Raw genomic sequence first — 57,045 nt, 5'->3', positions numbered from 1 at the left:
TGCTGAAAGAAACCCTGGATGAATTGGGACTTGACTATTATGAAGCAGTGGGAGAAGCTGCTTTCTATGGTCCCAAGCTGGATGTTCAGGTCAAGACTGCCATGGGGATTGAGGAGACCTTATCTACCGTGCAGCTGGACTTTCTTCTGCCTGAGCGTTTTGACCTGACCTATGTCGGAGAGGACGGCCAAGACACTCACAGGCCAGTTGTTATTCACAGGGGAGTAGTTTCTACTATGGAACGCTTCGTTGCCTACCTGATTGAACGATACAAAGGAGCATTCCCGACTTGGCTGGCTCCGGTACAGGCAAAAGTGATTCCTGTCAATCTTGACATACATGGTGAACATGCCAAAAAACTTCAGGAAAGCATGGCTGCTAGAGGTTTAAGAGTCGAAGTCGATATGCGCAATGAAAAAATGGGGTATAAAATTCGTGAAGCACAGACATTGAAAATACCGTATCAGCTGGTCATTGGTGATCAGGAAATGGCTGAAAATACCATTGCTGTCCGAAAATACGGTGAGAAAAAGACGGAAACTATGGCGGTAGACCAGTTTATTGAATTAATGGTAAACGAGAATACTAAGTGAACATCAAAAGGTTGACAGTAGTCTTTGCCTGTGATAATATATAAGAGTTGAGAAAACAAAGCAGAAGCCCCCGCTTCTCGCCTGAGCAGACAAAACGTCTCTGGGCAGATACGAACGTATATAAAAGCATAGAATGTATATGCATGTGCGGAGTAAAGACGGGCCTTCTATAGTGTATGGAAGCCTGTCTTTTTCTGTGTTTTTCTCGCAAATACTTTGGAGGTGACCACCATAGCTAAAGACATGATTGTCAATGACCGCATCCGTGCCAACGAGGTACGACTGATCGGTAAGAACGGTGAACAGATAGGAGTAGTCCAGCGCAGCGAAGCAATGAGATTAGCAGAAGAGTCGAATATGGACTTGGTACTTGTTTCTCCGAATGCTAAACCACCAGTGGCGCGTATTATGGACTATGGTAAATATCGCTATGAGCAGCAGAAAAAGGAACGTGAAGCAAGAAAGAATCAGAAAATCGTCAACGTCAAAGAGATTCGTCTAAGTCCGACAATCGATGACCATGATTTCGATACTAAATTGCGTAATGCACGTAAATTCCTTGAAAAAGGCGATAAAGTGAAAGTTTCTATCCGTTTCAGAGGACGAGCTATTACACATAAGGACATTGGACGTGAAGTGTTGGAGCGCATGGCAGACAAAGCATCTGACATTTCGACAGTTGAATCTAAGGCTAAAATGGATGGCCGCAGCATGTTCTTGATGCTCGCACCGAAAAGTGAAACGAAATAAACTCAGCTACTGACTGATTTTATGCAACCATTATAGAAGAGTATTGGAGGAAATCAATAATGCCTAAGCAAAAAACGCACAAAGGATCAGCAAAACGTTTCAAGAGAACAGGATCCGGTAAACTGAAAAGAAGTCACGCAAAGACAAGCCACATGTTCGCTAACAAGACGCAAAAGCAGAAGCGTAAACTGCGTAAATCAGCAATGGTTTCTAGTGCTGACTACAAGCGTATTAAACAGCAGCTTGCTAAAATGAAATAAAGACAAGATTCTAGGATTGTATTGAAGGAGGAAAAATAATGGCACGAGTAAAAGGTGGAGTCGTCACTCGCAGACGCCGTAATCGAGTTTTAAAATTAGCTAAAGGATACTATGGTGCGAAGCACCGCTTGTTCAAAGTTGCAAAACAGCAGGTCATGAAATCATACATGTATGCATACAGAGACCGTAAACAAAACAAGCGTAACTTCCGCAAACTATGGATTGCGCGTATCAACGCCGCAGCACGTATAAACGGATTGAGCTACTCAAAATTCATGCATGGCCTGAAATTAGCTGAAATCGACATGAACCGTAAAATGCTGGCGGACTTAGCAGTCAACGATGCACAGGCATTTGCTGCATTGACTGACAAAGCAAAAGACGCACTAAGCAAATAATACTAGAGACCTTGTAACAGGCAGTTTACAATTACCTGTTACAAGGTTTTTTTTATGTCTTCAGTTAAAAAGACCATACAAACCCCTATCTTCATGGTATAATATGGAGGATATTTTTTAAAATCGGTTAGAATATGTCCAGTGTATGCAACGTGCCCTATGCTGTTCCAACCCCTTTTCAGGGAGGAGACTAGCTGAAAGACAAGGAAATGAGGTGAAAAAGTGGCTGAAATTAAGAAGAGAATAGCAGTCATCGGTAGCGGGATCACAGGGCTGACAACTGCATACCGTCTGCAGGCTGAAATCAAGACACACAATTTGCCTTATGAGGTGATTGTACTGGAAGCGTCTATCCGGTCAGGAGGCAAACTCTACACAATGAAATTTGGAGAGCAGTTTATCGACTTGGGAGCTGAATCGATTGATTCGAGGCGCTCTGAGGCGGTAGATCTCATCGAAGAGCTGAACTTGGTTGATCGTTTAGCTTACAGCAGAAACGGGAAACAGGATATTTTTGCTTTCAACAAGCTTTATCATATGGACTGTGCTACGTATAAAGGTATTCCTGTAAAGCGATCAGATATCTGGAAATACGATATCGTATCATTTCAGGGAAAACTTTCCTTTTTAAAAGATACTTACTTTTCTAAAACTGAATTAAGTAAAGAAGTTACAGCCCGAGACTATCTTGCAGAACGTGTCGGGGATGAAGTAGCGGAATACGTTGCCGAGCCATTTTTCGCCAAAATATATTCAAGTGATATCGATGAAATCGGGATTCATGGACTAAATGAGCCCCTGGTTGAACTCGAAGAGGAACATGGAACGTTAACCCGGGCACTAGAGGACAATCCACAACTTCAGGATGGAGACGGGAACTATGTGACTTTCGATCAAGGACTCGAGACGCTAACTCGGACACTCACGGAAAAAATTGAGCCAATAATCCGTTACTCCAAAAAAGTAACAGATGTAAAAAAGAGTATCAATGAAACCTATCTGCTAGATATTAATAAAAAAGAGCAGCTGAGGGTTAACAGTGTAGTAGTGGCGACCGATTCTGCCGCCTACAATCAGATTTTTTCTGACATTGATCTTAGCGACTATTTCAAAGACATCAAAATGGGATCCATCGGCTTTGTTCTTTTCAGCTTTCCGAAAGGGTCTCTAAACAAAGCGCCCAAAGGAAATGGAGTATTGCTGGGGCGCCGAAATAACTCCTATATACAGAGTGTTGTCTGGCTGAATAAAAAATGGGCTCATTTTGCCGATAGGGATGAAGAGCTTTTGGGTATTTACTTCGGCAGGAGTACAGACGGAATCATGATGTCTTTGAGTAATAAGCAGATTGAAGAGGCGATACTGAAGGATCTCAATAAAATGCTTGGTATCCGTCAGAAGCCTAATTACCGGATCATCAAGCGATGGCCGAATGCCATCCCGCAGTTTACTCTCAATCATGAACAGAATACAACCCGGCTTTCTGATTTTCTAAAGAAGCAGTATGCTGGACTGTATCTGGTCGGTAACGGCATGGACGGTTTCGGCATCAATAACTGCATCAAGCAAGCAAACGAAGTCAGTAAAAAAGTGCTGGACCATTTAAAAAAACAAAAAAGTATATTAGCGGTCGAAGCTGATCGCTAAACTGACAGCCGTTATGTCCGGTTAAGGACATAGAGGGGCTGTCTTTTAATATATATGGGTGACTGACAGGATGTGCATTGAGTGTTGTCCAGGAGAGTGATAAAATCAGAGGGAAGCAAACAGCCGGAGTAGTGATACCATGAAGCGATATCTAAAGTTTTGGGTGCACAGATAAAGCAGTGTGATCTTAGTCCGGTGATTAGAATAAGAAAAGGAGCAGATGCTTGTGTATTATGTAAAAAATGAGAGAAATGGGAAAGAAGTTCACGACCCCAGCCTGAATCTGGCTATTGAGTACTATTTATTGAATGAAGTGGAGCTGGATGAACCGATTCTGCTTTTTTACATTAATGATCACTCTATCATTGTCGGACGAAACCAGAATACCTATGAAGAAGTGAATACCAATTATGTAGATGACCAGGACATTAAAGTGGTCCGCAGGTTTTCCGGTGGAGGCGCAGTATATCATGATATGGGCGTACTTAACTTCTGTTTTCTGACAAAAGATGACGGTGAGTCTTTTAGGGACTTCAAGAAATTTACTTTGCCGGTGATTGATGCCCTGCATCAGATGGGAGTGGATGGAGCAGAGCTGAAGGGTAGAAATGACCTGGTTATTGATGGAAAGAAATTCTCGGGCAACGCAATGTATGCGAAAAATAATCGGCTGACTGCCCACGGGACACTAATGTTTGATTCTGAAATCGAAGCTGTCGTCAAAGCATTAAAGCCAAAGAAACACAAGCTAGAATCAAAAGGCATTAAATCGATCAGAAGCCGGGTCACGAATATCAAGCCTTATCTGGATGATTCTTATCAGTATATGAATGCCAAAGATTTCAGGGATAAACTACTGCTTTACATCTTTGATACGGATACAAAAGAGACAATTAAAGAATACAAGCTGACAGAAGCAGACTGGGAAAAAATCGATGCCTTTGCTGATGCTTATACTGGAAACTGGGAATGGAACTATGGTAAGTCACCGGCTTTTGATACAGAGCGCAGTGAACGCTTGTCGGTCGGCACCGTTGAAGTGAAAATGAATGTCAGGCAGGGAACGATTGAAGCTATCCGCGTGTACGGAGACTTTTTTGGAATGGGCGAAATTGCAGACGTGGAACAGGCACTGACTGGTGTTGCTTATACCAGAGAGGCAATTACGTCAGCACTCAACGGTCTGGACCTCAATAAGTACTTTGGACAAGTTGAAGTAGAGGAACTTGTCAATTTGCTGTATTAATATGGAATTACAATAGAAGCAGCAGGGAATAAAGCTGCCAGTTCAAAAAGGCACCGTCTGATCTCCATACAGGGAGTAGACTAACACAATAAAATGAGACAATATAAAACACCTTCGAAGTGGTATCATTTACAAAATACTATGTCGGAGGTGTTTTTGCGTGGGCAAAAACGTATATTCAAGTGAAGTAAAATGGGCAGTTGTTAAAGCTAAGTTAAGTGGCGAACTAACGAACAAAGAGATTATGGGAAAATATGGTATAAAGAATGTCACTCAAATCAAAACATGGATGAAGTGGTGTCGAACAAATCAAATCCATCGTTTTGACCAGCCGATCGGAAAACAATATTTATATGGACTTGGACCGGAATTCAAAAGTGAAGAAGAAAAAAAATAAACAGGTGGAACATTTACAAATGGAAAATCAGATTTTAAAAAAGTATTTAGAACTCAAAAAGGAGTTGAAAAAATAGTCCACCAATTGGTGGACGTATTTAGACAAAAGCATACTATCCGTGCTGTTTTGGCTGCTTTGGGTATAGCACGATCTACGTATTACCGGTGGACGAAAAAACCAAAGACAGGCTTGTCGAAGGTGGCGTTGGGTATTACGGAATCATGCCAAAAACAGAAATACCGTTACGGTCACCGCAAGATTACGAAACTCTTGAAACGATACTATAAAATTAAACGTCACCGGAATACTGTTCAACGAGTCATGCAAAAACTAAACATACAATGCCGAGTAAAGCCAAAACGTAAGTGGAAGTCTCAGGGAGAAGCAGTAATCATTGCTCCTAATTTATTGAAGAGAAACTTCACGGCTTCACAACCAAATGAGAAATGGGTAACTGATATTACCTATATTCAATATGGTCCGGAAATAAAGTATCTTTCAACTATTATAGATTTGTTTAATCATGAAGTCGTCGCATATAAGCTATACAACCACCAACAGACACCCTTAGTGATTGATACGTTGAACGCAGCCTTAAAAGCAAAAGGACATCCTAACGGCGTCCTCATTCATTCTGACCAAGGGTCAGTTTATACTTCTTATGCCTTTCAAGGTTTAGTTCAGGAAAAAGACTCGATAAGTAGTATGTCTAGAAGAGGTAACTGTTGGGATAACGCAGTTATTGAGTCATTTCACTCAACTATTAAATCAGAAGAGTTCCAGTAAATCAGAAGAGTTCCAGTATATTAAGTTCAATTCTTTGACCTCACAAGAGGTCACCGCTAAAGTCGGTGACTATAGGAATTATTACAATAATGATCAAATTCAAGAAAAATTAGACTACTACTCCCCATTAGAATATGGAGGAATAGCAGTCTAAGAAGGTGTTTTATTAGTGTCTCAAATCAGCAGGTCAGTCTAGAGAAAAGGCGGTACTTTATTTTAGGAGTTAATCTTCGCATGTTCCTAGTTTATAATAATTATAAACTGAAAGTTGCATTAAAACCTATACAAGCCCGTTATAAGTGCTTTTATTTAGTTTATTATCGTAAATTTGACTGTGAGAGACAAAAGTTTGTCAAAAAGGGTTTACAAAAGTTCACAATTGCTTTATAGTAATAATTGTAGAAAACGTCAACGCTTATCAGATACAGATATTAAGAGAGGGAGATACATAATGGTCACATTATTTACAACACCAAGTTGCACATCATGTAGAAAAGCAAAAGCATGGCTGGAAGAGTACGATATCCCTTATACAGAGAAAAATATGACTCATGAGCCGCTCGAATTAAATGAGATCCGGTCGATTATGAGAATGACTGAGGAAGGCACTGAAGATATTATTTCCAAACGATCCAAAGCTTTCAAAGAACTAGATATTGATCTAGACGACTTATCTATGCTGGAACTTTTTGAATTGATCCGCGAGAACCCGACACTAATCAGAAGACCCATTCTGCTGGATGATAAACGCCTGCAAATCGGCTATAACGAAGATGAAATCAGACAGTTTGTACCACGAGAAGTCCGAGCTATGGAACTGGAAAAGGCTCAAAAATTAGTTGCGCTAGCCCAGTCTTGATTTACACGTCTTGCCTGGAAAAAGAATCGACCTTAGTGTCGATTCTTTTTCCATTGTATAGGGTCTAGCCTGTCTCGAAATAAGCGACTGAACTTGTATTTAAAGGCTGGCTTTTGTATAATAAGTGAAGTGCAGTCTTTGCATTATGCTGCATAAAATAGCAAAAAACATCCCCAAAAGAGCTTGAGGCTCTAGAGAATTGTGAGGTGCGGGATAATGGAAATTGAACACATCAATGAAGATACTATCCGTGTGACAATCGAAAATACGGATCTAGAAGAACGTGGAATTACTTTCCTCGATTTATTGGGTAATCAGAAGCAGATTGAGAAATTCTTCTACAGCATTCTGGAAGAAGTTGACATAGACGAAGAATTCCAAGAGTCAGAAGCAGTCACTTTCCAAGTTATGCCCAACAACAATGGTCTCGAACTGTTTATCAGTAAAGGAACCAATTTTAAGGAAGGATTCAACCAGTTAGGCGGAGCTGATGAGGAGCTAGCCAGCAGTAGTGGTTTATCGGAGGAATCTGTGCCGAATATTGAAGATGAACTGGATACGGAAGCTAATGAGACAAAAGAAGTAACGATTGTGTTACAGGATTTTGAACAGATGATTCAGTTGTCGAAGTCTCTTTATATGGAAAGCGGCTTGTCGCATCTTTATGCTTATAAAAATCAGTACTATCTAAACCTGATTTTCTTTGTGGAAGAGATGAATGAAAAGACCAGTGAGGAAGAACTCGCTGTTGCCCTTGAATTTGGAGAAAAAAGCTCGGTATCCTCTGAAGTACTCAACGAATATGCTGACAAGATAATGGAAACCAATGCGCTTGAGTTGACCCGATTTTACTTTAATTGAAAGAAGAGCTGTGAAGAGACTATCTTCACAGCTTTTTTTAGTGAAAAAATAATCCGATGGACAATATATATATATAAAGAAATTGGAGGAAACACATGCTTATAGCTCTTAACGAAAAAAATGAACCAGTCAGGGCAGACAGTGCACCCATAGGGGCTCAGTACTGCTGTCCAGCATGCAAAGGCAAAGTCATACTGAAAAAAGGGGAGTTGAAGATTTCTCATTTTTCTCATTGGAGAAATCAGCTGTGCTCCAAAAGAACAGAATCGGAAACGGAAGAGCATCTAAGAGGAAAGCTAGATTTAATGCGGTGGGCACATAAGCGGCTGGGTGAAACAAAACTGGAGTACTACATTCCGGCGATCCGGCAAAGAACAGATTTACTCATTGTCCATAATAACTACTGGTTTGCCATCGAATTTCAGTGCAGCCCTTTGCCTGTCGCTTCCGTTCAAAGCAGAACGGAGGGCTATATAAGCATTGGTCTTCCAGTCGTATGGATTAGCGGCAACAAGCTAAAATTGTCACGTAAACCAACAGCACTCCACTGTGCGCTGATGAATGAAACAGGTAGTGGTGAGCTTTACTTTCTTCATTATGACCAGTCTAGCTGCCAGCTGATGGTGTACCATTCCTTTCACTCCTTAAAGGGTTATTTCTCATTTAGTTCTCGGTACATTCATTTTGGTAGCGAAGTCGATGCAACCAGCGTAAAGCAGGTAGAGATCCAGTCGTATGTATTACAGGCTCCTTCAGTAGCGAAAAATAGACTGAAGCAGCTCTATCGATTTAAGCTACACCAAGACAGCAGATATCGTCAGTTTTTTGAACTGCTGTATACGAGCCGCTTAAGTCTGGAAAGTATGCCCGAGGCTTTACTTCATCCGGTCGCAAGGGAGTGGATGATTAGGACAGTTCCGCAAGAGTGGAAACTGCTGTTGCTAAAGTGGATTGTCGCACTGCCAGAAAAACAGATACTAACCCAAAAACTCATTGACCGTCAAAGGGTGCAGTGGACAGAAAGCGGAAAGATTGATTTTTATTGTTTTCCAAATGTATCCAGTTCGGCGTTAAACCGGCCCCTAATCGATTTTCTGAAGCTGCTTGCCGCCTTGAGTGTGCTAGATTCACTTGGAGAAGGAAAATGGCGGGTCAATCGTAAATGTCGAACTATTAGAATGCTGTCAAAAACAAATGAATGCATAATTACTGATTTCTGATTATTCTATTCAATTTTAAAGTGTGGTATGATTAAATTAGTCTGAAAAATATAGGAGGAACATTAATGAACGATGTTAAAAAACTGCCTTTGCGAGAAGACGTCTCTAATGAACTGACCTGGGATTTGACCACTATCTACGCATCTGATGAAAAATGGGAAGAGGATTTTGAAAGGCTGAAACAAGACGCAGCAGATGTGACTAGGTTCAAGGGGAGGCTGAATGAAGGGGCTCGTATTTTTCAGGAGGCACTCGAAGCTGTTCTGGGGCTTTCACGAAAAATCAGTTCACTCTATGTCTATGCACACCTAAAAAACGACCAGGATACAGGTAACAGCACCTATCAGGCGATGAATGACAAAGCGCGTTATATGATTGCCCAGGCTCAGGAAGCTACTTCTTGGTTTGAACCGGAAGTGATTGAGCTCTCTGAGTCAGTCCTGAAAAGCTACTTCAATCACAATAAAGAGTTAGAAATATACAGGCATTACATTGAACAAATGACGGCCAATAAGGAGCACGTCCTGTCGTCAGAAATGGAAGCCCTTTTGGCTGGAGCCAGTGAAATATTCAATTCGTCCACTCAGACATTCAGTGTACTGAACAATGCAGATCTGAAATTTCCCGAAGTCAAAAACGATAAGGGGGAAACTGTTCAGCTTTCGCATGGTATGTTTGGCGAACTGATGGAAAGTACTGACCGGAGCGTCAGAGAGCAAGCCTTTAAGAAAATGTACGCAGTTTACAAGGATTTTAAAAACACTTTTGCCAGCACTTTGGCATCAACTGTCAAAAATCATAACTATTTGGCTAAAGTACACAACTACTCATCGGCAAGAGAAAGCGCCTTGTCCAATAACCATATTCCTGAAACAGTACATGATACGCTGATTCAGGTGGTTAATGACCATCTGCCCTTGCTGCACCGCTACATGGCGCTGCGCAAGCAGGTTCTTGAACTTGACGAGCTGCATATGTATGATCTCTATACTCCAATTACCGGAGAAGCCAGCTTGAAATACAGCTACAATGAGGCGAAATCCAAGACGTATGAAGGACTGCAGCCACTTGGCGATGAATACAAGGCCGTACTGGACCAGGCTTTTAATGACCGCTGGATTGACGTAGTAGAAAATCAGGGCAAGAGAAGTGGAGCTTATTCAAGCGGCACCTACGATACGAATCCTTTTATCTTGCTAAACTGGCATGATTCACTGAATCATCTCTATACACTGGTACATGAACTGGGGCACAGTGCGCACAGCTACTTTACTCGGGATACCCAGCCTTACGTTTATGGGAACTATTCAATTTTCCTGGCTGAGATTGCTTCAACGACAAATGAAAATCTGCTGACCGATTACTTGCTGAAAACAACTGAAAATCCCAAAGCCCGTGCTTATGTTTTAAGTCATTATCTAGACGGCTTTAAAGGAACAGTTTTTCGGCAAACGCAATTTGCTGAATTTGAGCATCTGATGCATGTGGAAGCGGACAAAGGGACACCCCTGACCGCAGATTATTTGAGCAAGCAGTATCAGCAGATCAACAGTAAGTATTACGGTGATTCTGTTGAAAAAGATGAGGAGATTCAGTATGAATGGGCCAGAATTCCTCATTTCTATTACAATTACTATGTCTATCAGTACTCCACCGGTTTCTGTGCAGCCACTGCACTGGCGGACGCAATGATCAAAGAGGAGGACGGAGCACTGGATGCTTACTTGACTTACCTCAAAGCAGGAAGCAGCGACTTCCCTATTCAGGTCATGCAGAAGGCGGGTGTGGACATGACCAGCCGCGATTACTTGCTCAGAGCAATGGCTGTTTTTGAAGAGCGAGTGGACGAACTGGAAAAAGCACTTAAGGCAATAAAATAAATCGGATTAGACACAAAACGTTCCCTTACTCCCAGTAGATTCAGGAGCAAGGGAACGTTTTGTTGTTATGGATAAGGCTTTTCCTGCCTGTCACACCATTTGAAAAACATTCGCAAGGTTTTGATAAGAGAGCCCGGATTTTTCTAGCTGATCATCGCAAAGACCGTGAAGCATCTGCTTAGTGATAGAAGATTCGACCCGATAGCCTTGACGGGTGTCTTTACTGGAATAGATGACACAGGAAGGAGCTTCTGTTACGTTCATATCCATTGCCAGTTTCTGGTCCTTATTGAATGCTTTTTTGGAAAATTCGGACTCCAGATCCTCCTGAAACATTTCGATATCCAAAGAGATAGTCTCGGCAATTTCAAGGAAAAGCGAGGATGAAACCACCTGATTACCTTCGACAACCAGCTTCTGAAGTTCCATCAGAAATTTTCGCCCCATTTTCTTGCCTTGAAAAGAGGCAGCCTGAAAAGCCAGACTAGCATCATAGGAGGCTGCGTAAAGTTCATTTCTGTCTTTAGTTGTACCGGTATGTCCTTCGTTAACCAGATTTTTGATGGAACGTAGATTAAGAAGGGGAATGAAGCGAACTTTCACTTTTTCATTTCGTTCAGCTGAAAAAGATTCAACCAGCTTTTCAGATTCGTAGCAGTTCGGTCCTAATGGATTAACGAACAGAAATACTTCAACAACTTTGTTTTTAAACATAATATACACACACCTAATTTGTTTTTATATTTATCGAGCAAGGTCTACTGTGGGGTCTATAACGACCCTCTCTACACTATATAGACTATCAGACAACGCGGGCGTTTTGTAATAATCTGCCCAAAAACAGTGATAAAATCAGGTGTGGTGTGACAATTTCGTCACAATTGACATTAGCCATTCAAATGTGCCGATACAGCACGCTTGATCTTGTTGGGAGTTTTTCTGACTGGGATACCATAAGTATGCAAGAGAGAGTTGAATACTGTGTTTCCGGTCTCGATAGACGGAGATTCCAGTTCCAGCTCATAATCTGTGGTGTTACTGTACCAGCTTCGATCCAGTACCAGTAAGCAGTTCTCATAAGGTCTTTCTAGACGCTCAGTTGTCAGCTCAGCAATTTTTTTCACCTGTGTTATTTCCAGTTCCAACTCCTCGCGGATAAAGCTGGTCAAAGAGGGAGGTAGTTCAAAAATGGAAGCATTGATTGTCTTAATGGCCTCTGAATGGTTCAGGGGAAGATTCCATTCCTTGTGATGCCCTTTAAAAGGTGTTTTTAAGGTTATTTCAGCCTCATCTTTTTTCACTCGTATTCTAAGGGCACAGGCTGAGCGCCTCAAAGCCTCGTCCGTTGTGTCAAAGTAGGTGTTGGTTTGTTTGAAGCCTGAAGCATCGGCACCGAAAAAATCAGTTTTTAAACGGGCATATTCTGTGGCGTTGAGAAGGTTTTTAAATTCTATTTCAATCTCTTGGTTCATTAAGCATCATCCTCTGTCAGTACTTTAATTAATAATAGTATGGTACAATAGTAGCAAGAAAACAAGGTGAAAACTAATATAAAATAGCAAAGAAGGTAGAGGATATGCATAGAGACTGGGAACTTTTCCTGCTTCCTTACAAGCAAACAGTAGATGAACTAAAAGTTAAACTGCGTGGTTTGAGAGAAATGTACCGGTTAAGAAAAGAGCACGGACCCATCGAATTTGTGACTGGCAGAGTCAAGCCGGTGAACAGTATCCTGCTCAAATCTAGAACCCGTCACATACCTCTGGAGAAGCTTGAAACAGATATGGAAGACTTGGCAGGTATTCGCATCATGTGTCCCTTCGTGGAGGACATTTATGATGTTGTTGAGATGCTCAAGCACCGAAACGATTTGAAAGTTGTATATGAAAAAGATTATGTGACTCACAAAAAAGACAGTGGTTATCGCTCCTACCACATGATCTGTGAGTATCCAGTCCAGTTGATAGACGAAGTTAAGACTGTACTGGTTGAGATACAGATCCGGACCCTTGCTATGAACTTCTGGGCATCGATTGAGCATTCTCTGAATTATAAGTATCAGGGCGAATTTCCATCGGAAATTAACGACCGTTTGCAGAAAGCTGCGGAATCAGCTTTTCAGTTGGATGAAGAGATGTCGACTATAAGGGACGAAATCAAGGGCATCCAGAAAAATTATCGATTCAGCAAAGATTAGTAGAAAACAGATAATGCTAAAGAAAGGGAGTATTCAGTGAGGATCGCACTTGTACACAACTATACGAACGGCTCACTCAAAGTCAGTGACAAACTGAAAGCCCTGCTGCTCAATGAACAGTTCACCATGGTCAGTACTGATCCGAATATTGTTATATCAGTTGGAGGGGACGGCACTTTGTTGTCGGCCTTTCACCGCTATGCTCATTTGCTTGATCAAGTAAGGTTTATTGGCGTACATACCGGCCACCTGGGATTCTATACTGACTGGCGCGAGTATAATATTGATGAACTTGTCAGCAGCCTGAAAAACGATACTGGAGAATTTATTCAGTATCCTCTGCTGGATGTTGAACTGGTTTATACAGATACTAAGAAATCCAAGCACTTTTTGGCACTGAACGAATCAACAATCAAGCAGCCCAACGGGACACTGGTATGTGATGTCTTTATAAAAGAGGAGCACTTTGAGCGGTTCAGGGGAGATGGCTTGTGTGTATCCACACCGACCGGTTCTACTGGCTACAACAAGTCGGTCGGAGGGGCAGTCTTGCACCCTAGACTTGAGGCGCTGCAGCTGACAGAAATGGCTTCTCTGAACAACCGAATATTCAGAACTTTGAGTTCACCTATGATTATTGCCCCCGATGAATGGATCAGACTTAAACCGGTCGGGGTAGATAAAATCAGTCTGACCATTGATCAGCTAGTCTCAGAAGAAAACGATATTGACCATATCCGAATGAAGATAGCTGATGAGCGGATCCGTTTTGCCCGTTATCAGCATACTCATTTTTGGAATCGTGTGGAAGATGCATTTATAGGAGCGAAGCAGTACGATGCAGATTCAATGGACAGTTAAGGATACAGAAGAGCAGGCTAAAACACTTAAAGCCTTTTTGAAGCGCAGACAGATATCCAAGCGCTTACTCAGTAAAATCAAGTACAGAGGAGGAGAGCTTAAAGTGAATAATCGTCCTGTCCGTGTCAGAGAACCATTAGCTGCAGGAGACTTGGTCACACTCGTTTTACCTAGAGAAACCGGCAGTGAGAACCTGTCTGTTTCTGAGCAGCCGATTGACATCGTATATGAAGACGAACATTACCTGCTGTTGAATAAGCCTTTCGGAGTAGCCTCTGTTCCATCGGCTCTCTATCCGGCTGATACAATGGCCAGCCGGGTCAAAGGCTATATCCGCAGACAGAATTATCATCACCAGACGGTCCATATTGTGAGCAGGCTCGACCGGAATACTTCAGGTATTATGATTTTTGCCAAGCACGCTTTGGCTCACTCCTATCTTGATCAATTACTGCAAAATCAGGGGGTTTACAAGGAGTATACTGCCTTTACAGCTGATAGAATCAAGGAGAGTGAAGGCATGATTGATGCGCCGATTGCGCGATCTGCCGGATCGATAATTGAACGTACAGTCGATCCGAATGGAAAACCTTCACGGACTGAATACTGGCTGACTAAGCTCTATGGTGAAGCTTCAAAAGTTAGAATTCAACTTCATACTGGCAGGACCCATCAAATCAGAGTGCACTTTGCGCATATTGGTCATCCCTTACTGGGTGATACACTTTATGGCAGCAACAAGCCACAATTGATTAACCGTCAGGCCCTGCACTGCTCGAACATTATATTTAATCATCCTTTCACTGGGACAAAGCTCTCGGTTAAAGCGCCTTTGCCTAATGACCTCAAGAATCTCGAATACCGGCTGACAGAAAAAGATCACTGAACTTATTGTTCAGTGATCTTTTTATACATAAAGTGATGAGGAATGCCGGCATCGAGAAAGCCGTCACCAGATACCTCAAAGCCACAGCTTTTATAAAAGGGGATAGCATGGTCTTGAGAATCCAGTACCATGAGTGAACTTTGCCAGTGCACTTCAGCCAGGGATTCGATTTTTGCCAGTAGGTCTTTACCCAGTTTCTTGTCACGATATTCCTTAAGCACAGCAACGCGTTGAATCTTTAGTGAATGATCCGGCTTTTTGTACAGCCGGGCTGTGCAGCAGGGGGTTTCATTTAGATAGCCGACCAGATGAACAGTCTGATTTTCGAGTTCATCGATTTCCAGCGACTCTTCTACGTGTTGTTCGTTTATAAACACTGCTCTTCTAATGTCCAGCGCATCCTTGTAGATGCTGCTGTCAAGGTCTGTAGTCATCCTAAACTTCATGCCTTATCCGCTCCTTAGAAATAAGATTTACTATAGCAAGTATTGACCAAATCGTCAATTTTGCCGTCAAACACCTCTTTCATTATAGTCAGGAGTGAATTATAATATATAGGACAGATAAGGGAAAGAGGAGGATAATGTGATTAACTGGAGAAAGTCCAAACTTATGTTCTGGACTATCTGGCTGCTGGCAGCCTCATTGCTTATATTTGTACTTCAGCAGATCGACTTTATACTGAATCCAATTATCGGCATATTGACAGCTCTCTTTATGCCGTTGCTGATAGCAGGATTTTTGTATTATCTGCTTAACCCGATAGTCAAACTGCTTGAGCGAGTACGGGTGAAACGGACCTATGGTATTGCTGTAGTCATGTTTTTACTGCTTGGACTCATTGTACTGGCTATTTTGAGGGGCATACCGATGCTGATTGAACAGACAACCAGTCTGATTTCAGGTATTCCGGACTTTGTCAGTGAACTGGAAACTTATGCCTTGCGTATTTCACAGGAACCCTGGATGGAACAGTTGGATGTAGAAACAGCATTGAATAATTTTGAAATCTGGCTCAGGAATGTAAGTTCGCAGTTTTTATCAGGAATTGTTTCGGGTGTCGGGGGAGCTATCCAAATGTTTACCGAGATTGCGTTTGTTTCAATCACTGTCCCAGTCATCCTGTTTTATATGCTCTATGATGGAGGTAAATTTGTTCCTTTTGCCGTGAGTCTCACACCCCAGCAATACAAAGATAATGTAGAAGAATTGATCCAGCAGACAGACCGTACGATATCTAGTTATATATCCGGCAAAGGCATGGCTTCATTTCTGGTCGGCTTGTTGCTGTTTATCATGTACTCGATTATTGGACTGCCTTACACGTTTCTGCTTTCTTTTTTTGCGGCCATCACCAACTTTATTCCTTATGTAGGACCATTCATTGGGGCAGGCCCCGCCGTTATTGTCGGCCTAATCGAGTCACCAGCTACAGCTGTTTTGGCTTCAGTATTTGTTCTGATTGCTCAGCAGCTGGATAGTAATCTGTTCACACCGCTATTTGTAGGGAAGTCACTTTCTATCCATCCGCTGACAGTTATTCTGGTCCTGTTGGCCTCTGCCAACATTGCTGGCCTAGTCGGCATGCTGATTGGTGTCCCGCTGTTTGCGATATTAAAAACCATTGTTACCTATCTTATTGGGATGGTAAGAGAAGAGCGGATTGAAAAAGCCCGTAAAATCAAGCACGAACAAAATATATAATAGATGAAGGAAGTTTAGTATTGATTAATAAAAAAGAACTAGAAACAGAAGTCAAAAGAAGACGCACCTTTGCAATTATTTCCCACCCTGATGCGGGAAAGACAACGATTACGGAGCAGCTGCTGCTTTTCGGGGGAGCTATCCGTCAGGCAGGGACCGTCAAAGCCAAAAAGAGCGGAAAGTTTGCCAAATCGGACTGGATGGAGATTGAGAAGCAGAGAGGGATCTCTGTAACCAGTTCCGTCATGCAGTTTGAGTACCAGAACAAACGGATCAACATTTTAGATACACCTGGACACGAAGATTTTTCTGAAGACACCTACCGGACACTGATGGCTGTCGATGCAGCCGTCATGGTCGTTGACAGTGCAAAGGGAATCGAAGAACAGACCAAAAAGTTGTTTAAAGTCTGCCGTATGCGAGGCATTCCCATTTTTACCTTTATGAACAAACTGGATCGGGATGGACGTGAGCCATTAGAGCTGATTGAAGAGCTAGAAGAGGTTCTGGAAATCGATGCCTATCCCATGAACTGGCCTTTTGGCTCAGGTAAAAATCTTCTCGGCCTGTATGATCTGTATCATAACCGGATCGAACTGCACAGACCTGAGGAGATGAATGGCGGGGAGCGTTTCATTCCATTGACTGCTGAAGGGGAAATTGAAGGAGACCATAAGATTAAAAACGAAAGTCTGTACGATCAGGTTCTGGATGAAGCATTGCTACTGAAAGAAGCGGGCAACGATTTCTCAAAAGAGGCCATAACCAAAGGTAAACTGACACCTGTCTTTTTCGGTTCGGCATTGACCAATTTTGGCGTGCAGACTTTTCTGGAAACCTTCTTGGAGTTTGCTCCTGAACCAGCGGAGCAAGAAACTGTAGAAGAAAAGGTGATTGAACCGACAGATGAAGAATTCTCAGGTTTTATCTTTAAAATCCAGGCCAACATGGATCCCAAACACCGTGACCGGATTGCTTTCCTTAGAATTTGTTCCGGTCAGTTTGAAAAAGGGATGGACGTGACTCTGTCACGCGAAGATAAAAAGATGCGTCTGTCGAACTCTACTCAGTTTATGGCTGAAAGCCGGGAAACAGTTTCGAGCGCTGTTGCAGGAGACATCATCGGGCTCTACGATACAGGTAATTTTCAGATTGGAGACACGATTTATTCGGGAAAAAATAAAGTCACTTTCAAGGAGCTGCCACAGTTCACGCCTGAGCTCTTTGTGAAAGTTGAAGCTAAAAACGTCATGAAGCAAAAATCTTTTCACAAAGGAATCAACCAGCTGGTTCAGGAAGGAGCTATCCAGCTTTATAAATCTTATCATGCTGAGAGTTACATTATTGGGGCTGTAGGGCAGCTGCAGTTTGAGGTATTTCAGCACCGTATGCGCAATGAATATAACTCCGAGGTTGTCATGACCTCTATTGGAAACCGAATCGCGCGATGGATTTCACAGGATCAGCTGGATGAGAATATGGGATCAAGCCGTAACGTGCTGGTTAGAGACCGCTTTGACAATCCACTCTTTCTCTTTGAGAATCAGTTTGCGCTTAGATGGTTCAGCGACAAGTATCCGGATGTTGAACTGACTGCTTTGCTATAAAATGCGAAAGAGCCGAAGACCGGTTGGATGAGTCCATCCGCTGGTCTTCGGCTCTTTCTATCCAGTCAATTGAGTAGGGCCGTAAAATTTGTCTATTGGGTGTCTTCAGATGGTTCTGAGGAGCCTGAGATCACAATCTGGTCATCAGTGACAGTCGCTTTGATCAGTCCAGTCTGCGGGCTGTTCAGATAAAACTCAGCTATCTTATCTTCAATCTGTTCCTCGATGACACGTCTAAGCGGCCGGGCACCCATTTTGGGATCGTAGCCCAAGTCGACTAGTTTCTCCTTGGCTGCCTGATCGACTTCAAGCGTGAGATCATGCTGACGCAACGCTTCATTAACATCTTTGAGCATTAGCTCGATTATATCCAGCAAGTTATCCTTGGTTAAAGAGTGGAACTCGACAATGCCGTCAAAGCGGTTGAGAAATTCAGGCTTGAAGTAGTCTCCGAGATGGCTGAGCAAGGAGTGCTGCCGTCCACTTAGCTGAGCCCCGAAACCGACACTTGATTCAACATTTGTTGTACCGGCATTGCTGGTCATGATAATAATGGTTTCTTTGAAATTGACGGTCCGCCCCTGAGCATCGGTCAGTCTGCCGTCATCCAAGATCTGAAGGAACATATGCAGAACGTCCGGATGAGCTTTTTCCACTTCATCCACGAGGATCAGGCTGTACGGGTTCCGACGGACTTTTTCAGTCAACTGCCCAGCTTCATCATAGCCGACATAACCTGGAGGGGAGCCAATCAGTTTGGAGGTGCTGTGTTTTTCCATGTATTCACTCATATCTAGCCTGACGTAAGCGTCCTTGCTACCGAACAGTTCTAGCGCCAGTGTCTTGGCTAGCTCGGTTTTTCCAACGCCTGTCGGACCGATAAACATGAAAGAGCCGATTGGGCGGTTTTTCTGTCTGAGGCCGATTCGGTTTCGGCGTATAGCTTTGGTGACTTTGGAGACAGCTTCATCCTGTCCAATCACATGGCGGCGGAGAGACTGGTCCAAATCTTTAAGCTGGGCTTGTTCTTTTTCTTTCAAATCTCCTACGGGTATGCCCGTCTTTATTTCAATTATATTGATGATATCCTGTTCGGTTACTTCAGGCTTTTCAGAATCTGGCGTCTGCTGCTCTTTCATTTCTTCATACTTTGCAGACTGATCACGGTAAAAAGCTGCTTTTTCGTAGTCTTCCTGCTCTAGTGCTTCTTGTTTCAGCCGTTCTGCTTCCTTTATTCTTTCTTCCAGGGTAGCCGGATCAACAGCCTGGATTGTCAGATTTTTCTTGGAACCTGATTCATCCAGCAGATCGATGGCCTTGTCAGGAAGGAAGCGGTCCTGAATATAGCGGTGAGACAATTCTACTGCAGCTTTCAGGGCCTTTTCCGTATAGTGTACATGATGGTAGTCTTCATACTGTTTCTGGATACCTTTAAGAATAGTCAATGTTTCTTCTAGTGAAGGCTCGTTGACTCTCACAGGCTGTAGACGCCTTTCCAGTGCAGAATCTTTTTCAATTTTTCGGTACTCATTCAATGTTGTTGCACCAACCATTTGAAGTTCCCCCCGGGCCAAAGCCGGTTTTAGAATGTTGCCGGCATCCATGCTGCCACCTTCAGCCGAACCGGCACCGACAAGCTCATGTACTTCGTCGATGAATAGGATAATATTGTCATTATCCTTAAGTTCGTTGATCAGCTGCTGCATTTTTTCCTCAAATTGGCCACGGATACCTGTACCCTGAACAAGAGAGGCAACATCCAGTCGGATTACTTCTTTATCCATCAGTTTGTGCGGGACTTCTCCGCTGATGATTTTAAGGGCCAGACCTTCTACGATGGCCGTCTTACCGACGCCTGCTTCACCAATCAGGACAGGATTATTTTTTTTGCGTCGGTTCAGGATTTCAATAACTCGTTCAATTTCAGTATCTCTGCCGATGACCGGGTCGATTTTTCCTTCTTTAGCCATGAGGGTTAGGTCCACACCATACTCTCCTAACAGTCCTCCGCGGCCGCCTCCGCCTTCTCCTGGAGGAGGTGTCTGTCCTCGGAACTGTTGCTGATCGTATGGAGAGTGTGTCTGCCTATCCTGCTCCATTCCTCGGGACAAGGCTTTGAACAGGTCGTCGAACTGATTAAAGCCGAACGGGTCAGAAGGGCGAGGCTGGTTTACTCTCCCACGCTGTTCCTGCTGCTTGATTTCCTGATAACACCTCTGACAGAGGTCAATCTCTCTTTTTTGACCATTGACAGTGGTCGTCAGATGGATAGTTGCATTTCTTTCCATACATCGCTGGCAAATCATAGTCAGTAACATCCTCTCGTTTTAAGTGTATAAGTGTATTATACTCGTATGAGCAGCAAAGGTCAGGTGATAAACATCTGACGACATCCATCGTCTGACCTTTATTGACCTTTTGCACTTACAGTATACTCTGACCTATTTTGACTTTCAAGTAGGAAAAGACAAAATAGGAAAAAATAGTTGTAGCTATGGGGAAAAAATGGTAACCTGTAATGGAAGAAAGATTAGCATGATGCTTTCTTTGTGTGCGCATTCAACATGCAGCGCCCGAGGAACAGATCGTGCTTTTATTTTTCTACCAAATCATTCTTAATTGAGAAGGAGAATTCGTAATGGAAAAAAGAGACTATCACGTAACAGCAGAAACAGGTATCCACGCTAGACCGGCAACACTTCTGGTGCAGGCTGCGAGCAAGTACAATTCAGACATTACTCTGGAATACAAAGGGAAGTCAGTTAACCTGAAATCAATCATGGGAGTTATGTCCCTAGGTGTGGGTAAAGGTGCAGATGTAACCATTTCTGCTGAAGGTGCAGACGAAAAAGAAGCAATCGAAGGAATCGATCAGACAATCAAGAATGAGGGAATGGCAGAATAATGACCTCACAAGTAACTGGAATTGCAGCAAGCGATGGTATCGCTCAAGCTAAAGCCTATCTACTTATTGAGCCAGACCTGACCGTGGAAAAGACACAAATCACGGATACAGACAACGAAAAAGCCCGTCTGACTAAAGCAATCGATGAATCCAAACAGCAGCTTTCCAAGATCCGTGATATCGCAGCCGAGTCCTTGGGTGAAGAAGAAGCTCAGGTATTTGATGCGCATGCAATGGTTTTGTCTGATCCGGATCTGATTGACCAGACGCATGCTGTTGTGGATAATGAGCAAGTCAATGCGGAGTTTGCGTTCAAGCAAGTAACGGATACTTTTATCGCGATGTTTGAAGGTATGGAAGATAATGCCTATATGCAAGAACGTGCTGCTGACATTCGTGATGTAAGAAAGCGTGTACTTGCTCTTCTGCTTGATGTGACTCTGCCTTCTCCAGCAACAATCGAAGAAGAAGTAATCATCATTGCGGAAGATCTGACTCCAAGCGATACCGCGCAGCTGAACAAAAAGTATGTCAAAGCCTTTGTTACAAATATTGGTGGACGGACATCCCACTCAGCAATTATGGCTCGTTCACTTGAGATCCCGGCAATCGTAGGAACCAAGAACATTACGGAACTGGTTTCAGCAGGGGATGAGCTCATCGTTGACGGAATTGAAGGCGATGTCTTCATCAATCCGACGGACGAAACGGTTGCAGCTTATGACAAGAAAGCTAAGGATTTTGCACAGCTCAAAGCGGAATGGGATAGACTCAAGGATGAGCCGAGTGTGACCCGTGACGGCAAGCATGTCGAACTGGCGGCCAATATTGGTACGCCAAAAGACCTTGAAGGTGTAAACAATAACGGTGGAGAAGCTATCGGTCTTTACCGTACGGAGTTTCTCTATATGGATTCCAGTGAGCTGCCGTCTGAAGACGATCAGTATGAAGCTTACAAGCAAGTGCTGGAAGGAATGGGAGACCGTCCGGTTGTTGTCCGAACAATGGATATTGGTGGAGACAAGGAACTCCCTTATCTTGAACTGCCTAAAGAAATGAACCCGTTCCTAGGTTATCGGGCGATTCGCGTGAGCCTTGATCAGGATGGCATTTTCCGTACACAGTTGAGAGCACTGCTTCGTGCTTCGGTTCACGGGACGCTTCGCATCATGTTCCCAATGATTGCTACTTTGCCTGAATTCAGAGACGCCAAAGCGATTCTCGAAGAAGAAAAAGCTAAGCTGATTGAAGAGGGTATTGCCGTTTCTGAACAGATTGAAGTGGGAATAATGATTGAAATTCCTGCAGCTGCTGTTTTGGCTGACCAGTTTGCTAAGGAAGTGGATTTCTTCAGTATTGGAACGAACGATCTGATTCAGTACACTATGGCTGCTGACCGCATGAACGAACAAGTATCTTATCTTTACCAGCCGTATAACCCGTCGATCCTCCGCCTAATTCAAGGCGTGATTGATGCTGCGCATAAAGAAGGCAAGTGGGCTGGTATGTGCGGAGAAATGGCCGGTGACCAGATTGCTGTTCCGCTCCTGGTTGGCTTGGGACTGGATGAATTTTCTATGAGCGCCACCAGTATTCTTAAAACCAGAAGTCTTCTAAAGACTCTGGACACGAACAAAATGAAAGAGTTGGCTTCCAAAGCATTGACGGAATGTACAACATCCGAAGAGGTTGTTGCGCTCGTCAATCAGTACGTGGACAGTCAATAAAGTTTAGACAGGCCAGGTTCCCAAAGGAATCTGGTCTTTTTTTACTATATTACAAGGAGGAATGAATATGAAAGTAGGATTTATTGGTGCAGGCGTAATGGGCGAAGCAATCATCGATCATTTGATGAATGCTGGCCATGAGCTTACTATATACAGCCGGACAAAGCACAAGGCTGACTGGCTGCTGGCGAAAGGTGCGGTCTGGGCAGAAAGTCCTGCTTCCCTGGCGGACATGTGCGATTGCCTTTTTACGATGGTAGGTTATCCATCGGAAGTCGCGGACGTCTACTTTGGAGAAAAAGGTATTTTTGACACGGACATCAGAGGGAAGTTATGTGTGGACCTGACCACCAGTACTCCTTCTTTGGCCCAAAGAATCTTTAAACAGGCACAAAGTAAAGGGGCAGAAGCTCTTGATGCGCCTGTTTCTGGTGGAGATATAGGGGCACGCAAGGGAACGCTGACGGTCATGGTCGGAGGTAAGAGAAAAGCGTATCAGCAAGTCTCTTCATTGCTGGATGTTTTCGCTTTACATCACATGTTGCATGGCCCAGCAGGGAGCGGACAGCATGTTAAAATGGCCAATCAGATCATGGTAGCGGGAACAATGACAGGCTTGACAGAAATGCTAATTTATGCGGATAAAGCGGGTCTTGACCGCGAGAAGGTCATACAGACCTTGAGTGGAGGTGCTGCAGCCAACTGGTCGCTGGTCAATTATGGCCCAAGAATACTAGCGGAAGATTATAGTGCGGGTTTCTTTGTCAAGCACTTTGTTAAAGATCTGAAGATTGCGTTGGATGAAGCAGAGCGGATGGAATTGAGTCTCCCCGCTACAGAAAAAGCTAGTGAACTTTACCACTTGCTAATGGAGAAGGGATACGGTGAAGAGGGGACTCAATCACTGATCCATCTCTGGGAGAGGGGGATCGGTCCTGAAGGACTTTAGAATATAATAAACAAGCGTGTATTGAAAACAGCGTAGGGGCTGCATTCAATACACGCTTGTTTGTCGCTCAGTTTTCACTGGGAATGCTGAGTGATATAGGTGTGTATCCGATTCATTGCTTCTGTGATGTCTGACAAACTGGCAGCATAGCTTAATCTGACATATCCTTCTCCAGCAGCACCAAAAGCGGCTCCTGGAATCAAGGCAACTTTGGTTTCTCGTGCCAGCTCATAGCAGAAATCAAAACTGTTCTGACCGAATTGTTCAGGTATACGGGCAAAAATGTAGAAAGCTCCAGTCGGTTCGGCGATTTCAAAATCAAGCGCTCGTAAAGCCTTAATGACCACATCCCGTCTCTTTTGGTATTGCTCTTTCATAGAAAGCGCATCGTTTTTCCCGGCTGTTAAAGCTTCAACAGCCGCATACTGGGTAATGCTGGAGGCACTGGTTACAAGGGACTGATGGGTCTTCACGATTTGCTCGCTCAGGTACTTTGGAGCGAAGATTAGTCCTAGTCTCCAGCCTGTCATAGCATGGGATTTAGAAAGGCCGTTAATAACAACTGTCTGGTCCCTCAAATGCTCACCCAGAGAAACAAAGGGCTGGTCGTAGACAATCTCACTATAAATTTCATCGCTTATTGCAATGACATCAGGATAGGTTCGAAGAATATCTGCGATTTCCTTGACCTCTGCTTCATTCCATGTCGTTCCAGTTGGATTGTTCGGGTAGTTGAATATAACGGCTTTAAGACAATCGCCATGTGCTGCAATTGTTTTTTTCAATATAGCTGGGTCAACCTTGAAGCCGGTGGCAGAGGTATCGATAAAAATCGGTTCTGCCTTGGCATAGCGGACAAGAGATTCATAAAGAGAAAAGAAAGGTGACGGTATGATTACTTTGTCTCCTGGATTGAGCAGGGTAAGCAGGGTGGCGGCCAGGGCCTCCGTTGCCCCGACAGTAGCCTGGACTTCTGTTTTTGGATCATAGTTTAAGCGGTATTTTTCTCTGACAAAATCAGCTGCTGCCTGCCTGAGGGGGAGGTAGCCGGCAGTAGGTGTATAAAATGAAAAATCACCATCGATTGCTCTCTTGGCAGCTTCTTTGATGTGGTCGGGAGTCTTGAAATCCGGCTGACCGAGAGTCAGGCGGATCAGGTCACCGAATGTGGATACTTTATCATCGAATTGACGTATTTGAGAAATTTCTGCTTTTAGCACTTCTGTGTTAAATAGCGGTCGGGTCATTGTCATCATCATCCTTTTAAGCATTTTTTTTATGGTATCACAAAATGCGAAGGTTTTGTTAATGGGATTTTAATATTCATGTGCGACAAGTAAGCTCCTGCATAATTTTCACTAAAGAGTAACTGAAATACTGCAATTTGAACGAGAATCTGTTAAAATGACTAAGTGAAGTAGAAAAGAAGCAGGAAGGGGAAAGTATATGAAACCATCCCAGTTGATACCAATTATTCGTCGCCTGGAAGCGATGCGTGAAGATCAGAGTGATGAGGTTCAAATCAGACGATTTGAAAAAGACGGTAAAGAGCAGTGTATCGTCAGGTACGACAGCAAGTCCCGAATGTTTGAGCTAGAAGACCGCACCGCTCAGCAGACCTACGAGTTTGACAACATCGATTATGTTGCAGTAGAAATTCTGGAGCTCGTCCAGCCTGCTACGTCTACTGAAGATTAAAAATAAGAAGTGCACAAAAGGAAGTGCTTTGTGTGCTTCCTTTTTTTTAGAATTTATTTACCTGGAGTAAGAGCCTACTAAAAAAAGGAGGAAGTGGATGCTGAACAGTTTTAAGCCGACCTGGATGGTAGAATCAATCTATCAGATTTCCCCAGAACAGCTAAAAAGCAAGCAAATCAAAGCTGTTTTGACGGATTTGGACAATACACTTATTGCCTGGAATAACCCTGAGGCAACAGAAGAGACAATCGAATGGATTAAAGAAATGAAAGCAAATGGGATCAAAGTCATTATTCTTTCAAACAACCGGCGCAAAAGGGTCGGGAAAGTGGCTGGAATCCTGGAGCTGGAGTTTGTTCCCAATGCGCTTAAACCTTTTCAGAAAGGCTTCAATAAGGCGCTGAAAGATTACGACCTGACGAAAGATGAAGTGCTGATGGTAGGCGATCAGATTATAACGGACATCAAAGGAGCCAACCATGCAGGTATACAGAGTGTCCTGGTCAAGCCGATACTGGACTCGGACGCCTGGAACACCCGCTTCAACCGTTTTGTGGAGCTGAAGATCATGAATCACTTGTTGGAAAAGGATCCTGATATGAAATGGAGAGGGAGTTTACATGACAGATAAAGAATACCAGGAAGACATATACTGTATAGGTTGCGGGGCGGTTTTGCAAAGTGATGATGAAAACAAGTTAGGCTATGTCCCGCAAGCAGCCCTGAGCAAAGCAGAAGAGGAAGCTGTCTACTGCAAGCGCTGCTTTCGTCTGAGACATTATAATGAAGTGCAGGATATCGAATTGTCAGATGATGATTTTCTGAACATGCTGCATGAACTGAGCAGTCAGGATGCTCTGATTGTCAACATGGTGGACATATTTGATTTTAATGGAAGTGTTATATCAGGTATTCAGCGATTTGCTGGAAACAACCCTCTCGTCATTGTCGGAAATAAAGTCGATTTGCTTCCTAAATCGCTCAAGCAGTCCAAAATGCGGCAGTGGATCACTGAACAGTGCCACTTGGTCGGTCTCAGACCCCAGAGTGTCTACCTCATCAGTGCCTTAAATAAAGATTCAGTCAGCGAATTGATGCAGAGCCTGGAAAAAGAGCGGCGCGGTAAAGATGTATATATTGTGGGGACAACCAATGTCGGCAAGTCTACACTGGTCAACCAGATTATTTCGATTGCAACAGACGAAGATAATACAGTGACAACTTCTTATTTCCCGGGGACGACACTAGGCAAGATTGAGATTCCCCTGGATGATGAAAAAGTATTGGTGGATACTCCCGGTATCATTCAGCCGGCTCAACTTTCTTATTACTTGCCGCCTAAAGATATCAAGGCAGTCACACCAAGGAAGGAAATAAAACCCAAGAGCTATCAGTTGAATGAGGGGCAGACAGTTTTCCTCGCGGGACTGGCTCGTTTTGATTATCTAAAAGGAGAAGGTAAGCAGTCATTTGTGCTGTATGCAGCTAATGATCTCTATATTCACCGGACAAAAACTGAAAAAGCAGATGAACTGTACAACACTCAAAAAGGGGCATTGCTAAATCCGCCTTCTCATCCAGATTCTCTTCCCGAGCTCAAACGCTATGAGTTTACATTAAATGAACCGTCAGACATCGTCTTTTCGGGACTGGGTTGGGTATCGGTCGAGAATGCAGGGACCAAAGTTGCCGCTTGGGCGCCTAAAGGTGTCGACGTTGTCGTGCGTAAAAAACTGATTTAAAGAAGAAAGGAAAGACATATGAAACTAACAGGTAAACAGAAACGATTTTTGAGAGCTGAAGCAAACAGCATGTCACCGATTTTTCAAATTGGAAAAAACGGCCTGACTGAAGAGATGGTGAGAGAATTTGAGGATTCTCTGGAAAACAAAGAGCTGATGAAAGTTCAGCTTCTGCAAAACACTGAGTGGACAGCGAAGGAAGCTAAGGCGTTTATCGAAGAAGTGTCTGGAATTACTGTTGTTCAGACGATAGGAAAAGTGCTGGTCTTGTTCAAAGAGGCTGAAGAAGATAAATATCGTCGCTATTCTTCCCGCTTGCCGAAGCAGAACTGAAAGAGAGGTGGGCTAAGTGAGTCATATGCATTCAATGACAACAGAAGCTGTAGTTCTCACTGAAGAGCAGCTCCTGGAGTCCGGACACAAAGTCGGTATTCTTGGAGGAACATTCAATCCTCCACATATTGGCCATTTGATTATTGCCGAACATGTCAAAGATCAGCTCGGGCTGGAGAGGATGCTTTTTATGCCGTCTTATACCCCTCCTCACAGAAAAGGAAAAGAAACACTGGATCCATTACATCGTGTACACATGCTGAAATATGCATTGGCGGAGAATGAGGGGTTTGATATCGAACTCAGTGAAATTCAGCGCAAGGGCAAAAGTTATACCTTTGATACACTCAAAGCTTTAAAAGAAGCGCACTCGGATACCGAATACTACTTTGTCATTGGCGCCGACATGGTCGAAGATCTGCCGAACTGGTATAAAATTGATGAACTGATACAGCTAGTTCAGTTTGTTGCGGTTGGACGTCCGGGCTACGAGCTTCAAAGCAGTTATCCGGTGATCAAGGTGGATGTGCCAAAAATAGACATCAGTTCGACCCTAATCCGTCAGAAGATAAGGGAAGGCTGCTCGATAAAGTATCTCGTAACTGATGAGACTGAAGCTTATATCAGAAGAGAAGGTTTGTATCTAAATGAAGAAAAATAAACTGTCCTATTCAAATAAATACTGCAGTCTGTCCAGAGCGGATCTTATTAGTGTGATGGAAAAAAGTATGAGCAAAAAGCGGTTTAAGCATGTGCTTCGGGTTGAAGAAACCGCTCTTGAACTGGCTGAACGATACGGAGCAGATAAGGAAAAAGTAAGTATTGCTGCTTTATCTCATGATTTTGCCAAGGAACGTTCTGACCAGGAAATGCGCGACATCATCATCAGTGAAAGTCTGGATCTAGATATGCTCCAGTACGGCAGTAATATCTGGCACGGACCGGTGGGTGCTGTACTGATGAAGAATGAGTTCGGTCTGGAAGACGAGGAGATACTGGAAGCAATTAGTTGTCATACAATAGGCTCCTTCAGGATGCATCTGATTGCTCAGATTGTATATGTAGCGGACTTTATTGAACCCAACCGAAAGTTTAAAGGCGTGAGAAAAGCAAGAGAAAAAGCAGAAGAAAATCTGAAAGAAGCGATTGCCTATATTTCGCGTCACACTCTCAGTCATCTGCTTAAAAAAAATGCAAGTATTTATCCCAAGGCAGTGGAAACGTACAATGCCTGGGCTACAAAACAGTAGGAGGAATACGATGACACAATCAGCAAAAGCAATATTGGAATATGTAGTCAAAGCGGCAGACGCTAAATTTGCAGAGGATATACTAGCTCTGGACATGAAGGGAGTCTCCCTGCTAGCCGATTACTTTGTAATTATGCACGCAAACAACGAGCGGCAGCTTGAGGCAATTGCTCAAGCGATACTAGATACGGCTGCAGAGAATAAGCAGCCAATCAAACGCATCGAAGGTAAAGACAGTGCCAAATGGATTCTGATTGATTTAGGCGATATCATCGTTCATCTTTTCAATCAGGAGGAAAGAGACTTTTATAGACTGGAGCGACTCTGGTCCGATGCTGAACAAGTCGATATTCGTGACTGGATCAGCGAATGAGTTACAACTGGTTTGCCAAAGTCTATGATGAGTTGATGGATGACAGTTTGTATAGCCAGTGGCTTCAGTATACGCAAAAACACTTACAACCTGGGGCGACTCTACTGGAGCTAGGTTGCGGAACTGGCATACTGGGCATCATGCTGAAGCAGGCTGGATACGACCTGACTGGACTGGATTTATCCGAAGAAATGTTGAGTCTGGCGTACAATCGACAGCTTGAAAGCAAAACGATGTTTCCACTGCTGCACAGAGACATGAAGGATCTGTCAGGCCTCCCGCCATTTGATGCGATGGTCTGTTACAGCGATGCTTTGTGCTATATGGAAAGTGAAGAATCGCTGAAGACGGTTTTCAAGGCAGTATACAATGGCTTGAATAAAAATGGCTGCTTTCTTTTTGATGTCCATTCACCACTGAAGATAACTGATTTTCTCGAAACGTCCTTTCATGCTGAAACAAACGGCATTGTTTTTTTGTGGGACAGTTATGAAGGTGAGTATCCAAATTCAATAGAACACCAGCTGACATTCTTTGTTGAAAATGAAGAAGGTCTTTATGAGAGGTTTGAAGAGCTGCATAAGGAGCGCACATACAGCCTGCAGACGTATCAGCAGCTCCTTAAAGAAGCAGGGTTCAATCAGGTCAAGGTCACTTCGGACTTTCAGGATTCTTTTGATGGCGTCAATGGTAGACGCTGGTTTTTTGAAGCAGTGAAATGAGGGGATAAATGATGAAAGTATGCGGAGTGATCGCAGAGTATAATCCTTTTCATAACGGACATCGCCATCACTTGGAAGAAGCACGGCGTCAGACGGGAGCAGATATCATCATTGTCGTCATGAGCGGCAATTTTCTCCAAAGAGGAGAGCCGGCTATTGTGGACAAATGGGTTCGGGCTGAAGCTGCGCTAACATACGGAGCAGATATAGTGGTTGAACTGCCTGTGGACCATTGTGTTCAGCCTGCAGATCATTTTGCAGAAGCGGGCGTATCCATACTGGCCGGACTCGGCTGTGAGCTGATCAGTTTTGGAAGTGAAGCGGGCGAGGCCTCTTCTTTCACAAGAGCGGCTGACCTGTATTTGACCCACGAGGAAGCAATCAATAAAGAATTGACTGCCACATACAAGCAGGATATGACATATGCACAGAATTTCAGCCGGGTAATGAGTAGATTTTTTCAGGATTTTCCTATTGATTTGCTGCAGCCCAATAATATATTAGGTTTTGCATATGCCAAAGCCATTGTCAGGCGAAATTATCCAATTAATCTCCATACCATTCCCAGACTAAAAAGTCATTATCATGATCAAAGCCTTGACAAGGAGGGGACAGTGGCGAGCGCCACTGCAATCAGAAGAAATCTCCTGGAAGAAAAGTTTTCTGCTGAACTGGCAAGCCGATATATGCCGGATCTCATGACTACCTACATCAAAGAACGACCGCTTGTTTCCTGGGAAGCGTTTTTTCCTTTGCTGAATCATCAGCTAATTATTTTGCCGGAAGAGCAATTGATGGAAACATACCTTATGGAAACCGGACTCGAATACAGACTGAAAAACAAAATAAAAGAGGCACGTTCGATGCAGGAATTTATGGAAAATATGAAGACACGGCAAGTTTCGTGGACGACCTTGCAGCGTTTATGCTTGCACGTGCTGCTAGGAAACAAGACTGTGGAAATGCATAAAAGAATGAGAAGCATTGAGGCAGTCCGCCTGCTCGGCTTCAATGCTTCTGGCAGGAGATATATAAGCAAAGCAAAGAAAACTTTTCAGATTGAACTTGTATCTAATGTAAACAAGAAAACTGCCCGGATGATTGAACAGGATATCCTGGCAGGAGAAGTTTACAGGCTAGCTGATAAAAATCGCATTCGGCACCAAGATTTTTATACTTCGCCCCTCAATCTTATTGACAAGCAAAGCCCAAACTAGTATAATTATTTTTGTTGTCCAAGTGTTGATGTAATAGATCTTCGATGACCGTGCTTGTAAATGGTTTTTATACAATCTGTCGCCTTAAAATGGAGGGAATGTCAATGAAAACTAAATGGGCATTAAGTGAATTGAAAAAATATCAGGATCTGCCGCTTTCGATAGAAGGAACGGTCGATTTTGAACAGTCTTTGAAAGACAGAGACCATGAGGTCCTGTCAGTGGCTCCGATTACCTTGAAAGGTACGCTCGAGAATGACAAGAATGAGGCATACTTTGTGGATTTGCTCATAACAACTGAGTTAACACTGCCTTCATCACGTTCGCTTGAGCCTGTGACAGTCCCACTGAGCTTTTACTTTTCTGAAATCTACCTTCCGACTCAGTCATCAGTTACGGCTGATTCTTTTACTGAAGGTGAAATCGTTGAGGAACTGGACTCAGATACCCTGGACTTGCAGAAACCGATCGAGGATGCTATCCTCACAAGCAAGCCTACTCAGGTTTATACGGAGGAAGAGTATCAGTCGGACACAATGCCTAGGGGAAATGACTGGGAAGTTGTAGGTGAAGATGATTTGCAGAATCCATCCCGTACGAGTGGTAAGGATACTGAAGATCCTCGATTCGCTGCACTGAAAAATCTTTTCAAAGATGATAATGAATAGCACTTGAATCTAGAAATGAATCCTTTTAAGGAGGTGTGTTGGAAAATGGCAGTACCTAAAAGAAGAACTTCTACTAGCAGAAAAGCAAAAAGACGTACGCATATCAAATTGGACCTTCCAAACATGAGTGATTGTTCAAACTGTGGTGAAGTAAAACGTAACCACCATGTATGCCCATCATGCGGATTTTACGCTGGAAAAGAAGTCGTCAATAAAGAGGCGTAAGCCTTCTAAGATCGACTGTTTGACATCTGAAAAAAGATGAGAAAAGACGTTTATGAGTTCCTCATAAACGTCTTTTCTGCTATGATCATACCAGTCAGGCCACTTAGACGGGGTGTCTGACAGGATAGCAGCTTAAGAACAGGAAGTGATTTGTATTCAAACATCCTCTGTAAATATTACACTGACGCTTTTTTATTTTTCACCTTTTCTAATACTCATGTTTTCCAGGCGGCTGAACAGACAGTTCCGGCTAGTGTATCTACCCTTAAAGGTAGTAGATTTAATGATTCCCTATCTACTGGTTCTAGCCTATTTCTTTGGCCGATACTACTTTCAGATTAATATTGTTCCATACATCGTGATGGGCATTTCTGTGATAGGTCTTGGCTCAGCCAGTTACCAGACCTTTGTGAAGAAAGAACTAACAGTGTATCTGTTCTTGCGGCGCTGGTGGCGCTATGTTTTTATCATCATGCTCACAGTACACAGCCTAATCGGTCTAGTTTCAGCATGGATGTTGTACATGTAAAGTTAAATGATTCTTTCAAGTCTTCCTGTGTTTATTAGGGAGGCTTTTTTGTGCTGCATAGTAATTGAAAGAAAGGGCTTTAACTATTTTTTACAAATGCATGATATTTCAATAATGATGTGGTAGAAAGTGGGGGGATGTGGTAGACTAAGCCTAATAAGTGGGGAAAGGGGACAATGAAATGCTGTTAGGCGAATATAAGCATAATATCGATGCCAAAGGTCGCTTAATTATCCCGTCTAAATTCCGAGAGGATCTGGGTGTTTCTTTCATTGTTACCCGAGGACTAGATGGCTGCCTTTTCGGCTATCCGATGGACGAATGGACTGCGCTCGAAGCTAAACTTAAGCAGTTGCCGCTAGCGAAAAAAGAGTCACGTGCCTTTACCCGCTTTTTGTACTCGGCAGCAACCGAGTGCTCTCTTGATAAACAAGGGCGCATCAACCTCCCGAACACGCTTATCACTCACGCTTCACTTGAAAAAAGCTGCTACATTGTAGGGGTGTCTGATCGTATCGAGATATGGAGTGAAGAGAAGTGGGATGCATATTCTCAAGATGCTGATGATTCTTTTGAAGAAATCGCTGAGGGAATGATTGATTTCGGGTTTTAATGACGGAGGATAATAATGGTAAAATTTGAACATGATACAGTAATGCTCAATGAAACAGTTGAAGGACTCAATGTGCGACCTGGAGGAATATATGTGGATTGTACGTTGGGAGGAGCTGGGCATACGGCTCTGATTCTGGAGCAGCTGAGTGAGGGTGGTCATCTATATGCCTTTGACCAGGATCTGACAGCTATTAGACATGCAGAAGAAGTTCTGAAGGAAGAAATCGCTCAAGGCCAAGTATCGTTTATACATGCCAATTTCAGAGATATAAAAACGGAGCTTGCTGAACGCGGGGTGCATAAAGTAGACGGTGTCCTATATGATTTGGGAGTCTCTTCGCCTCAGCTGGACGAAACAGAACGGGGATTCAGCTACCACAAAGATGCCCGCCTGGACATGAGGATGGACCAGACACAGTCTCTGACGGCACATGAAATAGTCAATAAGTGGGAATACAACGATCTGGTTCGTATTTTTTTTCGCTATGGAGAAGAAAAATTTTCCAAGCAGATTGCACGACGGATTGAAGCGAACAGGAAAGAAAAAGAGATTAACACAACACATGAACTGGTTGAGCTCATCAAGCAAGCTATTCCTGCCCCGGCCAGAAGAAAAGGCGGCCATCCGGCTAAGCGAATTTTCCAGGCACTGAGGATCGCTGTAAACGACGAGCTGGGTGCTATTGAAGAGTCACTTGAATTGGCAATAGACTTGCTTTCTGTATCAGGAAGAATCAGCGTTATCACCTTTCACTCTCTTGAAGACAGGATTGTCAAGCAGATGTTCAAAGGCTACGCCAGTCTGCCGGATCTTCCACGCGGCTTGCCTGTGGTTCCGGACCAACAGCAGCCTAGGTTGAAACTAATCAACAGAAAACCGATTACTGCCAGCGAGAATGAACTGGAAGAGAACAACCGGTCCAGAAGTGCTAAGTTGAGGATCGCTGAAAAACAAAGAGACTGACCTCCTATGGTCAGCGTAAACCAGTAAGGGAGAAGTGAATAACATGATGAATGATAATCTGGCAAGACAAATCAGCAGTCAGCAGCCGCTTGACCAGCCTCAGATTCAGCAAGAGCCTCAAAAGGTACATAGACCTACCCCGAAGCCAAAAGGACTGACCAGGCTCGAAGGTGCCGTTATTAGTCTTTTTGGCATGGTTGCTTTTGTACTGGCAGTTGGACATATTGCCTTGTCCATGCAAGTATCGACTTTGAACCGCTCTATTCAGGACCTGGAGTCACAGGCAGTGATCACACAGGTTCAAAACGAAAATTTTGAACAAGAAGTACAGGAACTGTCCAGATATGACCGGGTATATTCGATTGCTCGTGAGCATGGACTGGAAATGAATGAGGAACAGATCAGGAATGTATTCAGATGAAGCAGCTAAGAAAAAAGGTTATTAAAGCCAATCCGTTTAGAAACCGGAAGCAGATCGCTATCTTCATGTATCTAATGTGCTTTGTACTTTTTTTCAGTCTGCTTTTCCGTTTTACCTGGATTATGGTGAAAGGCGAAGTAAACGGGGAAGATTTGCACGAGAACGTAGAGCGCCTTTATACACGCAGCAGTATCCTTCAGGCCAGGAGAGGGACCATATATGACCGTAACGGTAATCCTGTTGCACTGGATGCCGCTTCTTTTCAGATGATCGGTGTCCTCACCCCTGAATGGTCTGCACCGAACCGGCCACAGCATGTAGAAGATTCACGTGCTGTGGCCCGCATTCTGTCTGAGCATATTGCCATGGGCGAAAACGACATTTATGATCGCTTGAGCTCTGACCGTAAACAGGTTGAGTTTGGTAGTGCCGGCAGCAATCTGAATTACGGTACGATGAGTGCCATTAGAGACGCGCTAGAGGAAGAAGAATTAACAGGGATCCGCTTTGAAGAAAGCAGAAGCCGGCTTTATCCCAATGGAACGTTTGCCTCCCACACGATTGGTCTAGCTCAAACAAGTGAAGAAAATGAGAATCAGCTGACAGGAGTCATGGGAATCGAACAGCAGTTTGATGACTTGCTCAGCGGTAAAAATGGCTGGCGCCGTCTGCAACGTGACAGGTTTGGCTATGTAATTCCTGGACAGGATATTGATGAGCAGGAGCCAGTCCATGGAGAGGATCTCCAGTTGACAATTGACCGCCGTTTGCAGATTTTTTTGGAAAGTGTCGTGGAAGATGTCAGCCAAGCACACCAGCCCAAATATATCACAGCTAATTTGATGCATGCCCAAACAGGTGAGATTCTGGCAACTTCCCAAAGACCGACATTCAATGCGACAACGAGAGAAGGCATCGATCAGTCCTGGCAGAATCTGCTGACGGATTATACGTTCGAACCGGGATCCACAATGAAGGTGTTGACTCTAGCAGCCTCGATTCAAGAAGGGACCTTTAGCCCCAATGATTATTTCAAATCCGGCCAGCTGAATATAGCGGGAGGAGTAGTGCGTGACGTCAGGCGAGAAGGATGGGGAACTATATCCCATTTGGAAGGTCTAGTTCGTTCCAGTAACGTCTCTTTTGTTCATCAGGTAGAGGAAATGGGACGAAATACATGGGGAGAGTACCTGGACGCCTTCGGTTTTGGTGAACAGACAGGCATTGCCTTACCAAATGAAGCAAGAGGAAGCAACCCGTTCGAATGGCCTCTTCAAAAGTTAAATACGTCCTTTGGTCAAGGGATTGCCGTGACGCCTGTTCAGATGCTTAGGGCCTTCTCTGCAGTGACGAACGGTGGCCGTATGGTCAACCCGCACCTTGTCAAAGACCCGGATCTGGATCTGAAGGAAAGCGAACCGGTTATATCCGAAGAAACGGCACAGCAGACCATGGCATACTTGAAAGAAACTGTGACTGATGAGAACGGGACTGGACAGAACTATCAGATCGATGGCTTCGAGATTGCAGCCAAAACAGGTACAGCTCAAATCCCGGATCCTGATACGGGAAGGTATCTTACAGGACGTGAGAACCATGTGTTCTCAGTCGTCGGTATGGCGCCAGCTGACGATCCTGAACTGATTTTATTTGTCACAGTGCAGCAACCTCAGCTCAACACAATCACTCATGGTGGTCAGGCTGTCCAGCAGATTTTCAACCCGGTCATGCGCAGGGCGCTGGAGTATTATACTGCCGGAAGTGATGAGCAGGCCAGGCAGCAGGATACTGCCTTAGAAATGAGCCGTTTTATTGAACGGGACACTCAGGATGTACTGAACTACCTTAGCAAGCAGAAGCATCCCTACAGTGTTATCGGCACAGGTGACCGGGTTGTGCAGCAACTGCCGGTCTATGAATCAGAAATAGACGAATCACAACGTCTGCTGTTGCTGACAAACGGAGCCATGACACTGCCTGATTTGACCGGCTGGTCCAGAGGCGAGTTGCACAAACTTAGAGAACTGACAGGCATCTCGCTTCAAATTGAAGGAGAAGGCTTTGTCACTGAGCAAAATTTGGCTGCCGGGTCATTCATTGAAACAGGAACTGAAATAATGGTACAATTGTCAGCGAATCAAGAATGACAATAGAGAGGATTTAATGAAATTGAATAGTTTACACTTGTTATTAACAGCCCTAATCAGCGGGGGACTGGCTGCAGCCTTTATGCCCTCCGTTATCCGTTACTTTAGAAAAAAACAATTGGGGCAGACGACCCGTGAAGAAGGGCCGTCATGGCATCAGGCTAAGTCAGGGACACCTACGATGGGGGGCCTGTCGATACTGCTGGCTGTTGCAGTCGCCTCTCTGGGTCTCAGTTTATTTTTTCAGCTGCCGGTACTGCTGAATGCTTTGCTGGTTTTCATCTTTGTTGTCTTTGCCCTCATTGGGTTTATAGACGACTATATTAAAGTGGTCATGAAACGCAATTTGGGCTTGACAAGTCTGCAAAAACTACTGGCACAAATTGCTGGAGCCGTTCTATTTTACATCGGAATCAGCCAGCTGATTCCAGTAGGTGCGGTACAACTTCCGTTTGGCATCAGTCTGAATATTGGCTTGTTTTATAGTTTATTTGTTCTGTTCTGGCTGGTGGGCTTCTCCAATGCCACCAATCTTACAGACGGAATAGACGGATTGCTGGCTACGACGGGCATGCTTGCCTATATAACTTATACGGTGATTGCAGTACGGCAGGGGCAGTGGGACGTAGCCTTATTCACCTCGGCTGTTACAGGTGCACTGTTTGGTTTTTTCCTGTTTAATAAAAAGCCGGCTAAAATTTTCATGGGTGATGTCGGTTCACTTGCTCTGGGGGCGGGCCTGGCTGGAACATCGATTGTTTTAAATCAGGAATGGACGCTGCTGCTGATTGGACTGATATTTGTATTCGAAACAGCGAGTGTTATGCTACAAGTCGGTTCTTTTAAGCTGAGAGGCAAGCGTATATTCAAGATGAGTCCAGTTCACCACCATTTTGAAATGAGTGGCTGGGGAGAATGGAAAATTGTGGTTGTCTTTTCGCTGGTCACATTGGGAGCGAGTGCAGCAGCACTTATTATGATATAAATGACCGGAACTGGTAGTAGGCTTCTACTTCCAGTTTTTTTCATAGATTCACAGCTTTAGTTAAAAGGAGCAGGCTATGTATAATAAAACTTATTTTAAAAACAAAGATGTACTGGTATTAGGACTGGCAGTCAGCGGCTTCAGTGCAGCAAAAGTTTTGAAGGAATTGGGAGCACGGGTTACTGTCAATGATTTCAAAAGTCTAAAAGGAGATCCTGCTGCATTAGAACTGCAAAAAATGGATATTCAGGTAGTGAGTGGAGGGCATCCGCTTGAACTTCTGGACCAGCCGGTTGATTTGATTGTCAAAAACCCTGGCATTCCGTATTCCAACCCCCTATTGGCAGAGGCAGCAAATAGAGGAATCCCAATTATTACCGATGTTGAAATCGCCGATTCTATTAGTCAGTCAATGATCATTGCCATTACCGGTACTAATGGAAAAACAACGACTACTCGAATGATTGAGTCACTTTTGGCTTCAGAGCAGTTGCCAGGCGAGGTCTATTCCGTGGGTAATATAGGCCAGCCGGCAGCTGAAGTGGCTGTCAGTTCCAGACCCGAGGATAAGCTGGTTATGGAAGTATCCAGTTTCCAGCTGATGGGAACCCGGCATTTCAAGCCATCTATCGCAGTGATTACAAATATCCATTCGGCCCATCTGGACTATCACGGCTCACGAAAAGAGTATGTCGATGCAAAATTGAATATTACCCGAAACCAAACATCAGAAGACTATCTGATTTATAATCATGATCAGCTTGAACTGACTGAGCTGGTGATCCGGGAAAGCAAAGCGCAACTTCTTCCTTTTTCAAGAAAAGATGAACTAAATCAGGGAGTCTATCTGAAAGATTCCATAATTTATTTTGATAAAGAAAGAATAATGGACAGCAGTGACATAGTTCTGCCAGGTAAACATAACTTGGAAAATGCCCTGGCTGCGATAGCTGTAGCGAAACTGAATGGTATTTCCAACGCACACATCGAAAATATTTTCCGCCACTTTCAGGGAGTTGAGCACCGGATGCAGTTTGTCGGGGGGATAAACGGACGTCGATTTTATAATGATTCAAAGGCTACCAATACATTAGCAACCATCAATGCTTTAGAAGGGTTCGAGAAAAAAGTTATCCTTCTTGCAGGAGGTCTTGACCGAGGAACAGATTTTAATGACCTTGTACCGGCCCTAAGAAAGCATGTCAAGCAGCTGTTTACTTTTGGAGAAACAGCTGAGACTCTTTGCCAAACGGGTAAGGAAGCGGACGTGGCGGTCTGTGTAAATACCCAAACACTTGAAAAGGCAGTTAGGACGGCTTATGCAAGTAGTAGTCCAGGAGATGTTCTGCTCTTGTCACCAGCTTGCGCAAGCTGGGATGCCTATAAAAATTTCGAAGCTAGAGGGCAGGATTTTATCGAGGCTGTCACACATCTTGAAGCAAATGAAAATAAAGGAGAGTAGGCACAGAAGTGCATCGACTATGAAAATATTGGTAACTGGTGGCGGTACCGGTGGACACATTTACCCGGCACTTGCTTTGATAAAAAGAATCAAGGAAGTCCATAAAGAAGCAGAGTTTCTCTATGTAGGGACAGAACGTGGACTGGAAAGCACAATTGTCCCTAAGGCCGGTGTCTCTTTTAAGGCTCTTAAAGTAGAAGGATTCAAGCGGAAACTTAATTTTGAAGGGATTGTTTACAACTTAAAAACGATTGGGTACTTTATCCGGTCGATTCATATGTCTAAAAAACTGATCGCGTCTTTCCGGCCGGATATTGTTATCGGAACGGGAGGGTATGTCAGTGCACCGGTCTGTTACGCGGCGGCAAAAGTGGGTGTAAAGACCATTGTACACGAACAGAACAGTGTTGCGGGCGTTACAAATAAATTTCTAGCAAGATACGTTTCTGCGATTGCTATTTGCTTTGAGGATGCCCGAACTCAATTTAAAGGACAGGAAGAAAAAGTGATTTTTACTGGGAACCCGAGAGCACAGGAAGTAGCACATATTAAGAAAAACGACAGTCTCAGACACTATGGTCTCGATCCTGAGAAGCCATCGGTCCTGATATTTGGAGGGAGTCGGGGTGCAGCAGCCATCAATCAGGTTGTAATGGACAGCCGGGCCTATTTTCCTGATGAAGCCTTCCAAGTTCTTTTTGTTACCGGAGAAGCTAACTATGAACGGTTTCTAAAAGAATGGACAGCGGGTAAAGAACTTGCAGGTCTTGAAAAAGTGAAAATTGTTCCTTACGTGGATAGCTTGCCTGAAGTATTTGCATCTGTTTCGCTGGTTGTTGCCAGAAGCGGGGCGACGACATTAGCTGAGCTGACGGCAATCGGGGTACCCAGCATTCTGATACCGAGCCCGAATGTAACGGAAGATCACCAGACTAGAAATGCCCGTAGTCTGTCTGATGCTCATGCCGCTTTGCTGCTTAAGGAATCGGAACTGAACAGTGATGTATTCATGCAAGCGGTGAGTCAGCTCATGAAAGATGAACCAAAGCGCCTGAAAATGGCGCAGCAGGCAAAAGAGATTGGAGTGCCGGATGCGTCAGACCGGATCATTCAGCTGATGATTGATCTGATCAGACAATAAGGTGAACAAGGAGTAGTGGCGATGTCAGAACGTGACAGAAAAAAAGAACCGGCACTGGCAGAGAACGACACACAGGCCGTTACAAAAAGACAAGTGAGTGGTAGGCTGTTGCGGAACTGGTTGCTCCTGGCAGGCCTGTTTACTCTTGCCATTATTGTATCGGGCTATATGATCAGCCCTCTCAGCGAAGTCAATGAGGTGAGTGTTGATGGTAATACCGAAGTATACGACCAGACTGTGCTGGAAAACAGTGGTATTTTATCTGGCGATGAGATGCTTGACATTTTTATGAACCGAGGCGACATCGGGCAGAAGATTTCAGCTGGTATACCGCAAGTAGCCGAAGCCACTCTTAAAGTAACGGGTTTGCAGTCGGTGAACATTCTGATAAAGGAGTATGAAACAGAGGCGTTCTTGCTTAACGAAGGAGAGTACTATCAGGTACTGGAAAACGGAGTGATTCTTGACCAAGTAATTCCGCGGGCCAGTTCAAGCGGCAGGCCGATATTGGTTAATTTTGAGCAAGGCAGTACACTGGAACGTATGCTGGAAGAATTTCAAGATGTTGATGAACGGGTGAAAAGCCTAATTTCAGAAGTCGAACATAGAAACAGCGAACGGAATCCAATGCTAATACGGATTTTCATGAATGACGGAAATGAGGTAATGGCATCGATCCCCACATTTGCGGAGCGGATTAATTATTATACTCAAATGAGGGAAGCGGTAGATGGCCAATCCGGTGTTTTTGATCTGGAAGCGGGAGCGTTCTTTATCCCTTTTGATTCGGAAGTAAACGAGGAACTTGACCTACTGGATGAAAATGAAGAGCTGACAGAAGATGAGGATGCTGAGGAGTAAACTAACTCTCGGCTTAAAGAGGCGGCAATGTGCCAGGCCTCTTTTTTTTGTATAAGAGATTAAGATGACACTTGCTCTTAAGTGAAAGTGCGATCGATAGTTAATAAAATCACCGGTCAAGACTGCATGTACCATTAGAAGATGGCTGCGTGTCACAAAAAATGATATTTATTAGTATTGTTACATAAAAGTAATTCAAATCTACTGATAAATCAATAAATGCTCTTCATTATCCCTTAGAGTTTGTGGTAGAATGAAAAGTATCAATAGTTAAAATAAGGCTTATTCTAAGCGCAATTTAATTATTGGAGAATGGGAGGTTTCAATAAAGTGAAAGATGGAATTTATTCAAGTTTAGATATTGGAACCACTTCAATAAAAGTCATTGTTTCAGAAGTCTTAAATGGTAAAATGAATGTTATTGGAGTCGGAAGTGAGAAGTCTAATGGAATCAATAAAGGGTTAATCATCGATATCGATGAAACAGCTCTTTCTATAACAAAAGCAATCAAACAGGCTGAAGATAAGTCAGGCATGCAGATCCGCTCACTCATTGTAGGAGTACCGGTGACCAATGTCGATATCAGTCCGTTCCATACATCGATTTTAGTGGAAAATGCATCACAGGAAATCAATGATTCGATGCTGAAAAAAATCATCGAGCAAATAAAAAATAAAAAAATCCCCAGTGACAAAACGCTGCTCTCGGTTATGGTGGAAGAATTCATAGTCGATGGTTTTGATGGCATAAAAGATCCGCGCAAGATGGTGGGGGAACAAGTCGAACTGTACGGCACCTATTTGGCGGTACCGAAAACAATCCTACACAACATCAGGAAGAGTGTTAGTAATGCAGGCTATGCAATCAGTGATATGGTCTTTCAGCCTAAAGCCATGTCCGAGCTGGTCCTGTCTGAAGATGAAAGACGGTTTGGGACTATCCAGATCGATCTTGGAGGGGGACAGACGTCAGCCTCTGCAGCACATGATGAGCAAGTAAAGTTTTCAACAATTGTACAAGAGGGTGGAGAAAACATAACCAAAGATATTTCGGTTGTGCTCAATACTTCACTGAAAAATGCGGAAAAGCTTAAACGAGAAGTCGGCTATGCCTACCCTCTAGATCCTGAAGAAAAGACGCAGACGATTTCGGTCGATGTGATTGGACAGGACGGTTCGATAGAGGTCAAAGAATCGTATATTGCTGAAATCATCGAAGCACGTCTGGCTCAGATATTTGAAAAAATCAGGTATGAATTAGATGAAATCGGTGCACGGGATCTTCCCGGAGGCATCGTGATCACTGGTGGGACAGCAGCTATACCTGGCATCAAGGAATTGGCTGAGGATATTTTTGAAGTGAATGTCAAGACGTATATACCAGATTTTATGGGTGTCCGTTACCCTTCCTTCACTAATGCAATCGCACTGGTTCATTCCAAAGCGCAAATGGACGAATTATCAAGGGTTTTGAATCATTTGATTCTTGATGATGACTATATTCAGCAAGGTGGACCAACTGTCGAAAAACCGGCAGCTGCTCCTCAAGTGCACAAGCCTGAAGACAGGCAGTCATCTGGAAATGAATCGGTCATCGATTCAATCAAAAGCTTCTTTTCAAATTTTTTTGATTAAACAAGAGAAGGTAAAACAGGAGGAAATAAAATGGAACTAGGATTTGACTCAGCACTATCTAATGGAGCAATAATCAAAGTCATTGGTGTCGGTGGAGCCGGCGGTAATGCAGTTAACCGAATGATTGAAGATGATGTACAGGGTGTTGAATTTATCGTCGCTAATACGGACCTTCAGGCTCTGGAAATGATGAGCGCAGAAACTAAAATTCAACTGGGACCTAAACTGACTCGAGGATTGGGTGCAGGAGCCAATCCTGAAGTTGGAAGAAAGTCCGCAGAAGAAAGTGAAGAAGCGATTGCTGAGGCTCTTCAAGGAGCAGATATGGTTTTTGTCACTGCTGGTATGGGAGGCGGAACCGGAACAGGGGCTGCTGGAATCGTTGCCCGCATTGCTAAAGAACAAGGGGCTTTGACTGTAGGTGTCATTACCAGACCATTTACTTTTGAAGGGCCGAAAAAAGGTCGTTTTGCCGCTGAAGGCATTGCATCGATGCGTGAGCATGTCGATACATTGGTGACGATTTCTAATAACCGGCTACTTGAAATCGTCGATAAGAAAACACCAATGATGGAAGCATTCAGAGAAGCAGACAATGTACTGAGACAGGGTGTGCAGGGGATTTCCGATCTGATCACAAATCCTGGCTATGTCAACCTGGACTTTGCAGATGTTAAAACAGTAATGGAAAATCAGGGTTCTGCCCTTATGGGAATCGGGACCGCAACGGGTGAAAACCGTACGGCTGAAGCAACAAAAAAAGCTATTTCCTCACCACTGCTTGAAGTGTCTCTGGATGGGGCAGAAAATGTACTGCTGAATATCACTGGCGGATCTGATCTGACTCTCTTTGAAGCACAGGATGCATCCGACATTGTTTCGGCAGCAGCTACCAGCGACGTCAACATTATCTTTGGTACTTCTATCAATGAAGATCTAGGTGATGAAGTCGTTGTAACTGTTATTGCGACAGGAATTGATGCAGAGAAAAAAAGCAAGCCGAAACCTCAGCAAGCCAAAAAAGCTGTACAGCCCAACCCAAGTCAGTCAAATGAAAAAGATCCGTTTGGCAATTGGGACATTAGAAAAGAACCGAATCTGAGAGACCGGCACAATGCAGATCTGGATGAAAAAGCAGAGAATAGAAAAGAAAACTCTTCCGGCAACTTGTTCTCCAGAGATGAAGAGAGCGGTAATTCTTCTGAGGAAGTGGACACACCTCCTTTCTTTAGAAGACGCCGAAAATAAGGTCCAACGGAAAGGAAGAGTAGAATGAGCATCAAAGACAAACTGAACGATTACTTTTCTCTCAGTGACACCGATTCAGATGCAGTTGAACCTCAACCAGAAAAAGAAGCAAAGCTCAAGCAGCCGGCTGTTCAAGATACACCGGCTTTGAGGCCGAGTGCTGATACTGATTCAAAACGATCACATCATCAAAATATTGTGGCAATCAATCACCAGCAGGCACTGAAAAAGCCTAAAATCCGTGTAATGGAACCGAGACTCTACTCGGATGTTCAGTCAATAGCTGACATTCTTTTAAACAATCAATCAGTTGTGCTGAATTTCAGGCGCATGGAAAAAGGTCAGGCTAAGCAGATGCTTGACTTCCTGATGGGGACAACATATGCCATTAAAGGTGATATCCAGAGACTGGGTGAGGAAATTTTCATCTGCACACCACAGTCTTTTGAAGTCGATGGTGCCGAATTGCAGGCACTTAAAAATAAAGAGTATTAAGCAGAATGGAGTTACAAAACATACATGGGTGTTCAATTATTGCAAGCATTATATAGGCTGGTCATGCAGGGCTTTCAAATTTACCGTATTGCCCTGATTGTATACTTTTTACTTTCATGGATGCCGGGAGGCTATCAGTCAGGTTTGGGGCAGTTCCTGATAAGAATCTGCGAACCGTACGTCGGCATCTTCAGACGCTTCGTTCCGCCTGTCGGTATGATTAGTCTGGCCGGAATCGTGGCCTTTTTCTTCCTTACATTTATTGAGATGGGGATCACACAGGTGTTTCAAATCCTGTTCAGACTAGTTGTACAGATAGGATGAGGTAAAGATGGAAAATGTTTACCAGCATTTCAGGCCTGAAGAAAAAGCGTTTATTGATCAGGTGACAGACTGGCTTCGCCAGGTGGAGATGCAGTATACTCCTTACTTGACTCCGTTCTTGGATCCAAGAGAGCAGTTTATTGTAAAATCAATTGCGGGTCAGCATGATGAAGTGAAAATAAACAGCTATGGGGGATACGAGGCGGCAGAGCGCAGCCGCCTCTATCTGTCACCAGCTTATTTCGAACCGGAGCAGAATGATTTTGAGATTAAAATCGCAGAAATTCGTTACCCTAAAAAATTTGCTGAACTGTCTCACGGTAAAATCCTTGGTACACTTATGGGAGCCGGTGTCGAGCGAAGCACAATAGGAGACATCGTTTCTGATGGAGAGCGCTGGCAGTTTTTTGCTGAGGCTTCAATCATGGATTTTCTTACAGCTTCTGTTACTAAGATTGGCAACGTGTCGATCCAGCTTGAAGAGTGTCCCTATACGGCTATCATACTGCCAAAGGATACATGGGAAGAACGTCATGAAATTGTCTCTTCGCTGAGGCTTGATGTAGTTTTGGCAGGGGTCTTCAATATTTCTAGACAGCGTTCAAAAGAACTGATTTCTGCCGGAAAGGTCAAAGTCAATTGGCATGAAACAGAACGGCCTGATATGCCTCTTGGTGTGCATGATGTAGTATCTATCAGAGGGTATGGACGGGTCAGACTGCAGAACATTGAAGGCAAGACAAAAAAAGAAAAAATCCGACTAAATCTCGGAGTTCTGGACCGCAACAGATAAAAGTAAAAGGCGCTTGAGATAAACGAGTAGATTCTTTATACTAAAGGCATTGAAGCCTGAAAATTACATGGAGGTGTTTTTCCTATGGCCTTAACACCATTGGATATACATAACAAAGAATTTCCAGTTAAAATGAGAGGGTACGATCAGGACGAAGTTAACGACTATTTGGATCAGATAATCAAGGACTATGAGATGCTTTTGAAACAGAAAAAAGAAGCGGAAAAGAAATTGAGTTTTGCAGAAGAAAAACTGGCAAATTATGATCAAATGCACGACTCATTGAACAAATCAATTTTGGTTGCTCAGGACGCGGCTGACCGTCTGAAACAAAATGCCGAAAAAGAAGCGGACATGATTACTAAAGAAGCGCGTACGCAAGCGGGCAACGTGACGCATGAAGCTGAAAATCATGCAGATGAGTTACTAAAAGATGCAGTCAACAAAGCTCGGCGCATTGAACAGGAGACGGAAGAACTAAGAAAGCAGAGCCGTATTTTCAGACAGCGGCTTCAGCTGATGATTGAGTCGCAGCTTGAACTAGTGAAGAAAGAAGAGTGGGATGACATTCTTCAGCCGCCTACATCTGAACAACCGGAAATTCACACTATTAAAGAAGTAAAGAAAGAACTGGATAGTAAAGAACCGGATGATGTCGAAGAGCAATCCTCTGAGCTGGCCGAAGATGGCGAAGCATACGAAGAGGGCATGACTCCTGCTGTGGAACTGCCTGAAGTAAAATAATAACTAAACTGGATCTTGAAACACGTTCATGATTGATGCTTTACAGAGAGTCAATGCAGGCTGAGAATTGACAAGCAAATATCATGGTCATCATTCAAGGAGTTAGAAGCTGAATGTAGTAGGTTTCTACGTCTATCCGCGTTAAGGATACAGAGGATAAGTAGAAAAGCTCTAGTGGGCTGATACTTTTCAAACTAAGGTGGTACCACGAAGATTTCGTCCTTTCGGATGAGGTCTTTTTTTATATAAAAATAAAGGGTGAGAATATGGAAATCAAAGAAACATTAAACTTATTGAAAACAACATTTCCTATGCGGGCAGGATTGCCCAATAAGGAACCCGAAAGACAGAAAGAATGGGCAGAAGCCGATTTATATAATCAGAGGCAGGAACTGAATAAAGACAAGCCTGCTTTTGTTCTGCACGACGGACCTCCATATGCCAATGGGAATATCCACATCGGGCATGCGTTGAACAAGATTTCAAAAGATATCATTGTCCGGTACAAATCAATGTCCGGCTTTCGTGCGCCTTACGTTCCAGGCTGGGATACACATGGGTTGCCAATCGAACAGGCACTCACGAATACGGGAGTGGACCGCAAGTCCATGTCAGTCGTTGAATTCAGAAAGCTCTGTGAAGAGTACGCTTGGGAGCAGATCGAAAAGCAGCGGACCGATTTCAAACGCCTGGGAGTGGCTGGAGAATGGGATAATCCTTACGTCACACTGAATAAGGAATACGAAGCCGAGCAGATCCGCGTGTTCGGCAAGATGGCAGAAAAGGACTATATTTATCGAGGCCTGAAGCCTATCTACTGGTCACCATCAAGTGAATCAGCACTGGCTGAAGCAGAAATCGAATATCACGATGTCCGATCAGCTAATATTTACGTAGCTTTCCAGGTCAAAGACGGAAAATCTTTGTTGGATACAGATACATCTTTTGTCATCTGGACGACGACACCTTGGACTTTACCGGCCAATCTGGCTATTGCGGTCAAACCTGATACCACTTATACAGTTCTGGAAGCAGACGGCCGGAAGTTTGTCGTGGCCTCTGAGATGGCTGAAGACGTCGCTGAAACACTGGAATGGGAGAAGGTCAAACGAATCAAGGAGATAAGAGGCAGTGATCTTGAAGGGGTTACTGCGCAGCATCCATTTTATGACAGAGAGTCTCTTGTCATCCTTGGAGACCATGTTACCCTTGAGGACGGGACTGGGCTAGTGCATACGGCACCGGGCCATGGTGAAGATGACTATATTGTTTGTCAGAAATATCAGTTACCCGTCATTTCGCCGGTTGACAGCAAAGGCTGTTTTACAGAGGAAGCTCCCGGTCTGGAGGGCGTCTTTTATGATAAGGCCAATAAGATCATAACAGGCTGGCTAGAAGAGAATGGAGCGCTGCTTAAGCTGGACTTCTTCACACACAGTTATCCGCACGACTGGCGTACGAAAAAGCCGGTCATATTCAGGGCTACGCCACAGTGGTTTGCATCTATTAATAACTTCAGAGCAGATATTTTAGAAGCGGTAGAGTCAGTAGACTGGCTTCAGCCTTGGGGCATGCAGCGTATCTATAATATGGTTCGCGACCGGGGAGACTGGGTTATTTCTAGACAACGCGCCTGGGGCGTACCGCTGCCGATCTTTTATGCTGAAAATGGCGATCCGGTTATCACGCCGGAAACCACTGAGCATGTAGCTCAGCTGTTCGAGAAGCACGGGTCCAACATCTGGTTTGAAAAAGAAGCGGTTGATTTGCTACCAAAAGGCTTTACTCATCCGGGAAGCCCGAACGGAGCATTTACAAAAGAAACGGACATCATGGATGTCTGGTTTGACTCAGGATCTTCTCACCATGCTGTACTGAGAAAACGTGACAATTTGACCTTCCCGGCAGATTTATATCTGGAAGGGTCGGATCAGTATAGAGGCTGGTTCAACTCAAGTATCACCACTTCTGTTGCAATCAACGGGGTCTCGCCTTATAAAGCTGTCCTGTCGCAAGGAATGGTCCTGGACGGAAACGGCAAGAAAATGAGCAAGTCCGTGGGCAATGTCATCGACCCGAATAAAGTGATCAAACAAATGGGAGCTGACCTGATTCGTCTGTGGGTTTCCAGTGTCGATACCCAAGCCGATGTTCGCGTCAGTATGGATATTTTGAAACAGGTATCAGAAGTTTACCGTAAAATCAGAAATACGATTCGCTTCCTTATTCAAAATACAGAGGATTTCGACTTCAAGGCAGATGGAATCGCCTATGATGATCTGCGACCGGTAGACCAGTACTTGATGAACCGTCTGAACCAGACAGTCAAAAATGTGGTCGACGGTTATGAGCGCTACGATTTTTCTGATATCTTTAAAGAAATTAACCACTTCTGTACTTTGGATGTTTCAAATTTCTATGCCAATTTTGCCAAGGATATTTTGTATATCGATGCGCCGAACGATTACAGCAGACGGGCTATGCAGACGGTCTTTTACCACATTATTAGAGATCTGACTAAACTGCTAACGCCAATCCTTCCGCATTCAGCTGAAGAAATGTGGACTTACTTGCAAGAAGAAGAAGCCTATGTACAACTGGCTGAGTTTCCTGAAGTCAAGACCTTCAGCAACCAGGAGGAAGTACTCAATAAATGGACGGACTTTATGAAATTCCGTGACAAAGTTCTCAAAGCAAATGAAGTGGCCAGAGAAAATAAAGTCATCGGCAAGGATTTTGAAGCCAAGACAACAGTCTATGCTACTAATGACATTAAGCAATTGCTTGATTCACTTAACAGTGACATTAGGCAGATTTTAATTGCCTCAGAGCTTAATATAGAAGATTTTGAGAACAAGCCAGAAGACGATAGCATCCTTGATTTTGAAGGAGTCGCTATTAAAGTAGAGCGAATGCCGGGGCAAGTGTGCACCCGCTGCCGGATCACTTCTGAAAACTGCCAGGAAATATCAGAAGGGGAATACTTGTGTGAACGCTGCTATGATATTTGCAAGACACACTACCCTGAAGTACTGAACAAATAAAAAGACACCATAAATAAACGAAGAAGCAAAAGTCCAGTTTGATGGACGTTGCTTCTTCGTTTATTTAAATGGTGTGAAATAGAAAATATATTTCCCGTTGAAGGTTGATTTAAAGCGTTTACTTTTGTATAATTTTAATAGTGATAGAAATAAGGTGCCACAATATTAACTGATCAAAGCGTTGTGTGTGCAGGGTCTATTGCAAGTATTTTTTGTAGGAGGAAAGAAGTAATGGTACAAGGTGTTGTCAAGTGGTTTAATGCAGAAAAAGGATTCGGCTTCATTGAAGTGGAAGGCCAGGAAGATGTATTTGTTCATTACAGTGCAATCGACAGTGAAGGATACAAATCTTTAGACGACGGTCAAGAAGTTGAATTTGATATTGTTGACGGAGATAGAGGCCCGCAGGCATCTAACGTTGTCAAGCGCTAAAAAAAAGCTTCCTCACAATTTGAGGAAGCTTTTTTGCAGCATATGTTTATAGTCTGCCGGCAATTAAGTCATAAATCAACACAATCAGAACAGCTCCGCCGATGGCAGGAAGAATAAAGAATCCAGCAAGTTCAGGGCCGACCTGGAAGAGCGCGTGTCCAGCCCAGGCGCCGATAAAGCCAATAATAATGTTTCCAATAATACCTCCGGGTACATCGGTCCCAACAATAGCCTGACCGATTGCCCCAATTACTCCCCCAACAATAAGCGACCAAATAAATCCTAACATGCAATTCCTCTCCTTTTTCTTAAATACTTAACTAAATTATAAAGAGTCGTCACAAATTATTCAAATATTTGCGCTCTCGAAAGATATATTGTCTTATTATGATTGGTCATCTATCCGGTTTGGCTCGGTCAGTTGAAGCAGCTGGTCTTTCAGACGGCCTTCTAGCTGCTGAAGCTGAACTTCAGCTTCCTTGCGCTTGGACCGGCCTTCTCTTTGGATAGACAAGGTTTCCTCAAGTGTCTCGACGAGGTCGGCCTGAGTTTTTTCCAGAGTTTCGATGTCGATAATGCCCCGTTCATTTTCACGCGCCGTTTCGATGGAGGACTGCTTGAGCATTTCGGAATTTTTTGTAAGCAAGTCATTGGTCGTTTCCGACACTTGTCTTTGTGCGGTGACCGCTTCTTTTTGGCGCAAAAGGGTCAAGGCCACAACAATCTGATTTTTCCAAAGAGGAATGGCTGTATTAATGGATGTCTGAATTTTTTCGCTCAAAGCCTGATTGGTATTCTGAATCAGCCGGATCTGAGGGGCCTGCTGTATTGTCATCTGTCTGGCTGTTTTGAGGTCGTATACGCGCTTGTCCAGCCTGTTGAGGAACTGATTCAAGTCGTTGACTTTTTGGACTTCCATCTGGTCGCCACTGTCTTCCGCGGTTTTGACAGCTTGTGGGATGATTTCCTGGCTCAGCTCGTCCATTTTGATTTCTCCCGCAGCAATATACACGTTCAAAGCTTCAAAATACTCATAGTTCTTTTCATAAAGGTCTTCAAGCATGCTGTTGTCTTTCAGGAGTAGCTCGCGTTCTTTATCAAGCTTGACAGCAATCTTGTCAACTTGGGCACCAATTTTCTGATATTTGGCTGTTGTTTCATAAATTGAACGGTTGATTTTGCGGAATACCTTTTTAAACAGATTGCGGTCATCTGCCTTCAACTCATTCGGATCGGCTTCTTTCAAGCGAAACATCAAGTCATTCAGGGTTTCCCCTATATGATTCGTTTCCTGATTCTGCACATGATTCAGTACTGAATGCGAAAATTCCCCAAGACGCTGCTGGGCCTGAGATCCGTAATCTGAAATGGAGTCCCGATTGGAGATGTCGATATGGCGGGCCAGTTCAAAAGCCTGCTTTTTACGTTCTTCAGTAAGACTATCCATGACTTTTTTGACTTCGTTTTGTTTTTTTAGTTCTTTTTTTTCTTTCACAGGATCCTTGCTGTAAGCTGTGGGAGAACCAAAAGGGTTGGCGAGCAAGTCATCCAGTTCAGTCTTTGCGTCTGTTTGGGAATCAGTCGGATCATTGTGATGTTTTACCATAGTGACAGCTCCTCATATTATAAGTTTAGTGGGACTGACCATTGAGGGTACGCTTGGCCAGCTCAATTTCAACGTCGAGATCCTTAATGTCATCTTTTTTGAAGCGAACATAGTCTTCAGCTATTTGCCCGCACATTTTGTCAATGGTCTGGGCAGATTTATCGAGGATATCATAGGTCGCCTTACTTTTGGCCTTATGATTCTCGATTTCCACATATTTAACGACCAGATCTGCTAGTGAAGGCAAGTGGACATAAAGAAATTTGTCGACCTCATGAAGCTTTTGTGGTTCTTTGGCAATGTCTTTGAACAGTGCTTTGGAAAGAGCTACGGTATTGTTCCGGTTTTCAATCGCCCGGAGTTTGCCTGACTGTTGCATGTTCTCATCAATAGTCAATACCTGTTCTTTAGCTTTATGCATTGTTTCTCTGAAATACTGGATGTCTTCTTTCGATAGCCCCTTGGAGCTGTAAAACTGCTCTTTTTCCTGTGACAGGCGGGGCATGTCGCGCCTACTTGCTTTTTTTACTTTAGCCCTTTTTCCTAGGCTATTGAGCAGGAATACGCCTGTTCCGATGCTTAGAATCATTGCTAAAAAGGCATTAAGATCCAGTCCAATCATCAGAAGAAATATAAACAAGGTAGCGAACAGACTGAGGATATATGTCGAAGTTGTGTGAAGCGTCGACCGTTTCATAATGGAACCTCCGTTCTTTCTAGGGTGGGTTAACTGTACCTTTATAATATCACAAAAATGTGAAATGTTGACATAGGACCTAAGAAGGATTTAAAGAGAAATGAGGCTTTATTTCAGGATGAATAATCTCTTGAAATAAGGTATGATAAAAACTACATGAGGAGTGAGCGTATGAATTTCAAAGAAGAAACAATAAGTGAAACGTCAATTTACAAAGGAAATGTAACGGAATATACGGTCCAAGAAGTCAGACTGCAAAATGGAAAAACCAGCCAGAGGGAAATTGTCAGGCACGCAGGAGCTTCAGCCGTTATTCCCTTTGTCGGAGAAGATCAGATGCTTTTGGTCAGGCAGTACAGAAAGGCTATTGAATCTGAAAGCATCGAAATACCAGCTGGTCTCAGGGACGCTGGAGAGTCAGCCTCAGAAACGGCTTTAAGAGAACTGGAAGAAGAGACAGGATACACGACCGATCAGCTCAGTTTTGTGACTTCTTTCTACAGTACACCCGGTTTTACCGATGAATTTCTTGAAATTTTTGAAGCCAGCAATCTGTATCTGGTAAAAGACAAACGACCGATGGATGAGGATGAGCAAGTAGAGGTACTGACAGTTTCCTACGATGAAGCCTGGAATTTTTACGAGAAGGGTTTGCTTAGAGATTCCAAGACCGTATTCGCCTTGTTTTACTGGAAAATGAAAAAATTAATGCAGAAAGATCAGGGATAATACAATGGCATCAAGACAAGAGTTAAAAAAGAAAAAAGAGCAAGAAGAAAAACAAGCCAGAAAAGAACAGCGGGCTAGAAAAGCTCAAAACAGAAAGTACGAGCGTCAACTAGCTAAGAAAGGCCGGACGTCAAAACAAAGGCTGGACGAAATGGAAAAATACAGAAGGGTAGAGAAGCAGCTGACATTAGCCATCGTTATTGTGTCGCTGCTGTTGCTGATTGTCCTTTCCTTTGTATTTTTTATCTAGCTAGCTAATCTACACATTGGAAGGAAGAAATCATGAAAATTGGAATTATCGCTGCCATGGAGCAGGAAATCAGAACACTTAAGAAGCAACTTGCCGGGACAGAACAAAGCAAAATTGCCAATCAAACCTTTTATGAAGGAACAATCAGTGGAGTCCCAGTTGTGCTGGTACAGTCCGGAATCGGGAAAGTTAATGCGGCCATTGCGGCTACTTTGCTGATTGACCGGTTCAAAGCAGAAACAGTGATCAATACCGGTTCAGCTGGGGGGATAGGAAAAGGACTGACAGTTGGAGATCTAGTCATTTCTAACGATCTGAGTTACAATGATGCCGATGCCAGGGCTTTTGGCTATGTCTTTGGTCAGATCCCACAAATGCCTGCCCGTTATCAGGCTGACCCGGAAACCATCAGCCGTCTTAAGGAGGCAGCACTCAGCAGTCACTGGGAAGTAAAAGATGGCCTGATTGTATCAGGAGATTCTTTTATTAGTGATAAAGCTGTCATCGTTGAAATTCAGTCACACTTTGAGGAAGCACTTGTAACTGAAATGGAGGGGGCTGCAGTAGCACAGGTTTGTTATCAGTTTGATACCCCTTTTGCTGTAGTCCGGGCGGTATCGGATGTGGCAGATGAGGAAGCGTCCGGATCATTTGAAGAGTTTATCGAAACGGCGGGGCGTAAATCGGGCGAGATGGTCTTAAAGTATATTTCCGGCTGTACGTCGAAGTAACAATCATATTTTCCCTGAGTAGCAGTACCAATCATACACCGTTAAAAGCCGTCTCGTGAGCAACAGGATCAGGAGCGGCTTTTTTTATATGCAAAAATCTACTTGCTTGTGAAGTATTGCGTTTGTGATTGAAACACTGTATAGTATGCATTGTATAATTGAGAATGATTATCATTATCAATTATACAATACAACACGAAGGAAGTGATGAACATAGACACATTTAACAGCAAGCAAGTCGATAAAGGGAAAAAAGTAAATCGCGTATTTGTCCTGCTGCTTATTCTGCTCACAGGGGTGTCAGTTTTTACTGGAATACACGATTTGGAAATCACACATATATTGAGAATGAACGAAATACAGCATATTGTGATGTACTCTACTCGGATTCCTAGAACAGTCAGTCTAATCTTGTCTGGAGGTATGCTGGCAGTATGCGGTTTGCTCATGCAGCAGCTGACTCAAAACCGCTTTATTTCTCCAGCTACTTCGGGGACTATGGCTAGTGCGCGCCTGGGTGTAGTCATTGCTGTAATCTTTTATTCCCATGAATCAGTGAAATACCAGACTATAGTGGCTTTTATTTTTGCTGTAGGAGGGACTGCCTGTTTCATGCTCTTTGTCCGCTCGGTCCGCAACAAAAAGGCCCTCATGATTCCTCTGGTAGGTATCATGTTCGGAAATATTATCAGTTCTGTCAGTACATACTTAGCTTTGCAGTACGAAGTGGTCCAGCAGACATCAACCTGGCTTCAGGGAAACTTTTCACTGATTTCATCCAGCAATTACAAATTGCTCTATTTATCTGTACCGCTGTTTTTCTGTGTATGCTTATTTGTTCACCACTTCACTATAATGGGGCTCGGGGAAGTATTTGCTGAGAGCCTGGGTGTAGCTTATGGTTTGCTTGAGACTGTCGGCTTAATAATAGTGGCCATCGCGACTTCAGCCGTTGTTCTAACCGTCGGCAGCATTCCTTTTGTTGGAATCATCATACCAAACCTGGTTGCTTTGAAAAAAGGCGACCACTTTGCCAGTCTAGTGCTTCCAACAGCTCTTTCAGGTGCGGTTTTTCTACTGGCTGCCGATATTCTTTCACGTGTACTTATATACCCTTATGAAATTCCAATTAGCGTTATAGCGGGTTCAGTAGGGAGCGTGGTCTTTCTTTATTTGCTGATTAGGAAGGAGTCCTGATGAAAAACAAAAAATGGATCATACTGTATTCTCTGCTGGCAGCGGGCATACTTCTGGCTATCTATTTGTATCTTACTGCAAACACAAGAGGACAGCCGACTTTTGCACTGAGACTGCGCAGTCAGCGACTCTTACCTTTTATATTTGTGGGGACAGCGTCTGCAACAGCGACGATTATATTTCAGACTATGACTCAAAACGTGATTCTTACTCCGAGTATTATTGGACTGGAATCACTATATATTTTTTTGCAGACTGCAGGCCTATTTTTTCTAGGAACAGAGCACTGGCTGACAACCGATGCTCGATTGAATTTTATATTCAGTCTTTTAATGATGGCAATCGCCAGTGTGCTTTTGTTTGGACTATTTTTTAAGATACAGCCCGGAAATCTCTATTTGATATTGGCGGTTGGAATTATAATGGGAACACTATTTAGCAGTTTGACACAGTTTTTGCAGGTCATTATCGATCCGAATGAATATGACCAGTTGTTTGCCCGGACGGTAGCTAGTTTTAACAGGGTTGAAATAAGCCTGACACTGCTTTCGATTATGGTCATTCTTCCCGTACTTATCTACCTGTATAGCGAAAGAAACAGACTGGACGTCCTTCATTTGGGAAATCCAGCAGCATCGAGTCTGGGTATAGAGGTTGACCGGTATCAGCTGGTCTTGTTTCTGATGGTCAGCCTACTGACTGCAGCTGCAACGGCCCTTGTTGGCCCTATTTCTTTTCTCGGTTTTATTGGCGCCCATATTGCTTACCGGCTGTTTGGAACCTACAGGCATACGGTCCTGCTTACAGGTGCCAGTCTGATAACCATTCTTTTCATTCTGGTTGGGCAACTGCTTGTCGAACATCTATTTAAGCTTCGAGTGACGCTCGGGGTTATAATCCAGTTTGTAGGAGGCATTTATTTTCTACTGATTCTTTTAAGAGAGGGGAGAGGCGTTCATGATTGACGTCCATGGATTGACAAAATCTTATGAAAACAAGAAAGTCGTAAATCAGGTCAGTTTGCTAATTAAAAAAGGCACTTTTACTGCTTGTATTGGTCCTAACGGAGCCGGTAAAAGCACCTTGCTCGAGATGCTTGGCCGACTGGTACCCTATGATGAGGGACACATTTACTTTGAGGGCGATGAATTAAGAACAGTTACCCGGTCAACACTAGCGACCCGACTGTCTGTTTTAAAGCAAAGCAGTCAGTTGTCGGTAGGACTGACGGTACGTGAGCTGGTTTCATTTGGGAGGTTTCCCTACACAAAAGGCAAGCTCACTCCGCATTGCCAGGCTGTCATCAATCGCTCGCTTGCTTACCTCAACATGACGGACATGCAGGATCGACGACTGGACACGCTCTCTGGAGGCCAATTTCAAAGAGCAATGATTGCCATGGTCCTTAGCCAGGATACCGACTATATCCTGCTAGATGAGCCACTGAACAACTTGGATATGCACCATGGAGTTCAGATGATGCAGACTTTACAGAATCTGGTCCAGGATCTCGGGAAAACAGTTGTCCTGGTTGTACATGATATAAACTTTGCTGCCAGCTATGCAGATCGTATTATTGCTATGAAAGACGGATACCTGTTTGCATCAGGTACTACGAATGAAGTAATCACAGAATCTGTATTAAGTGAGCTGTATGAAATGGATTTAGACATTATCGAAAAAGATGGAGTTAAATATTGTTTTCACTATAAATGACAAAAGGAGTTTTAATAATGAGCAAAGTGATCATCCACAAGGGGCTGCTGGCTTTAACCAGTCTATTCATTTTGTCAGCCTGCACAACTATGGAAGAAGACTCTATGGAAGGTGAAGCTGCAAGCGGCCAGCCGGCCCTTTCTACTGAAACTGAACCAGATAATAAGCAGACGCTGATGATTAAAGATTCAGCTGGAAATAAGGTAGAGGTACCGGCTGATCCTCAAAAGGTTGCTGTTTTTGATAACGGTCAGTTAGATAATTTGGCTGTGCTGGGACTAAGCGACCGCGTTGTCTTAACAGGCTCTCCTCATTTGC

At 43.7% G+C, this 57,045-nt stretch carries 63 protein-coding genes, 1 pseudogene and 1 other annotated feature (2 of these 65 running past the window's edge); of the genes and pseudogenes, 56 read left to right on the top strand and 8 right to left on the bottom strand.

The features are described from left to right. The 13 genes and pseudogenes from thrS to pepF form a co-directional block, all read left to right on the top strand. Positions 1–593: the final stretch of a threonine--tRNA ligase gene (gene thrS / locus ADIAL_RS08525; protein WP_034302543.1), read on the top strand. It extends 1,339 nt beyond the left edge of the window; only the last 593 of its 1,932 coding nucleotides appear in the window; its start codon lies off the left edge, out of view; its stop codon occupies positions 591–593. Between the two features lie 243 nt (positions 594–836). Next, entirely contained in the window at positions 837–1,343 is a 507-nt protein-coding gene (infC, locus tag ADIAL_RS08520) for a translation initiation factor IF-3 (protein WP_034302541.1), read from the top strand. A gap of 59 nt (positions 1,344–1,402) precedes the next feature. Continuing rightward, on the top strand, positions 1,403–1,603 hold the full coding sequence (rpmI, locus tag ADIAL_RS08515; protein WP_034302539.1) for a 50S ribosomal protein L35: 201 nt from the start codon (positions 1,403–1,405) through the stop codon (positions 1,601–1,603). Between the two features lie 38 nt (positions 1,604–1,641). After that, the gene (gene rplT / locus ADIAL_RS08510; RefSeq protein WP_034302537.1) at positions 1,642–2,001 is read left to right on the top strand and encodes a 50S ribosomal protein L20; all 360 of its coding nucleotides are present in this window, start codon (positions 1,642–1,644) and stop codon (positions 1,999–2,001) included. A 222-nt stretch (positions 2,002–2,223) separates the two neighbouring features. Next, complete coding sequence (hemG, locus tag ADIAL_RS08505; protein ID WP_034302535.1) at positions 2,224–3,648, top strand: protoporphyrinogen oxidase; 1,425 nt, start codon at positions 2,224–2,226, stop codon at positions 3,646–3,648. Between the two features lie 226 nt (positions 3,649–3,874). Next, on the top strand, positions 3,875–4,894 hold the full coding sequence (locus tag ADIAL_RS08500; RefSeq protein ID WP_034302533.1) for a lipoate--protein ligase: 1,020 nt from the start codon (positions 3,875–3,877) through the stop codon (positions 4,892–4,894). A 160-nt stretch (positions 4,895–5,054) separates the two neighbouring features. Continuing rightward, positions 5,055–5,291 carry a hypothetical protein gene (locus ADIAL_RS08495; RefSeq protein WP_155849209.1) on the top strand — a complete coding sequence of 79 codons (237 nt, stop codon included), beginning with the start codon at positions 5,055–5,057 and terminating at the stop codon, positions 5,289–5,291. 51 nt (positions 5,292–5,342) lie between these two features. Further along, a pseudogene (locus ADIAL_RS08490) lies at positions 5,343–6,077 on the top strand (IS3 family transposase); the annotation flags it as partial. Then, positions 6,034–6,231 (top strand): IS3 family transposase, encoded by a 198-nt coding sequence (locus tag ADIAL_RS11715; RefSeq protein WP_442853027.1) that lies wholly within the window; start codon positions 6,034–6,036, stop codon positions 6,229–6,231. The pseudogene ADIAL_RS08490 and the gene ADIAL_RS11715, both read left to right, overlap by 44 nt. A gap of 297 nt (positions 6,232–6,528) precedes the next feature. Further along, on the top strand, positions 6,529–6,936 hold the full coding sequence (gene spxA / locus ADIAL_RS08485) for a transcriptional regulator SpxA (RefSeq protein WP_034302531.1): 408 nt from the start codon (positions 6,529–6,531) through the stop codon (positions 6,934–6,936). A 216-nt stretch (positions 6,937–7,152) separates the two neighbouring features. Next, complete coding sequence (locus tag ADIAL_RS08480; protein ID WP_034302529.1) at positions 7,153–7,797, top strand: adaptor protein MecA; 645 nt, start codon at positions 7,153–7,155, stop codon at positions 7,795–7,797. 95 nt (positions 7,798–7,892) lie between these two features. Further along, positions 7,893–9,017, top strand: a complete 1,125-nt coding sequence (locus tag ADIAL_RS11135) for a competence protein CoiA (RefSeq protein WP_051503830.1) — start codon at positions 7,893–7,895, stop codon at positions 9,015–9,017. Between the two features lie 65 nt (positions 9,018–9,082). Beyond that, positions 9,083–10,897: an oligoendopeptidase F gene (gene pepF, locus ADIAL_RS08470; RefSeq protein WP_034302527.1), complete on the top strand. Its 1,815-nt coding sequence runs from the start codon at positions 9,083–9,085 to the stop codon at positions 10,895–10,897. Positions 10,898–10,987: 90 nt separating this feature from the next. Here pepF and ADIAL_RS08465 read toward each other — a convergent pair whose 3' ends face one another. Together ADIAL_RS08465 and ADIAL_RS08460 are read right to left on the bottom strand one after the other, a co-directional pair. Further along, complete coding sequence (locus tag ADIAL_RS08465; RefSeq protein WP_051503829.1) at positions 10,988–11,611, bottom strand: DsbA family protein; 624 nt, start codon at positions 11,609–11,611, stop codon at positions 10,988–10,990. A 173-nt stretch (positions 11,612–11,784) separates the two neighbouring features. Continuing rightward, positions 11,785–12,369 (bottom strand): CYTH domain-containing protein, encoded by a 585-nt coding sequence (locus ADIAL_RS08460; RefSeq protein WP_034302525.1) that lies wholly within the window; start codon positions 12,367–12,369, stop codon positions 11,785–11,787. A gap of 104 nt (positions 12,370–12,473) precedes the next feature. Here ADIAL_RS08460 and ADIAL_RS08455 point away from each other — a divergent pair, with 104 nt between their 5' ends. Genes ADIAL_RS08455 through ADIAL_RS08445 form a run of 3 tightly spaced genes read left to right on the top strand, consistent with a single transcriptional unit; the run spans position 12,474 to position 14,841 of the window. Further along, complete coding sequence (locus ADIAL_RS08455) at positions 12,474–13,094, top strand: GTP pyrophosphokinase (protein ID WP_034302524.1); 621 nt, start codon at positions 12,474–12,476, stop codon at positions 13,092–13,094. Positions 13,095–13,130: 36 nt separating this feature from the next. Further along, complete coding sequence (locus tag ADIAL_RS08450; RefSeq protein WP_034302522.1) at positions 13,131–13,955, top strand: NAD kinase; 825 nt, start codon at positions 13,131–13,133, stop codon at positions 13,953–13,955. After that, positions 13,933–14,841, top strand: coding sequence for an RluA family pseudouridine synthase (locus tag ADIAL_RS08445; RefSeq protein WP_034302520.1), 909 nt, complete (start codon positions 13,933–13,935; stop codon positions 14,839–14,841). The genes ADIAL_RS08450 and ADIAL_RS08445 overlap by 23 nt, the downstream gene beginning before the upstream one ends. Positions 14,842–14,843: 2 nt before the next feature. Here the strand turns inward: ADIAL_RS08445 and ADIAL_RS08440 are convergent, their stop codons facing one another. After that, positions 14,844–15,287 (bottom strand): GNAT family N-acetyltransferase, encoded by a 444-nt coding sequence (locus ADIAL_RS08440; protein ID WP_034302518.1) that lies wholly within the window; start codon positions 15,285–15,287, stop codon positions 14,844–14,846. A 139-nt stretch (positions 15,288–15,426) separates the two neighbouring features. Here ADIAL_RS08440 and ADIAL_RS08435 point away from each other — a divergent pair, with 139 nt between their 5' ends. Both ADIAL_RS08435 and ADIAL_RS08430 read left to right on the top strand, forming a co-directional pair. After that, entirely contained in the window at positions 15,427–16,545 is a 1,119-nt protein-coding gene (locus ADIAL_RS08435; RefSeq protein ID WP_051503828.1) for an AI-2E family transporter, read from the top strand. 23 nt (positions 16,546–16,568) lie between these two features. Further along, positions 16,569–18,152 (top strand): peptide chain release factor 3, encoded by a 1,584-nt coding sequence (locus ADIAL_RS08430; protein ID WP_034302609.1) that lies wholly within the window; start codon positions 16,569–16,571, stop codon positions 18,150–18,152. A gap of 92 nt (positions 18,153–18,244) precedes the next feature. Here ADIAL_RS08430 and ADIAL_RS08425 read toward each other — a convergent pair whose 3' ends face one another. Next, the gene (locus ADIAL_RS08425) at positions 18,245–20,458 is read right to left on the bottom strand and encodes an ATP-dependent Clp protease ATP-binding subunit (RefSeq protein WP_034302516.1); all 2,214 of its coding nucleotides are present in this window, start codon (positions 20,456–20,458) and stop codon (positions 18,245–18,247) included. Between the two features lie 332 nt (positions 20,459–20,790). Here ADIAL_RS08425 and ADIAL_RS08420 point away from each other — a divergent pair, with 332 nt between their 5' ends. From ADIAL_RS08420 to ADIAL_RS08410, 3 genes are all read left to right on the top strand, one after another. After that, positions 20,791–21,057 carry a phosphocarrier protein HPr gene (locus tag ADIAL_RS08420; RefSeq protein ID WP_034302514.1) on the top strand — a complete coding sequence of 89 codons (267 nt, stop codon included), beginning with the start codon at positions 20,791–20,793 and terminating at the stop codon, positions 21,055–21,057. Then, positions 21,057–22,784 (top strand): phosphoenolpyruvate--protein phosphotransferase, encoded by a 1,728-nt coding sequence (gene ptsP, locus ADIAL_RS08415; protein ID WP_034302512.1) that lies wholly within the window; start codon positions 21,057–21,059, stop codon positions 22,782–22,784. Before ADIAL_RS08420 ends, ptsP begins: the two co-directional genes overlap by 1 nt. Before the next feature lie 67 nt (positions 22,785–22,851). Next, entirely contained in the window at positions 22,852–23,733 is an 882-nt protein-coding gene (locus ADIAL_RS08410; RefSeq protein WP_034302510.1) for an NAD(P)-dependent oxidoreductase, read from the top strand. Between the two features lie 74 nt (positions 23,734–23,807). Here ADIAL_RS08410 and ADIAL_RS08405 read toward each other — a convergent pair whose 3' ends face one another. After that, the gene (locus tag ADIAL_RS08405; RefSeq protein WP_034302508.1) at positions 23,808–24,986 is read right to left on the bottom strand and encodes an aminotransferase class I/II-fold pyridoxal phosphate-dependent enzyme; all 1,179 of its coding nucleotides are present in this window, start codon (positions 24,984–24,986) and stop codon (positions 23,808–23,810) included. 193 nt (positions 24,987–25,179) lie between these two features. Between ADIAL_RS08405 and ADIAL_RS08400 the strand changes: the two genes are divergently transcribed. From ADIAL_RS08400 to ADIAL_RS08270, 28 genes are all read left to right on the top strand, one after another. Continuing rightward, positions 25,180–25,431, top strand: a complete 252-nt coding sequence (locus ADIAL_RS08400; protein ID WP_034302506.1) for a YkuJ family protein — start codon at positions 25,180–25,182, stop codon at positions 25,429–25,431. 97 nt (positions 25,432–25,528) lie between these two features. Then, positions 25,529–26,062 (top strand): YqeG family HAD IIIA-type phosphatase, encoded by a 534-nt coding sequence (locus ADIAL_RS08395; protein WP_034302504.1) that lies wholly within the window; start codon positions 25,529–25,531, stop codon positions 26,060–26,062. Then, positions 26,052–27,173, top strand: a complete 1,122-nt coding sequence (yqeH, locus tag ADIAL_RS08390; protein ID WP_034302502.1) for a ribosome biogenesis GTPase YqeH — start codon at positions 26,052–26,054, stop codon at positions 27,171–27,173. Before ADIAL_RS08395 ends, yqeH begins: the two co-directional genes overlap by 11 nt. A gap of 18 nt (positions 27,174–27,191) precedes the next feature. Then, positions 27,192–27,506, top strand: a complete 315-nt coding sequence (gene yhbY, locus ADIAL_RS08385) for a ribosome assembly RNA-binding protein YhbY (RefSeq protein WP_034302500.1) — start codon at positions 27,192–27,194, stop codon at positions 27,504–27,506. Positions 27,507–27,531: 25 nt separating this feature from the next. After that, positions 27,532–28,167, top strand: a complete 636-nt coding sequence (locus ADIAL_RS08380; RefSeq protein ID WP_034302607.1) for a nicotinate-nucleotide adenylyltransferase — start codon at positions 27,532–27,534, stop codon at positions 28,165–28,167. Continuing rightward, complete coding sequence (gene yqeK / locus ADIAL_RS08375; protein ID WP_197017787.1) at positions 28,154–28,756, top strand: bis(5'-nucleosyl)-tetraphosphatase (symmetrical) YqeK; 603 nt, start codon at positions 28,154–28,156, stop codon at positions 28,754–28,756. The genes ADIAL_RS08380 and yqeK overlap by 14 nt, the downstream gene beginning before the upstream one ends. Positions 28,757–28,766: 10 nt before the next feature. Further along, positions 28,767–29,129 carry a ribosome silencing factor gene (gene rsfS / locus ADIAL_RS08370; protein WP_034302497.1) on the top strand — a complete coding sequence of 121 codons (363 nt, stop codon included), beginning with the start codon at positions 28,767–28,769 and terminating at the stop codon, positions 29,127–29,129. Beyond that, on the top strand, positions 29,126–29,851 hold the full coding sequence (locus tag ADIAL_RS08365) for a class I SAM-dependent DNA methyltransferase (protein WP_034302494.1): 726 nt from the start codon (positions 29,126–29,128) through the stop codon (positions 29,849–29,851). Before rsfS ends, ADIAL_RS08365 begins: the two co-directional genes overlap by 4 nt. 8 nt (positions 29,852–29,859) lie before the next feature. Next, positions 29,860–31,068 (top strand): nucleotidyltransferase, encoded by a 1,209-nt coding sequence (locus ADIAL_RS08360; protein WP_081757777.1) that lies wholly within the window; start codon positions 29,860–29,862, stop codon positions 31,066–31,068. Between the two features lie 104 nt (positions 31,069–31,172). After that, a complete protein-coding gene (locus ADIAL_RS08355; protein WP_034302490.1) occupies positions 31,173–31,736 on the top strand; it encodes a YceD family protein in 564 nt (187 codons plus the stop codon). 45 nt (positions 31,737–31,781) lie between these two features. Next, a complete protein-coding gene (rpmF, locus tag ADIAL_RS11260; protein ID WP_081757773.1) occupies positions 31,782–31,961 on the top strand; it encodes a 50S ribosomal protein L32 in 180 nt (59 codons plus the stop codon). 145 nt (positions 31,962–32,106) lie between these two features. Beyond that, positions 32,107–32,490 (top strand): DUF3397 family protein, encoded by a 384-nt coding sequence (locus tag ADIAL_RS11255; RefSeq protein WP_081757771.1) that lies wholly within the window; start codon positions 32,107–32,109, stop codon positions 32,488–32,490. Positions 32,491–32,671: 181 nt separating this feature from the next. Further along, positions 32,672–33,103 (top strand): division/cell wall cluster transcriptional repressor MraZ, encoded by a 432-nt coding sequence (gene mraZ / locus ADIAL_RS08345; RefSeq protein ID WP_034302484.1) that lies wholly within the window; start codon positions 32,672–32,674, stop codon positions 33,101–33,103. A gap of 15 nt (positions 33,104–33,118) precedes the next feature. After that, positions 33,119–34,069 (top strand): 16S rRNA (cytosine(1402)-N(4))-methyltransferase RsmH, encoded by a 951-nt coding sequence (gene rsmH / locus ADIAL_RS08340; protein WP_034302481.1) that lies wholly within the window; start codon positions 33,119–33,121, stop codon positions 34,067–34,069. A gap of 43 nt (positions 34,070–34,112) precedes the next feature. Continuing rightward, positions 34,113–34,490: a cell division protein FtsL gene (gene ftsL / locus ADIAL_RS08335; RefSeq protein WP_034302478.1), complete on the top strand. Its 378-nt coding sequence runs from the start codon at positions 34,113–34,115 to the stop codon at positions 34,488–34,490. Then, positions 34,487–36,637: a penicillin-binding transpeptidase domain-containing protein gene (locus ADIAL_RS08330; protein ID WP_051503827.1), complete on the top strand. Its 2,151-nt coding sequence runs from the start codon at positions 34,487–34,489 to the stop codon at positions 36,635–36,637. Before ftsL ends, ADIAL_RS08330 begins: the two co-directional genes overlap by 4 nt. 16 nt (positions 36,638–36,653) lie before the next feature. Further along, a complete protein-coding gene (mraY, locus tag ADIAL_RS08325; protein WP_034302475.1) occupies positions 36,654–37,622 on the top strand; it encodes a phospho-N-acetylmuramoyl-pentapeptide-transferase in 969 nt (322 codons plus the stop codon). A 76-nt stretch (positions 37,623–37,698) separates the two neighbouring features. Further along, the gene (gene murD / locus ADIAL_RS08320) at positions 37,699–39,084 is read left to right on the top strand and encodes a UDP-N-acetylmuramoyl-L-alanine--D-glutamate ligase (protein WP_034302472.1); all 1,386 of its coding nucleotides are present in this window, start codon (positions 37,699–37,701) and stop codon (positions 39,082–39,084) included. A gap of 19 nt (positions 39,085–39,103) precedes the next feature. Beyond that, positions 39,104–40,225, top strand: a complete 1,122-nt coding sequence (gene murG / locus ADIAL_RS08315) for an undecaprenyldiphospho-muramoylpentapeptide beta-N-acetylglucosaminyltransferase (protein ID WP_034302469.1) — start codon at positions 39,104–39,106, stop codon at positions 40,223–40,225. A 21-nt stretch (positions 40,226–40,246) separates the two neighbouring features. Next, on the top strand, positions 40,247–41,086 hold the full coding sequence (locus tag ADIAL_RS08310; RefSeq protein WP_051503826.1) for a cell division protein FtsQ/DivIB: 840 nt from the start codon (positions 40,247–40,249) through the stop codon (positions 41,084–41,086). A 330-nt stretch (positions 41,087–41,416) separates the two neighbouring features. Beyond that, positions 41,417–42,721, top strand: a complete 1,305-nt coding sequence (ftsA, locus tag ADIAL_RS08305; RefSeq protein WP_051503825.1) for a cell division protein FtsA — start codon at positions 41,417–41,419, stop codon at positions 42,719–42,721. A gap of 30 nt (positions 42,722–42,751) precedes the next feature. Further along, positions 42,752–43,969 carry a cell division protein FtsZ gene (gene ftsZ, locus ADIAL_RS08300; protein ID WP_034302463.1) on the top strand — a complete coding sequence of 406 codons (1,218 nt, stop codon included), beginning with the start codon at positions 42,752–42,754 and terminating at the stop codon, positions 43,967–43,969. 24 nt (positions 43,970–43,993) lie between these two features. Beyond that, entirely contained in the window at positions 43,994–44,464 is a 471-nt protein-coding gene (locus ADIAL_RS08295; protein ID WP_034302460.1) for a cell division protein SepF, read from the top strand. Positions 44,465–44,503: 39 nt separating this feature from the next. Continuing rightward, positions 44,504–44,788, top strand: a complete 285-nt coding sequence (locus tag ADIAL_RS08290; protein ID WP_231492129.1) for a YggT family protein — start codon at positions 44,504–44,506, stop codon at positions 44,786–44,788. A gap of 7 nt (positions 44,789–44,795) precedes the next feature. Beyond that, positions 44,796–45,581, top strand: a complete 786-nt coding sequence (locus tag ADIAL_RS08285) for a YlmH family RNA-binding protein (protein WP_034302453.1) — start codon at positions 44,796–44,798, stop codon at positions 45,579–45,581. Between the two features lie 84 nt (positions 45,582–45,665). Then, positions 45,666–46,325 carry a DivIVA domain-containing protein gene (locus ADIAL_RS08280; RefSeq protein WP_034302450.1) on the top strand — a complete coding sequence of 220 codons (660 nt, stop codon included), beginning with the start codon at positions 45,666–45,668 and terminating at the stop codon, positions 46,323–46,325. Between the two features lie 2 nt (positions 46,326–46,327). Beyond that, positions 46,328–46,552, top strand: a binding site (T-box leader). Between the two features lie 39 nt (positions 46,553–46,591). Further along, a complete protein-coding gene (ileS, locus tag ADIAL_RS08275) occupies positions 46,592–49,369 on the top strand; it encodes an isoleucine--tRNA ligase (protein ID WP_034302447.1) in 2,778 nt (925 codons plus the stop codon). A 231-nt stretch (positions 49,370–49,600) separates the two neighbouring features. After that, on the top strand, positions 49,601–49,801 hold the full coding sequence (locus ADIAL_RS08270) for a cold-shock protein (RefSeq protein ID WP_034302444.1): 201 nt from the start codon (positions 49,601–49,603) through the stop codon (positions 49,799–49,801). 46 nt (positions 49,802–49,847) lie between these two features. On the opposite strand, the gene ADIAL_RS08265 is transcribed toward ADIAL_RS08270, so the two are convergent. From ADIAL_RS08265 to ADIAL_RS08255, 3 genes are all read right to left on the bottom strand, one after another. Further along, on the bottom strand, positions 49,848–50,090 hold the full coding sequence (locus tag ADIAL_RS08265) for a GlsB/YeaQ/YmgE family stress response membrane protein (RefSeq protein WP_034302442.1): 243 nt from the start codon (positions 50,088–50,090) through the stop codon (positions 49,848–49,850). A gap of 96 nt (positions 50,091–50,186) precedes the next feature. After that, positions 50,187–51,407 (bottom strand): toxic anion resistance protein, encoded by a 1,221-nt coding sequence (locus tag ADIAL_RS08260; RefSeq protein ID WP_034302440.1) that lies wholly within the window; start codon positions 51,405–51,407, stop codon positions 50,187–50,189. A gap of 25 nt (positions 51,408–51,432) precedes the next feature. Further along, entirely contained in the window at positions 51,433–52,104 is a 672-nt protein-coding gene (locus ADIAL_RS08255) for a 5-bromo-4-chloroindolyl phosphate hydrolysis family protein (protein WP_034302437.1), read from the bottom strand. Between the two features lie 171 nt (positions 52,105–52,275). On the opposite strand from ADIAL_RS08255, the gene ADIAL_RS08250 reads away from it, so the two are divergent. The 7 genes from ADIAL_RS08250 to ADIAL_RS08220 all read left to right on the top strand — a co-directional run. Continuing rightward, a complete protein-coding gene (locus ADIAL_RS08250; protein ID WP_034302435.1) occupies positions 52,276–52,833 on the top strand; it encodes an NUDIX hydrolase in 558 nt (185 codons plus the stop codon). Between the two features lie 4 nt (positions 52,834–52,837). Continuing rightward, a complete protein-coding gene (locus tag ADIAL_RS08245) occupies positions 52,838–53,083 on the top strand; it encodes a hypothetical protein (protein ID WP_034302432.1) in 246 nt (81 codons plus the stop codon). A gap of 32 nt (positions 53,084–53,115) precedes the next feature. After that, positions 53,116–53,814 (top strand): 5'-methylthioadenosine/adenosylhomocysteine nucleosidase, encoded by a 699-nt coding sequence (locus ADIAL_RS08240; protein WP_034302429.1) that lies wholly within the window; start codon positions 53,116–53,118, stop codon positions 53,812–53,814. Between the two features lie 207 nt (positions 53,815–54,021). Next, on the top strand, positions 54,022–55,011 hold the full coding sequence (locus tag ADIAL_RS08235; protein WP_051503824.1) for an ABC transporter permease: 990 nt from the start codon (positions 54,022–54,024) through the stop codon (positions 55,009–55,011). After that, the gene (locus tag ADIAL_RS08230; RefSeq protein WP_034302426.1) at positions 55,011–55,976 is read left to right on the top strand and encodes an iron chelate uptake ABC transporter family permease subunit; all 966 of its coding nucleotides are present in this window, start codon (positions 55,011–55,013) and stop codon (positions 55,974–55,976) included. The genes ADIAL_RS08235 and ADIAL_RS08230 overlap by 1 nt, the downstream gene beginning before the upstream one ends. Further along, complete coding sequence (locus tag ADIAL_RS08225) at positions 55,969–56,727, top strand: iron ABC transporter ATP-binding protein (RefSeq protein ID WP_034302423.1); 759 nt, start codon at positions 55,969–55,971, stop codon at positions 56,725–56,727. Before ADIAL_RS08230 ends, ADIAL_RS08225 begins: the two co-directional genes overlap by 8 nt. Before the next feature lie 17 nt (positions 56,728–56,744). After that, positions 56,745–57,045 carry the 5' portion of a siderophore ABC transporter substrate-binding protein gene (locus ADIAL_RS08220; protein WP_034302420.1) on the top strand. Its footprint extends 689 nt past the window's final position, so the window shows 301 of its 990 coding nt (coding positions 1–301); it begins with the start codon at positions 56,745–56,747; the stop codon falls past the right edge of the window.

The organism is Alkalibacterium sp. AK22, assembly GCF_000585255.1.
In the GTDB taxonomy this organism is placed as follows: domain Bacteria; phylum Bacillota; class Bacilli; order Lactobacillales; family Carnobacteriaceae_A; genus Alkalibacterium.
Note: the sequence above shows the minus strand (reverse complement) of the source record. Positions and strands in the feature narration are given on the sequence as shown.

Bases quoted from the DNA above. Each gene is read 5' to 3' on its own strand.
- infC (WP_034302541.1), top strand. From the start codon at position 837: ATGATTGTCAATGACCGCATCCGTGCCAACGAGGTACGACTGATCGGT.
- rpmI (WP_034302539.1), top strand. From the start codon at position 1,403: ATGCCTAAGCAAAAAACGCACAAAGGATCAGCAAAACGTTTCAAGAGA.
- rplT (WP_034302537.1), top strand. From the start codon at position 1,642: ATGGCACGAGTAAAAGGTGGAGTCGTCACTCGCAGACGCCGTAATCGA.
- spxA (WP_034302531.1), top strand. From the start codon at position 6,529: ATGGTCACATTATTTACAACACCAAGTTGCACATCATGTAGAAAAGCA.
- ADIAL_RS08480 (WP_034302529.1), top strand. From the start codon at position 7,153: ATGGAAATTGAACACATCAATGAAGATACTATCCGTGTGACAATCGAA.
- ADIAL_RS11135 (WP_051503830.1), top strand. From the start codon at position 7,893: ATGCTTATAGCTCTTAACGAAAAAAATGAACCAGTCAGGGCAGACAGT.
- pepF (WP_034302527.1), top strand. From the start codon at position 9,083: ATGAACGATGTTAAAAAACTGCCTTTGCGAGAAGACGTCTCTAATGAA.
- ADIAL_RS08465 (WP_051503829.1), bottom strand. From the start codon at position 11,611: ATGTTTAAAAACAAAGTTGTTGAAGTATTTCTGTTCGTTAATCCATTA.
- ADIAL_RS08460 (WP_034302525.1), bottom strand. From the start codon at position 12,369: ATGAACCAAGAGATTGAAATAGAATTTAAAAACCTTCTCAACGCCACA.
- ADIAL_RS08455 (WP_034302524.1), top strand. From the start codon at position 12,474: ATGCATAGAGACTGGGAACTTTTCCTGCTTCCTTACAAGCAAACAGTA.
- ADIAL_RS08445 (WP_034302520.1), top strand. From the start codon at position 13,933: ATGCAGATTCAATGGACAGTTAAGGATACAGAAGAGCAGGCTAAAACA.
- ADIAL_RS08440 (WP_034302518.1), bottom strand. From the start codon at position 15,287: ATGAAGTTTAGGATGACTACAGACCTTGACAGCAGCATCTACAAGGAT.
- ADIAL_RS08425 (WP_034302516.1), bottom strand. From the start codon at position 20,458: ATGATTTGCCAGCGATGTATGGAAAGAAATGCAACTATCCATCTGACG.
- ADIAL_RS08420 (WP_034302514.1), top strand. From the start codon at position 20,791: ATGGAAAAAAGAGACTATCACGTAACAGCAGAAACAGGTATCCACGCT.
- ptsP (WP_034302512.1), top strand. From the start codon at position 21,057: ATGACCTCACAAGTAACTGGAATTGCAGCAAGCGATGGTATCGCTCAA.
- ADIAL_RS08410 (WP_034302510.1), top strand. From the start codon at position 22,852: ATGAAAGTAGGATTTATTGGTGCAGGCGTAATGGGCGAAGCAATCATC.
- ADIAL_RS08405 (WP_034302508.1), bottom strand. From the start codon at position 24,986: ATGACAATGACCCGACCGCTATTTAACACAGAAGTGCTAAAAGCAGAA.
- ADIAL_RS08400 (WP_034302506.1), top strand. From the start codon at position 25,180: ATGAAACCATCCCAGTTGATACCAATTATTCGTCGCCTGGAAGCGATG.
- ADIAL_RS08395 (WP_034302504.1), top strand. From the start codon at position 25,529: ATGCTGAACAGTTTTAAGCCGACCTGGATGGTAGAATCAATCTATCAG.
- yqeH (WP_034302502.1), top strand. From the start codon at position 26,052: ATGACAGATAAAGAATACCAGGAAGACATATACTGTATAGGTTGCGGG.
- yhbY (WP_034302500.1), top strand. From the start codon at position 27,192: ATGAAACTAACAGGTAAACAGAAACGATTTTTGAGAGCTGAAGCAAAC.
- ADIAL_RS08380 (WP_034302607.1), top strand. From the start codon at position 27,532: ATGCATTCAATGACAACAGAAGCTGTAGTTCTCACTGAAGAGCAGCTC.
- yqeK (WP_197017787.1), top strand. From the start codon at position 28,154: ATGAAGAAAAATAAACTGTCCTATTCAAATAAATACTGCAGTCTGTCC.
- rsfS (WP_034302497.1), top strand. From the start codon at position 28,767: ATGACACAATCAGCAAAAGCAATATTGGAATATGTAGTCAAAGCGGCA.
- ADIAL_RS08365 (WP_034302494.1), top strand. From the start codon at position 29,126: ATGAGTTACAACTGGTTTGCCAAAGTCTATGATGAGTTGATGGATGAC.
- ADIAL_RS08360 (WP_081757777.1), top strand. From the start codon at position 29,860: ATGATGAAAGTATGCGGAGTGATCGCAGAGTATAATCCTTTTCATAAC.
- ADIAL_RS08355 (WP_034302490.1), top strand. From the start codon at position 31,173: ATGAAAACTAAATGGGCATTAAGTGAATTGAAAAAATATCAGGATCTG.
- rpmF (WP_081757773.1), top strand. From the start codon at position 31,782: ATGGCAGTACCTAAAAGAAGAACTTCTACTAGCAGAAAAGCAAAAAGA.
- mraZ (WP_034302484.1), top strand. From the start codon at position 32,672: ATGCTGTTAGGCGAATATAAGCATAATATCGATGCCAAAGGTCGCTTA.
- rsmH (WP_034302481.1), top strand. From the start codon at position 33,119: ATGGTAAAATTTGAACATGATACAGTAATGCTCAATGAAACAGTTGAA.
- ftsL (WP_034302478.1), top strand. From the start codon at position 34,113: ATGATGAATGATAATCTGGCAAGACAAATCAGCAGTCAGCAGCCGCTT.
- ADIAL_RS08330 (WP_051503827.1), top strand. From the start codon at position 34,487: ATGAAGCAGCTAAGAAAAAAGGTTATTAAAGCCAATCCGTTTAGAAAC.
- mraY (WP_034302475.1), top strand. From the start codon at position 36,654: ATGAAATTGAATAGTTTACACTTGTTATTAACAGCCCTAATCAGCGGG.
- murD (WP_034302472.1), top strand. From the start codon at position 37,699: ATGTATAATAAAACTTATTTTAAAAACAAAGATGTACTGGTATTAGGA.
- murG (WP_034302469.1), top strand. From the start codon at position 39,104: ATGAAAATATTGGTAACTGGTGGCGGTACCGGTGGACACATTTACCCG.
- ADIAL_RS08310 (WP_051503826.1), top strand. From the start codon at position 40,247: ATGTCAGAACGTGACAGAAAAAAAGAACCGGCACTGGCAGAGAACGAC.
- ftsZ (WP_034302463.1), top strand. From the start codon at position 42,752: ATGGAACTAGGATTTGACTCAGCACTATCTAATGGAGCAATAATCAAA.
- ADIAL_RS08295 (WP_034302460.1), top strand. From the start codon at position 43,994: ATGAGCATCAAAGACAAACTGAACGATTACTTTTCTCTCAGTGACACC.
- ADIAL_RS08285 (WP_034302453.1), top strand. From the start codon at position 44,796: ATGGAAAATGTTTACCAGCATTTCAGGCCTGAAGAAAAAGCGTTTATT.
- ADIAL_RS08280 (WP_034302450.1), top strand. From the start codon at position 45,666: ATGGCCTTAACACCATTGGATATACATAACAAAGAATTTCCAGTTAAA.
- ileS (WP_034302447.1), top strand. From the start codon at position 46,592: ATGGAAATCAAAGAAACATTAAACTTATTGAAAACAACATTTCCTATG.
- ADIAL_RS08270 (WP_034302444.1), top strand. From the start codon at position 49,601: ATGGTACAAGGTGTTGTCAAGTGGTTTAATGCAGAAAAAGGATTCGGC.
- ADIAL_RS08265 (WP_034302442.1), bottom strand. From the start codon at position 50,090: ATGTTAGGATTTATTTGGTCGCTTATTGTTGGGGGAGTAATTGGGGCA.
- ADIAL_RS08260 (WP_034302440.1), bottom strand. From the start codon at position 51,407: ATGGTAAAACATCACAATGATCCGACTGATTCCCAAACAGACGCAAAG.
- ADIAL_RS08255 (WP_034302437.1), bottom strand. From the start codon at position 52,104: ATGAAACGGTCGACGCTTCACACAACTTCGACATATATCCTCAGTCTG.
- ADIAL_RS08250 (WP_034302435.1), top strand. From the start codon at position 52,276: ATGAATTTCAAAGAAGAAACAATAAGTGAAACGTCAATTTACAAAGGA.
- ADIAL_RS08245 (WP_034302432.1), top strand. From the start codon at position 52,838: ATGGCATCAAGACAAGAGTTAAAAAAGAAAAAAGAGCAAGAAGAAAAA.
- ADIAL_RS08240 (WP_034302429.1), top strand. From the start codon at position 53,116: ATGAAAATTGGAATTATCGCTGCCATGGAGCAGGAAATCAGAACACTT.
- ADIAL_RS08235 (WP_051503824.1), top strand. From the start codon at position 54,022: ATGAACATAGACACATTTAACAGCAAGCAAGTCGATAAAGGGAAAAAA.
- ADIAL_RS08230 (WP_034302426.1), top strand. From the start codon at position 55,011: ATGAAAAACAAAAAATGGATCATACTGTATTCTCTGCTGGCAGCGGGC.
- ADIAL_RS08225 (WP_034302423.1), top strand. From the start codon at position 55,969: ATGATTGACGTCCATGGATTGACAAAATCTTATGAAAACAAGAAAGTC.